The organism is Ottowia thiooxydans DSM 14619 (assembly GCF_000422885.1).
Lineage (GTDB): Bacteria > Pseudomonadota > Gammaproteobacteria > Burkholderiales > Burkholderiaceae_C > Ottowia > Ottowia thiooxydans.
The window spans coordinates 1-57,671 of sequence record NZ_AUGX01000035.1 but is presented as its reverse complement, the minus strand read 5'-3'; the positions used below and the strand labels follow the sequence as shown (position 1 = coordinate 57,671).

The 57,671-nt window shown below is 57.3% G+C and carries 51 protein-coding genes (1 of these 51 running past the window's edge); 33 read left to right on the top strand and 18 right to left on the bottom strand.

All coding sequences use genetic code 11. The features are described from left to right. The 8 genes from G518_RS0121405 to G518_RS0121370 form a co-directional block, all read left to right on the top strand. Positions 1–1,262 carry the 3' portion of a PglL family O-oligosaccharyltransferase gene (locus tag G518_RS0121405; protein WP_028604289.1) on the top strand. Its footprint begins 223 nt before the window's first position, so 1,262 of the gene's 1,485 nt are visible here — the last part of the coding sequence; its start codon lies off the left edge, out of view; its stop codon occupies positions 1,260–1,262. A 121-nt stretch (positions 1,263–1,383) separates the two neighbouring features. Continuing rightward, entirely contained in the window at positions 1,384–1,785 is a 402-nt protein-coding gene (locus G518_RS0121400) for a hypothetical protein (RefSeq protein ID WP_028604288.1), read from the top strand. 88 nt (positions 1,786–1,873) lie between these two features. After that, on the top strand, positions 1,874–2,155 hold the full coding sequence (locus tag G518_RS0121395; protein ID WP_028604287.1) for a hypothetical protein: 282 nt from the start codon (positions 1,874–1,876) through the stop codon (positions 2,153–2,155). 475 nt (positions 2,156–2,630) lie between these two features. Continuing rightward, positions 2,631–2,840, top strand: a complete 210-nt coding sequence (locus G518_RS0121390) for a hypothetical protein (RefSeq protein ID WP_028604286.1) — start codon at positions 2,631–2,633, stop codon at positions 2,838–2,840. A gap of 213 nt (positions 2,841–3,053) precedes the next feature. Beyond that, complete coding sequence (locus G518_RS0121385) at positions 3,054–5,216, top strand: TonB-dependent receptor (protein WP_028604285.1); 2,163 nt, start codon at positions 3,054–3,056, stop codon at positions 5,214–5,216. Positions 5,217–5,340: 124 nt separating this feature from the next. Beyond that, on the top strand, positions 5,341–5,610 hold the full coding sequence (locus G518_RS0121380) for a hypothetical protein (protein ID WP_036595551.1): 270 nt from the start codon (positions 5,341–5,343) through the stop codon (positions 5,608–5,610). A gap of 186 nt (positions 5,611–5,796) precedes the next feature. Continuing rightward, positions 5,797–6,105, top strand: coding sequence for a hypothetical protein (locus tag G518_RS0121375; protein WP_028604283.1), 309 nt, complete (start codon positions 5,797–5,799; stop codon positions 6,103–6,105). Then, entirely contained in the window at positions 6,102–7,739 is a 1,638-nt protein-coding gene (locus tag G518_RS0121370; RefSeq protein WP_028604282.1) for a PepSY-associated TM helix domain-containing protein, read from the top strand. Before G518_RS0121375 ends, G518_RS0121370 begins: the two co-directional genes overlap by 4 nt. On the opposite strand, the gene moaC is transcribed toward G518_RS0121370, so the two are convergent. After that, positions 7,706–8,224 carry a cyclic pyranopterin monophosphate synthase MoaC gene (moaC, locus tag G518_RS0121365; protein ID WP_028604281.1) on the bottom strand — a complete coding sequence of 173 codons (519 nt, stop codon included), beginning with the start codon at positions 8,222–8,224 and terminating at the stop codon, positions 7,706–7,708. The two genes, G518_RS0121370 and moaC, sit on opposite strands and share 34 nt — an antisense overlap. 327 nt (positions 8,225–8,551) lie before the next feature. On the opposite strand from moaC, the gene G518_RS36240 reads away from it, so the two are divergent. Next, a complete protein-coding gene (locus G518_RS36240; protein ID WP_051237201.1) occupies positions 8,552–10,093 on the top strand; it encodes a M48 family metalloprotease in 1,542 nt (513 codons plus the stop codon). Positions 10,094–10,194: 101 nt separating this feature from the next. Here G518_RS36240 and G518_RS0121355 read toward each other — a convergent pair whose 3' ends face one another. The 3 genes from G518_RS0121355 to G518_RS0121345 all read right to left on the bottom strand — a co-directional run bounded on the left by G518_RS0121355 (position 10,195) and on the right by G518_RS0121345 (position 12,167). Then, entirely contained in the window at positions 10,195–10,536 is a 342-nt protein-coding gene (locus tag G518_RS0121355) for a phage holin family protein (RefSeq protein ID WP_028604280.1), read from the bottom strand. A gap of 31 nt (positions 10,537–10,567) precedes the next feature. Next, positions 10,568–11,278 carry a TerC family protein gene (locus G518_RS36235; RefSeq protein WP_036595571.1) on the bottom strand — a complete coding sequence of 237 codons (711 nt, stop codon included), beginning with the start codon at positions 11,276–11,278 and terminating at the stop codon, positions 10,568–10,570. Positions 11,279–11,750: 472 nt separating this feature from the next. Next, complete coding sequence (locus G518_RS0121345) at positions 11,751–12,167, bottom strand: DUF3717 domain-containing protein (RefSeq protein ID WP_036595570.1); 417 nt, start codon at positions 12,165–12,167, stop codon at positions 11,751–11,753. A gap of 63 nt (positions 12,168–12,230) precedes the next feature. Here G518_RS0121345 and G518_RS0121340 point away from each other — a divergent pair, with 63 nt between their 5' ends. Next, a complete protein-coding gene (locus tag G518_RS0121340) occupies positions 12,231–12,944 on the top strand; it encodes a hypothetical protein (RefSeq protein WP_028604278.1) in 714 nt (237 codons plus the stop codon). A 70-nt stretch (positions 12,945–13,014) separates the two neighbouring features. Here G518_RS0121340 and gap read toward each other — a convergent pair whose 3' ends face one another. Both gap and tkt read right to left on the bottom strand, forming a co-directional pair. Continuing rightward, entirely contained in the window at positions 13,015–14,016 is a 1,002-nt protein-coding gene (gene gap, locus G518_RS0121335; RefSeq protein ID WP_028604277.1) for a type I glyceraldehyde-3-phosphate dehydrogenase, read from the bottom strand. Between the two features lie 280 nt (positions 14,017–14,296). Then, on the bottom strand, positions 14,297–16,366 hold the full coding sequence (gene tkt, locus G518_RS0121330; protein WP_028604276.1) for a transketolase: 2,070 nt from the start codon (positions 16,364–16,366) through the stop codon (positions 14,297–14,299). 224 nt (positions 16,367–16,590) lie between these two features. Here tkt and murU point away from each other — a divergent pair, with 224 nt between their 5' ends. The 22 genes from murU to G518_RS0121220 all read left to right on the top strand — a co-directional run bounded on the left by murU (position 16,591) and on the right by G518_RS0121220 (position 41,512). Beyond that, positions 16,591–17,364, top strand: a complete 774-nt coding sequence (murU, locus tag G518_RS0121325) for an N-acetylmuramate alpha-1-phosphate uridylyltransferase MurU (RefSeq protein ID WP_281170553.1) — start codon at positions 16,591–16,593, stop codon at positions 17,362–17,364. Positions 17,365–17,372: 8 nt separating this feature from the next. Beyond that, the gene (locus tag G518_RS0121320) at positions 17,373–18,770 is read left to right on the top strand and encodes an aminopeptidase P N-terminal domain-containing protein (RefSeq protein WP_036595547.1); all 1,398 of its coding nucleotides are present in this window, start codon (positions 17,373–17,375) and stop codon (positions 18,768–18,770) included. Positions 18,771–18,779: 9 nt separating this feature from the next. Next, on the top strand, positions 18,780–19,811 hold the full coding sequence (gene galE, locus G518_RS0121315) for a UDP-glucose 4-epimerase GalE (RefSeq protein WP_028604273.1): 1,032 nt from the start codon (positions 18,780–18,782) through the stop codon (positions 19,809–19,811). 79 nt (positions 19,812–19,890) lie between these two features. Then, positions 19,891–20,568, top strand: a complete 678-nt coding sequence (locus G518_RS0121310; protein ID WP_028604272.1) for a helix-turn-helix transcriptional regulator — start codon at positions 19,891–19,893, stop codon at positions 20,566–20,568. Further along, a complete protein-coding gene (locus G518_RS0121305; RefSeq protein WP_028604271.1) occupies positions 20,565–21,101 on the top strand; it encodes a DUF6036 family nucleotidyltransferase in 537 nt (178 codons plus the stop codon). Before G518_RS0121310 ends, G518_RS0121305 begins: the two co-directional genes overlap by 4 nt. A 344-nt stretch (positions 21,102–21,445) precedes the next feature. After that, the gene (locus tag G518_RS0121300; protein ID WP_051237199.1) at positions 21,446–22,777 is read left to right on the top strand and encodes a nucleotide sugar dehydrogenase; all 1,332 of its coding nucleotides are present in this window, start codon (positions 21,446–21,448) and stop codon (positions 22,775–22,777) included. After that, positions 22,761–24,761: an acyltransferase family protein gene (locus tag G518_RS36230; RefSeq protein ID WP_051237198.1), complete on the top strand. Its 2,001-nt coding sequence runs from the start codon at positions 22,761–22,763 to the stop codon at positions 24,759–24,761. The genes G518_RS0121300 and G518_RS36230 overlap by 17 nt, the downstream gene beginning before the upstream one ends. Before the next feature lie 69 nt (positions 24,762–24,830). Beyond that, positions 24,831–25,493, top strand: coding sequence for a class I SAM-dependent methyltransferase (locus tag G518_RS38690; RefSeq protein WP_169457983.1), 663 nt, complete (start codon positions 24,831–24,833; stop codon positions 25,491–25,493). 162 nt (positions 25,494–25,655) lie between these two features. Continuing rightward, positions 25,656–27,404 (top strand): ABC transporter ATP-binding protein, encoded by a 1,749-nt coding sequence (locus tag G518_RS36220; protein WP_051237194.1) that lies wholly within the window; start codon positions 25,656–25,658, stop codon positions 27,402–27,404. After that, positions 27,397–28,398 (top strand): UDP-N-acetylglucosamine 4,6-dehydratase (inverting), encoded by a 1,002-nt coding sequence (pseB, locus tag G518_RS0121280; RefSeq protein ID WP_028604269.1) that lies wholly within the window; start codon positions 27,397–27,399, stop codon positions 28,396–28,398. Before G518_RS36220 ends, pseB begins: the two co-directional genes overlap by 8 nt. Positions 28,399–28,401: 3 nt before the next feature. After that, positions 28,402–29,562, top strand: coding sequence for a UDP-4-amino-4,6-dideoxy-N-acetyl-beta-L-altrosamine transaminase (gene pseC, locus G518_RS0121275; RefSeq protein WP_028604268.1), 1,161 nt, complete (start codon positions 28,402–28,404; stop codon positions 29,560–29,562). After that, the gene (gene pseF, locus G518_RS0121270; protein WP_028604267.1) at positions 29,559–30,257 is read left to right on the top strand and encodes a pseudaminic acid cytidylyltransferase; all 699 of its coding nucleotides are present in this window, start codon (positions 29,559–29,561) and stop codon (positions 30,255–30,257) included. Before pseC ends, pseF begins: the two co-directional genes overlap by 4 nt. Beyond that, complete coding sequence (locus G518_RS0121265; protein ID WP_028604266.1) at positions 30,254–31,594, top strand: NAD(P)-binding protein; 1,341 nt, start codon at positions 30,254–30,256, stop codon at positions 31,592–31,594. The genes pseF and G518_RS0121265 overlap by 4 nt, the downstream gene beginning before the upstream one ends. A 95-nt stretch (positions 31,595–31,689) precedes the next feature. Continuing rightward, a complete protein-coding gene (locus tag G518_RS0121260) occupies positions 31,690–32,592 on the top strand; it encodes a hypothetical protein (protein ID WP_156909489.1) in 903 nt (300 codons plus the stop codon). After that, complete coding sequence (locus G518_RS0121255) at positions 32,589–33,200, top strand: methyltransferase domain-containing protein (protein WP_051237192.1); 612 nt, start codon at positions 32,589–32,591, stop codon at positions 33,198–33,200. The genes G518_RS0121260 and G518_RS0121255 overlap by 4 nt, the downstream gene beginning before the upstream one ends. A 7-nt stretch (positions 33,201–33,207) precedes the next feature. Continuing rightward, positions 33,208–34,269, top strand: a complete 1,062-nt coding sequence (locus G518_RS0121250) for a putative sugar O-methyltransferase (RefSeq protein ID WP_028604263.1) — start codon at positions 33,208–33,210, stop codon at positions 34,267–34,269. A gap of 19 nt (positions 34,270–34,288) precedes the next feature. Then, positions 34,289–35,014, top strand: coding sequence for a WbqC family protein (locus G518_RS0121245; protein WP_028604262.1), 726 nt, complete (start codon positions 34,289–34,291; stop codon positions 35,012–35,014). Positions 35,015–35,042: 28 nt separating this feature from the next. Continuing rightward, entirely contained in the window at positions 35,043–36,095 is a 1,053-nt protein-coding gene (gene pseI / locus G518_RS0121240; RefSeq protein ID WP_028604261.1) for a pseudaminic acid synthase, read from the top strand. Beyond that, positions 36,092–37,204, top strand: a complete 1,113-nt coding sequence (locus tag G518_RS0121235; protein WP_028604260.1) for a hypothetical protein — start codon at positions 36,092–36,094, stop codon at positions 37,202–37,204. Before pseI ends, G518_RS0121235 begins: the two co-directional genes overlap by 4 nt. Position 37,205: 1 nt before the next feature. Then, positions 37,206–39,194, top strand: coding sequence for a hypothetical protein (locus tag G518_RS0121230; RefSeq protein WP_028604259.1), 1,989 nt, complete (start codon positions 37,206–37,208; stop codon positions 39,192–39,194). A gap of 65 nt (positions 39,195–39,259) precedes the next feature. Next, entirely contained in the window at positions 39,260–40,363 is a 1,104-nt protein-coding gene (gene glf, locus G518_RS0121225) for a UDP-galactopyranose mutase (RefSeq protein WP_028604258.1), read from the top strand. A gap of 21 nt (positions 40,364–40,384) precedes the next feature. Beyond that, positions 40,385–41,512, top strand: coding sequence for a glycosyltransferase family 4 protein (locus tag G518_RS0121220; protein ID WP_028604257.1), 1,128 nt, complete (start codon positions 40,385–40,387; stop codon positions 41,510–41,512). 12 nt (positions 41,513–41,524) lie between these two features. Here the strand turns inward: G518_RS0121220 and G518_RS0121215 are convergent, their stop codons facing one another. The 11 genes from G518_RS0121215 to cyoA form a co-directional block, all read right to left on the bottom strand. Next, on the bottom strand, positions 41,525–42,781 hold the full coding sequence (locus G518_RS0121215; protein ID WP_028604256.1) for a glycosyltransferase: 1,257 nt from the start codon (positions 42,779–42,781) through the stop codon (positions 41,525–41,527). 15 nt (positions 42,782–42,796) lie between these two features. Next, the gene (locus G518_RS0121210; RefSeq protein ID WP_028604255.1) at positions 42,797–43,648 is read right to left on the bottom strand and encodes a glycosyltransferase family 2 protein; all 852 of its coding nucleotides are present in this window, start codon (positions 43,646–43,648) and stop codon (positions 42,797–42,799) included. A 60-nt stretch (positions 43,649–43,708) separates the two neighbouring features. After that, a complete protein-coding gene (locus G518_RS0121205) occupies positions 43,709–45,406 on the bottom strand; it encodes a hypothetical protein (protein ID WP_156909488.1) in 1,698 nt (565 codons plus the stop codon). A gap of 264 nt (positions 45,407–45,670) precedes the next feature. Then, entirely contained in the window at positions 45,671–46,093 is a 423-nt protein-coding gene (locus tag G518_RS41335) for a pilin (RefSeq protein ID WP_028604253.1), read from the bottom strand. Positions 46,094–46,373: 280 nt separating this feature from the next. Further along, positions 46,374–46,925, bottom strand: a complete 552-nt coding sequence (locus G518_RS0121195) for a response regulator transcription factor (protein ID WP_425414299.1) — start codon at positions 46,923–46,925, stop codon at positions 46,374–46,376. Continuing rightward, positions 46,906–48,267: an ATP-binding protein gene (locus G518_RS0121190; RefSeq protein WP_028604251.1), complete on the bottom strand. Its 1,362-nt coding sequence runs from the start codon at positions 48,265–48,267 to the stop codon at positions 46,906–46,908. Before G518_RS0121190 ends, G518_RS0121195 begins: the two co-directional genes overlap by 20 nt. An 86-nt stretch (positions 48,268–48,353) precedes the next feature. Further along, positions 48,354–49,181 carry an SURF1 family protein gene (locus tag G518_RS0121185; protein ID WP_036595545.1) on the bottom strand — a complete coding sequence of 276 codons (828 nt, stop codon included), beginning with the start codon at positions 49,179–49,181 and terminating at the stop codon, positions 48,354–48,356. After that, positions 49,168–49,593, bottom strand: coding sequence for a cytochrome o ubiquinol oxidase subunit IV (cyoD, locus tag G518_RS36215; RefSeq protein WP_051237190.1), 426 nt, complete (start codon positions 49,591–49,593; stop codon positions 49,168–49,170). The genes G518_RS0121185 and cyoD overlap by 14 nt, the downstream gene beginning before the upstream one ends. Further along, positions 49,593–50,210, bottom strand: a complete 618-nt coding sequence (cyoC, locus tag G518_RS0121175; RefSeq protein ID WP_028604249.1) for a cytochrome o ubiquinol oxidase subunit III — start codon at positions 50,208–50,210, stop codon at positions 49,593–49,595. Before cyoC ends, cyoD begins: the two co-directional genes overlap by 1 nt. Next, entirely contained in the window at positions 50,203–52,161 is a 1,959-nt protein-coding gene (gene cyoB / locus G518_RS0121170) for a cytochrome o ubiquinol oxidase subunit I (protein ID WP_425414300.1), read from the bottom strand. Before cyoB ends, cyoC begins: the two co-directional genes overlap by 8 nt. A 57-nt stretch (positions 52,162–52,218) precedes the next feature. Further along, complete coding sequence (gene cyoA / locus G518_RS36210) at positions 52,219–53,220, bottom strand: ubiquinol oxidase subunit II (protein ID WP_051237210.1); 1,002 nt, start codon at positions 53,218–53,220, stop codon at positions 52,219–52,221. Positions 53,221–53,583: 363 nt separating this feature from the next. On the opposite strand from cyoA, the gene G518_RS0121160 reads away from it, so the two are divergent. Beyond that, the gene (locus tag G518_RS0121160; protein ID WP_028604247.1) at positions 53,584–54,915 is read left to right on the top strand and encodes an MFS transporter; all 1,332 of its coding nucleotides are present in this window, start codon (positions 53,584–53,586) and stop codon (positions 54,913–54,915) included. 23 nt (positions 54,916–54,938) lie between these two features. On the opposite strand, the gene G518_RS0121155 is transcribed toward G518_RS0121160, so the two are convergent. Continuing rightward, positions 54,939–57,179: a CHASE2 domain-containing protein gene (locus tag G518_RS0121155; protein WP_028604246.1), complete on the bottom strand. Its 2,241-nt coding sequence runs from the start codon at positions 57,177–57,179 to the stop codon at positions 54,939–54,941. Between the last annotated feature and the right edge of the window lie 492 nt (positions 57,180–57,671).

The window sequence follows — 57,671 nt, the reverse complement described above, 5'->3', positions numbered from 1 at the left end:
ATTTCGATCTCGAGTTGCCGCTCTACCCTGTGGTCAACATCGCTCAACCAGGGCAGGCTTTCGGCAACCTGCGCCAACCCAACCAGCTGGCCTCATTGCTCATGATTGGCGCACTTGCGCTGCGCTGGCTGCTGCAACGGCACCGGTTGAAGCCTTCGCACGCAAGCTGGATGGGCGCCTTGCTGCTGGTCGCGCTAGCCGCCACCGCCTCGCGCATAGGCCTGGTTGAACTCATTGTCTTGGGCGCCGTCGTGCTGTGGTGGTCTCGCAGGCTACCCAGCAACGGCAAGCGTGCACTGGTGGCCGTGGCGGCACTGGCCATCTTTTTACTTGCGGCGCTGGCGCTGCCTGCACTCATCCAGAACACCGAAGGTGTGGCGGGGCGCGATATGCTTGATCGCCTGCGCAACGCGGAATCAACATGCGGCAGCCGGCTCATCTTATGGAACAACGTGCTACACCTGATCGCACAGAAGCCATGGCTAGGCTGGGGTTGGGGCGAGCTGGATTACGCGCACTACATCACCCTCTATGAAGGCCCCCGCTTTTGCCACATTCTGGATAACGCGCACAACCTTCCGCTGCATCTTGCAGTAGAACTTGGTGTGCCGGTGGCGTTTCTGACCTGCGCCTTGGCTGCCTGGTTTGTGTGGCGCGCCAAGCCATGGAGCGAGTCTGATCCTTCCAGGCAAATGGCCTGGGGCGTGCTCGGCGTGATCGCCATCCACAGCATGGTCGAATACCCGCTTTGGTATGGCCCCTTTCAGATCGCCGCCGCTCTTTGCGTCTGGCTGCTATGCACGCCCGGCTCATCGCCAGCGGAGGCCGCCAGACCAAAATGGCGTAACGCTGCGGCCATAGCCATGATGGCAGCAGTGGCCTACGCAGGATGGGATTACCACCGTATCAGCCAGCTTTTTATCTCCAGCGAGGAACGCGCAGAAGCTTACCGTGACAACACGCTGGGAAAAACCCAAGCCTCCTGGCTGTTTGCGGATGTGGTGCGCTTCGCGGAAGTCACCACTCGTCCCGCCAATCGTGAAAGTGCGCAGAGGCTGCTCCCAGTCTCTCTCGCCGCGCTGCACTTCTCGCCCGAGCCGCGCGTCATCACCAAGGTGATCGAAAGCGCCTCGCTGCTTGAGCAGGACCGTCTGGCGCTCGCCCACATGGCACGTTTTCGAGCGGCATTTCCGGTCGAGTATCAGGAATGGGCTGCTCGCAACGCGCAACCCTTGGAGGCCGCCCAAACTCCGAACGAGTAGCCCGCAAATGCCTTTTCTTCGCGCAAGGCTGCCATTTGGCCGCAAACGCCGGGAACAATGGAACCCTCGCAGCCGGCCTGCCACTAACTCTGGCTAAAGCCATTTTCCCCAGGAGCATCGTGTGACCAACATCTCTGCCAACACCCCTCGCTTGCCAGACACCTCCATCGGTCTTCAACAAGTTGGCGCACAAAAGGAAAGCGATGCCATTGCCTTGGCCAAGAGCCAGCTTTATTCTTTGGGTCTGGAAGAGGAACTGCAAAACCAGGTGAATTCCTTGCAGGCGTCGCGCGCCCTGGGTATTCTTGGCATCGACGGAAACGCGAAGCCACAGGTGCCCGACCTCGTCCTCGCCGACCGAAACACACGGGCCGCCGAAGAAGTCGAGGTCTTGACGCAGACCGTGAAAGCCATGACTTCCCTGCTCGAAGACGAGTTGCAGATCTCAAAACCCTCCACGATGGGTTTGCTCAAACCAGACCTCACCCCATTTGGTTTTCGAACTCCGCCGAAAACCGCATGAGTGCCAGCAGGCCTTCTGACTTGGAACGCCCGCTTCTTTTTAGCGTTACCAATTTTGGAAACCCCTTTCTCTATTCTAGGAGGTGCGCATGCTTTCAGAAGACTCCTCTCCGTCAGATCCTGATATTCAACAAGTGCTCCGCCATGCTGAGCGCGTCCTGGTGGAAGCCAAGGCCAAGCGCGAAGCGTCCGGGTTAGGCGAGGCGGATGCTCGCGAGAAGCTTGAACGCCAGCTCTCTCAGGAAGACATCGCAGAAGTCCATGCGGCCATTCAAGCCAAGCTGGCAGGGTTCCAACGCGAGGCGAAGACCCGGGCCCAACGCACCGTGGCCTCCCCACCAAAAGCCAGACCTCCGCGGCCAATGGTCTAGGGCGTGTTCACACCCTAGCCCTCGCATCCTTAGCCGTCCTGAGCTCTCTGAAGTCAGCTCAGGCCTCTGAACGCTTGGCCCTCGTCCCAGCTGGCCACTCTCCACTCTGCGACTTCTCCTACGGCTTGGCGCATGCGGCGCCGGCCTTACTGACCCTGCGCGCCCTAGCTTCGTCCGCCACATGACGATGGCGATCAAGGCCAGCATAACAACGCATTCCGGCGCCCCTTCCTGATACCTCATCAAGGCGCGATGGTTTCGCAGCACACGGCACTTGGATGGAACTCAAGTGCCCCTCCCGTTACTTATTAAGGAGTGTGGACGGTAGAAGGATCGTCGGCAGCAACGAACGGAAAACAGCCCAACGCGGGGTCCTCGTTTTGTTCGTTTCGCCAAGATACCTTCTATCGCCCACTCACGAGGAACGCGTTCATGACCTAAGTAACTCCCTTCTGATTAGCCCCAGGAAATTCAAATGCGATTTACATCCCCAGCTCAACTGGATCGAGAGATTCAGCGACTCATCGTTGATGCTGAACGCGTCTTCACCGAAGCCGAAATCCAAGCCAGACGCGAGGCTTCAAGCCGTCGCAGTGCGGACATCCGGCTCACCTCGAACTCCAGCTTTTGCGATAGGACACCGCCCAAGTCCAGGCCGGTATTCAAGCTGCGATGGGTCAAGTAGGCGGAAGGTCTTTGAATCGCGCCCGTCTCTAGCGGGCGTGAATTTGGTGTGAGCACGCCCTAGTTCAAAGACTCAGTTGCGCTTTCATCAAAACTTTACCCACGCTTTTGCGGCGTCTGCGCAACAGAATGTCACATCAAGCCTTCCTAGCGAATAGAATGAGAATGATTATCATTAACTCCTATTCGAGAATAATAGGGAGGATTGGCTACCATGCAAAAAGCGTCCGTCCGCAGGCTGCGGTTTAACTCCATTGTTCTGGCCGTGTTGGCCGCTAGCGCAAGCTCCACTGTGAGCGCACAGACGCCAGCAGAACCCACACCACAGGCCGAAGGCCAGACAACGACGCTCCCTCAAGTCACCATACGTGACAAATATGAGCGCGAAGACCTCCCCACTTTGGCTCCAGGGCGTAAAGCCGCCAAAGGCGCGCGCCTGGGCATTCTCGGCGCCACATCCATCGTCGATGCACCAGTACACGTCAACGCCTATACGCGTGAGTTGGCTGAAGACTGGTCCGCACTCTCCCTTCAAGACGTGCTGGAAAACGAAGCCGCGGTAGTCTTCACGACCAATAAAGGCCACTTGCTGCAAAACTTCAACCTTCGCGGGTTGGATGTCACGGCCATGGATATCGCCACCAATGGCCTCTATGGGATCGCACCCGCCAACTCGGTGCCGATCGAGATGTTTGAACGCGTGGAAGTGATGCGCGGGCCTAACGTGCTGCTGTCTGGAATGCCACCCTTGGCCAGCGTGGCCGGTTCTGTGAACATGGTCACCAAGCGCGCGCTGGCTCAGCCCGTCGCCGACCTGACCACCACTTTCGTCTCTGGCTCCTACTTCCAGGTGCATGCCGACCTGGCCAAACGCTTTGGCCCTGAACAACGCGTGGGCGTACGCTTCAACGGCGTCTATGGCGACGGCAAAATGGGCGCCAAGGATGAGAAGCAGGGCCGCCGCGTTGCAGCGCTGGGCCTGGACTATCTGGGAGACAGAGCCCGCTTCTCGCTGGACGTCTACAACAGCATCAACAAGATCAGCAACGGCAGCCCAGGCATGTTCAACTTCCAGGGCAACGCCGCCATTCCTGGCGTGGGCAGACTCCTGTCCCCACCCAGCGGTGACGTGAACATGTTCCGTGGCACCAGCGGCAAGTACGAAAACAGTGGGCTGCTCGCTCGCGCTGAAGTCGATGTCACCCAGAACTGGCAAGGCTATTTCGCCTTTGGCGGCTCAGAAGCCGAAGGCCAGGGCCTTTTGTTTGGCACCCGCGCTTTCGTCACCGGAGCGGATGGCACCACACGCGGCGCCGTCTACAACGTGCACACCAAATCGGAGCGCCGCACCGCCGAGGCCGGCATGATTGGCAAGTTTGCCACGGGCAGCGTCCAGCACCGCCTGCAGCTTTCGTTCAACGTCCTTCAGCACAAGGAAGGCACCGTGAACACGGCGTGCAACTACTGCACCAACACCAACATGTACAACCCGGTCACACCGGTCTTCCCAGTGGCACCCACGTGGAAAAGCTACACCACCGAAAATGAATTCCGCTCGATCGCCGTAGCGGATGTCATGAGCTTCGCGGGGGACAAAGTGCTGCTCACGACAGGCTTGCGCTATCAGCAAGTCAAAACACCCTTGGTGAACGGTGTTTCATCGGACTACAGCAAGAGCCGTGTGTCACCCATGCTGGGCGTAGTGGTTCGCCCATGGGGCAACAACGTCTCGCTGTTTGCCAACTACACCCAAGGCCTTGAACCCGGCCGGGTGGTAGGCGTCGGTTTCGCCAACCAGGGCGACACCCTGGCCCCCATGAACACCAAGCAGGGTGAAGTGGGCGTGAAAGTACAACTGGGCGAGACCACGCACACCTTCAGTGCCTTCCAGGTGAAGAAACCTTCCATCATCACGAACAGCGCGAACACTCAGGTGATGGATGGCGAGCAACGTCTGCGCGGGTTTGAGTGGAGCGCTTTCGGCAAGGTCGCGCCAACGCTTTCCTTGCTGGGCGGTGTGGAATACATCAAGTCGAGCCAGATCAACACCGGCCTGCAAACCTACGGCGTGCCCAAACTGCGTGCGCGTATCGGCCTGGACTGGGATACCCCTGTACGCGGTCTGTCAGTGGGTGGCCGCCTGATCTACGTGGGCTCACAGTGGGCCGATTCCGGCAACAAGATCAGCGTACCTTCATGGAATCGCCTGGATCTCGTGACCAGATATGAAACCAAGTTCGGCGCAACGCCTGTGCGCTTCAACGCCAGCGTGGAGAACTTGACGGACAAGAAATACTGGAGCGGCATATTCAGCGACGGCTTCGTGATGCCAGGTGCACCACGTACCTTCAGGCTGTCGGCCACCGTGTCGTTCTGATCCCAGGCGCACACGCACATCCCTCGGGGTGCGCGTGTGTCGCTCAGCGAATCACCCACCCAGCCAACTCCGAGCTGGGTTTGTTGTTTGATGGAATGAACCCAGAACGATCTTTGAAGTCCTGATGCCTATATTCACCGTCATCGGCCTGACCACCACCACCTTGGCCTGCCTCTGCTTCTACGCAGCCTCGCCCAATCAGAAGATGTGGTCCAAGGCCTGGCCTTCGTGGCCCGCGTATATCGCAGGTACCGCTCTGCTGGTGGCAGCCTGGCTCGCGTTCGCCCAGGACATGCGGCCACTGGCCACCGCCTTTGCCCTTGTCACCACATTGATGCTGGCTTTGTCTGTTCTGCCCTACATAGGAGCCTTGGTTGATAGGACTCCCCCCTGAGGCGCTTACGCGCCTTCCCCCCAGGGGAACGCCACCAGCGGCCGGGCAAAGCCCGCTCCGCGGCCCTCTGGTTTTACCCCCTCTCCCGCTCGCGGGAGAGGGTGGGGGTGAGGGTAAGCGTCTCCAGCCCCCAGGCGATTGTTAGCAACAACTGGCCTTGGCGATCCGGGCACTGAAAAACCAAAAATGACCACGCTATCCAAACCAAAACCCACACCTATCCGGCCTGACTGGATATCCAAAACATTGGCCGGCGTGATCCTGGGCCTGAGTCTGGCGATCATTTGCAGTGGCGTGTTGATGGCTATCTTGCCCCGCATGTCGTTGGCGGTGAGTGGGCAGCTTGCCATGTGGCTGGTGCCGCTGGTGTGGCTGACTGCGCTTTCTTTGGTGTACCTTTTTTCAAGCGGCCTGCGTGCCTGGTTGTGGCTAGGGGGCTTGAATGTCCTGGTCGCGGGCGTCTGGTGGCTTTTACGTCTGGGAAGCGGAGCATGAGAGCCGACGTCGTTCGAATCTACAAATCTGTCCATACCTGGACAGGCATCGTGAGCGGCATGGCGCTGTTCATCGCGTTCTACGCCGGCGCCTTGACGGTCTTCAAGGAACCGCTTCGCGTTTGGTCCACGCCACCAGCCGCCATCGTCCCTTCAGTGCCTATGGACGATGTGCACACCCTCATCGCCAAGACCGTGACATCAACCCCAGCGGCTGCAAAAGCATTCACAGTTCGCCTGGAAAACGAAAAGGCCATTCCGCGCGTGGAATGGCAGGTGAAGGACCCCAATGCGGGCGACCACGACGAGAGCGCAGTGCGCCATTTCTCTGCCCGCCTTGGCCCGGACGGCAATGTTCAGGTGGACGAGCCGCGCCCCTCCCGCTTGGTGGAATTCATAGATGTCCTGCACCGGGTCGTGGGCCTGCCCGTGGATTCAGACCCCAACCGCTGGATCATGGGAGTAATCTCTGCGCTGTATTTCGTGGCCCTGATCTCCGGGCTCATTGTGCTGCTGCCCTCGCTGATCAAGGACTTCTTTGCCTTGCGCGTGGGCAAGAACCTGAAGCGCATGTGGCTGGATGCACACAACGTCGTCGGCATCGTCAGCCTGCCGTTTCACCTGGTCATGGCTTTGAGCGCGGTGGTCTTCGCCTTCCACGACCAGATCTATGAAATACAGGACAAGGCGGTGTTCGAAGGCAAGTGGAGCGAAATGTACAGCCGGCGCCCCACCAAGCCCAGCGAAGCACCTTCACTCAATCCGGCGCAAATGCTCACGCCGTCGCAATTGACGCAGATCGTCAAGGATGCATCCCCAGGATTTGAGCCAACTTCGCTCCAATACACCCAAGTCACCGGACCCAAGGCCGCAGTACGGGTGTGGGGCAAGAACACCGAGGCGGTTTCGCCACGTGCGGCAGGCGGGTTCGCCCAACTTGACCCCTACAGCGGCAAGATCCTTTCAATGGATTACTTGAGTGGCAAGCAAACCACCGCCAATCTCTTCATCAGCAGCTTCTTTGCCTTGCACATGGCCTCATTCGGCGGCTTGGCGGTATGGTGGCTGTATTTCCTCCTGGGCTTGGCCGGGGCCTGGCTGTTCTATAGCGGCAACTTGCTCTGGGTGGAAAGCCGGCGAAAAGCGCAGCGAAAAAAAGACGGCGACCTGCCTGTACAGCGGCGCGATACGGCCCTCATGGCGGCCGCCAGCGTGGGGGTTTGCCTGGGCTGCGTCGCTGGCTTATCCCTGACCATCGCCGCCGCCAAGTGGTTGCCTGGCAGGGTCAATGACATGGCGGCCTGGCATGTAGGCATCTACTACGCTGTGTTCTTTGGCAGTCTGGCCTGGGCGTTTTTACGCGGCGCCGCGCGCGCTTCGGTCCCTCTACTTTGGCTGTCTGCTCTATGCACTGCGGCCATCCCACTTTCATCTCTGCTGGGCTGGCTGTTTCCAGCCTCCGGTCTGTGGATGGACAGCGCAATGCTAAGCGTGGACATCACCGCTCTGCTAGGTGCACTGGCCTTGATCTGGATGTCACGCGCTACCGCACGGCGAGTGCACAACGGACCCAAAGACAGCGTCTGGGCGGCACCAGAAAATCAACGAGTGGCAGGAGACGAAGCCGCCGCATAGCTCCCGGATTTCCCGCCGTGCTTTTCCAGCAGTCGAACACCGTCCATGGTCATGCCCCTATCGGCCGCCTTGCACATGTCGTAGATGGTGAGCAGCGCGATCTGCACTGCCGTCAGGGCTTCCATCTCCACGCCCGTCGGACCCGTGGTTTCCACTGTGGCCACGCAAGCGACAGCGCACGTGCCACCAGGTTCAGCGCGGATGTACTCGAAATTGATCGCCACCCGGCTGAGGGCCAGCGGGTGGCAAAGCGGAATCAGATCGCTTGTCCGCTTGGCCGCCATGATGCCGGCAATGCGCGCGATGCCCAGCACATCGCCCTTCTTGGCTGTACCCGCCTCGATCAAAGCCAGCGTGGCGGGCAGCATCTCAATGCGCCCTCCGGCCACCGCGACGCGGTGCGTGGCGGGCTTGCCCCCCACATCGACCATATGGGCCTGGCCTTGGGCGTCAAAATGAGTAAGAGGTGTGCTTGAGTTGGTCACGGGTGGGAACGCAAATGCAGATAGGGCATCATAAGTGGAGGTTAGGGTTCATTCGGGAATGAGTTGTGCGGTTGGGCCGAGGAGTCGGGATGAGCCGCAAAGCGCAAAGCGCAAAGCGCGCGGTGTAGCCAACTACACAAGCGATTTGCAACGCCGCAGATCGCCCGAATCCGATGGATCAAATGTGCAAGTTATTTCCGAATGAGCCCTTATTAGAGAAACTTATGCAAAAGGCTCGCCATTCCCGGATGCGTATGCCCTGAACAGCTTGGAGTTGGCGTGAAACATAGGAATTCATCGGTTTTTGCTGCTGCCCTGGTACTGGGTATGGCACTGGGTACGACCCAAGCCCGCGCGCAAACGCCTGGCACCACTGCCCCTCCTCTCGCTCAGCGTGGTCTGCCCTCGTTGGGCGATGCCGGCATGATGACGCCCTTGGAAGAGCGCAAGCTGGGCGATTCCATCATCCGCGATCTCTACCGCGATCCGGACTATATCGACGACCCCGTAGTGGGTGAGTATGTGGATGGAATCTGGCAAGCGCTGTTAAAAGGCGCGCGGGCTCGGGGCGAATTGCCAGAGGAGTTGGAGGAGCGCTACGCCTGGGAAGTGCTGCTCGGGCGCGACCGCTCCATCAATGCCTTTGCCCTGCCCGGGGGTTACTTCGGGCTTCATCTAGGCTTGGTGGGCGTGGTGTCCACACGAGATGAATTGGCCTCCGTGCTGGCGCACGAAATGAGCCACATCACGCAACGACACATTGCCCGCATGATCAGCCAACAATCACGGCAAACGCCGCTGATGATGGCCGCCATGATCGTGGGCATGCTCGCTGCAAGCAAGAACCCGCAGGCGGGAACCGCCCTCGCGGTGGGCGGGCAAGCAGCGATCATCCAGGCCCAACTCAACTACTCGCGTGACATGGAGCGTGAAGCCGACCGTATCGGCTACGGCGTACTTGAACAAGCCGGTTTCGCGCCGCGGGGCTTCACTGGCATGTTTGAGAAACTGCAAAGCGCCTCACGCCTTTCAGACAACGGCGACTGGCCCTATTTGCGCAGTCACCCACTCACCACACAGCGCATCGCAGACATGCAGCAGCGCCAGCGTAGCCAGGGGTTAAACCCTGCGGCGCCGGTGTCGGCTGATCTCCAGGCTCTGCTGATTGGCGCCCGTTCCCGAGTACTGGGCCGTCCTGGGGTGGATGTGCTGCGGGCTTGGGCCGCTGAACCCGATGGGGCAGGCTTCGCCGCACAACCCTTGCCAAAACGCGCAGCTTCTCTTTACGCCGCCGCACTCGCACACGCCCAACTGCGCGATCTTCCGCGCGCACAAGGACTCGCAACGCAACTGGCGTTGGCAGTCGCCGGCGACATGTTTGCGGCCCGACAGGCGCGGCTGTTGCAAGCTGAACTGGCCCTGCAGGCAGGCCAGGCCGCACGCGTGCTCACGCTGCTACCAGCCAGCTCGCAACCACCCGCCTCACCAGATGGCAAGGGCCAGGCCGGCCGGCCGGAGCTGTTGCTGCGTGCCGCCGCATTGACGCAAGTCGGCCAGGCCAATGAGGCAGCTTCATCACTTCAGCCATGGGTCAGCGACAGGCCACGAGATGCCAGCGCATGGCAGGCCTTGGCCGCCGCATATGGCGCCCAGGAGCAAGTGTTAAGAGCACTGCGGGCCGAGGGGGAAGCGCGGGTAGCTCAGCGTGAACTGGCTGGCGCAGTGGACAGATTCCGCGCCGCCCAGGATTACTCTCGCAAGAACCCGGGTGGCAATGCCGACCTCATAGAGGCCAGCATCATTGATGCCCGACTCAGGGAAACACAAGCGGCGCTCGCACAGCAAAGGCAGGACGAGGCCAAACGCTAGGGCGTGTTCGTAGGAGTCAACGGCACATTTCAAACCTGAAGTGGCCCAAAAAAAACGGCCCGTCAGGGCCGTTTTCTATGCGAATGCTTGAGCCGTCAGCGCTATACGCGCTCCAGAACAGCGTCAATCAATACACCCAGGGCTGAATAGATCAGTGAACCGATCAAAGCCGCAGCGAACCCCGTGACGTGAAAACCATTCAACACGCCTGAAGCAGCCCAGAACATCAACGCATTGATGACGAACAGGAACAGCCCGAGCGTGATGAGCGTCACCGGCAGTGTCAACACCACCAGAACTGGCCGCACGATCATGTTCAGCAAGCCAATCACTGCCGCCGCGATCAGCGCAGAAGTGAAACTGTTCACGGTCACACCGCTGTACAGGTAAGCCACCGCCAGCAACGCGGCAGCGCTAAGCACCCATTTAAGAATAAGTTTCATAGCGCAAGCTTACCTCAGCGATGCGTTGATATCAGGCCTGTGGAGCCTGATCAGCGGGCTTGGCGCGCCGTGAAGTGACCAAACGAGCAAGACCCAACACACCAATCACACACGCAATGCTCACAGTCCAACGAGCCCAGGTTATTGGTGCTGCGGAAGTACCGAACCAGGTGGAGAGCAACTGTTCGTTCACGATCATCGTGGCGGCTGTATAGGCCAACACACCTGCGCCGATGTAGATGATGATTGGGAAACGATCAACCAGTTTGAGCACCATAGTGGAGCCAAACACCACGATCGGTACACTGATCAGCAAACCGATCACCACCAGATCCATCGCGCCCTTGGCCGCTCCGGCCACACCCAGCACGTTGTCGATACCCATGAGTGCATCAGCCACCACAATGGTCTTCATGGCGCCCATGAAGGTACTGGCCCCAGGACCGTGTTCACCCTCCTCGCCCCCTTGATCAGCAATCAGCTTGTAAGCGATCCAGAGCAGGCCCAGGCCGCCGATGACCATCAGGCCAGGAATCTTGAGCAACCAGACGACGACCAAGGTCATCAGAGTACGTACTGCGATGGCACCTACGGTGCCCCAAATGATGGCTTTTTTCTGTAAATGCTTGGGCAAACTACGGGCAGCCAGCGCAATAACGATGGCATTGTCACCAGCCAGCACAAGGTCAATCAGGATGATCGCCAGCAGTGCGGACCACCAGGGGGCAGAAAAAAGTTCCATGAACAAAAAACTCCAATGATTAAGATCGACACGCGTTTTCACCTGCGCACAAAAAAGCGGCAAGGACATTCGACATCAGAGATGACACGGGCATGATGCCACGCGTCTTCATAGAGCGGAATAGACCTCGACCAATTTTCTCGCCTGCAGGCGGATTTTGATCGAAGGTCTTGCTCAACAGCCATTGCTCGTGGTTCGGCGGCTGTCCGACGGGCCGGAAAGCAAGGGAAACCCCGCATTTCGTATTGACGACCCATCGATGCCGCGCGCTAAGGTCACGCGCGGCGGGGAGCTACTCCCCTTCGGTTAACCGCGAATTAAATCATCGGATCGTGAATTTGACAAGTCCGGGTAAATACTAGGTAACTCAATCGTTGAAATGAATTCCATAGTTTTCTTTTATATTCGTGCAATTAATCGAAGTAGAACCTCCGCATTGAATGCATGACAACTGCGTCAATGACGCCGTGTTCTAAACCTCTGAAGCAACTCGCACCCGGTCAGCGTAACGGTTGAATCGCAGAGCCGTAGCCGTTTTGGTAATACGACGCCAAACGATGCGTTTCTCGTACGGACTGAAGCCCAGCCATTCCTGCACTTCTTGCTCAGTACGGCCACAGCCCTTGCAAACCGCATCTCCCTGACTGGTAGAACAAATGGCAATGCAAGGCGTGTCAGGTGTTGTGGCATACCAGGCCAGCCACGCCGCTCGGGCGTCAGCAGACATGGCGTCAGCCTCGATCTCTTCTTGCCTGTGGAAAACCACCAACGCGTAAACCTCCGCCAATGCCGCTGCTTCTGGCGCCAAAGCCATGTTGGCGCACGCAGGCCGGCGTGAACGCCAGAAATTGATGGCGGATTCGAGGTCGGTGATATGGATAGCCGGCATGGAACTAGCATCATAAGATGCTCCCATGCCCATAAGCGCCTGTTTACGATCTATGTCTCACTAATGCCTGAAACCCCTACAACCACTGCACGCCGACGCACCTGGTTGCTAGTCGCCCTGTTGATCAATGCCATGCTGCTTGCGTGGCTTGTTTGGCGGGCTTCGCCTGCGCCTTCAAGCATGCCGCTGACTGCCGGAGAAACCGTGGTTCTGCGCACGCCCGGCGGCCGGCTGGAAGTGGCGGAAATCCGCCAATTGGAGAGCTTTGAAGTCTCGCGAGACCACAGCGTCTTGGGTGTGGCGGTGGGCAGCACTTTTTCGCGCATCCGTGTTCCCGCGCACTACCGTTACCACGTCGATCTGGCCCCCGAATGGAAAGTGCGCGTGCAGCCTGATGGCAGTGTTCGCGTGATCGCGCCGCGCATCCAACCGAGTCAGCCAGTGGCTATAGACACCGGTCGTATGGAAAAAGAGTCTCGTGGTCTCTGGTCGCTCTTTACAGGACCGGGCGAAATGGCCGCGCTGGAAAAAACCATCACCGCAGCGCTCACACGAAAGGCCGCAAGCATGCCCATGCTCGCCCAGCAGCGCGAAGCTGCCCGCGCAACGGTGTCTGAATTCGTGGGCAAGTGGCTCATGACGCAAACGCCATGGAAGCCTCTGTCTGACAAACCAGTGCAGGTGTTGTTTGCAGACGAACCTATAGAAAGCCTGGACGCCGCTTGTGGCGGCAATCCGGGCTGCGCCGCCGCCTGGCTCAATGCGGCTGGCTTGTGAAGGGGCGCCTTGAATCGCTTGGACCAGATTGCATCTAAGGCAACAGTCCGTGCCAGCGCCCCTTGCCTGATTACTTCTTGCTAACCACGCGCACCATGTCGAGACAGCGGTTGGAGTAACCCCATTCGTTGTCGTACCAGCTCACCAGCTTGACGAAGGTGGAGTCCAAAGCGATGCTGGCTTCAGCATCAAAAATGGAGCTGCGAGCATCGCCGCGGAAGTCGGTTGCGACCACTTTATCTTCGGTGTAACCGAGGATACCCTTCATTTTGCCTTCGCTCTGAGCCTTCAATTCGGCGCAGATTTCGGCGTAAGTAGCGGGTTTTTCCAACTCTACAGTCAGATCCACCACCGAGACATCAGAGGTAGGCACGCGGAATGACATGCCGGTGAGCTTGCCCTTCAAGTCAGGCAATACCACGCCCACCGCCTTGGCCGCGCCGGTGCTCGAAGGAATGATGTTTTCCAGAATGCCGCGGCCGCCGCGCCAATCCTTGTTGCTAGGACCATCCACGGTTTTTTGCGTGGCAGTGGCCGCGTGAACTGTAGTCATCAGACCACGCTTGATGCCCCATTTGTCATGGAGTACCTTGGCGAGAGGCGCCAGGCAGTTGGTGGTGCAGCTGGCATTGCTGATGATGGGCTCGCCTGCGTATTTGGCGCAGTTGACACCATGCACAAACATGGGGGTGTCGTCCTTGGAAGGAGCAGACATGATGACCTTTTTGGCACCGGCATCAATGTGTTTTTGTGCGGTTTCCTTGGTCAGGAAAAGACCTGTGGATTCAATGACGATATCGGCACCCACTTCTGCCCATTTCAGAGCAGATGGATCTCTTTCGGCTGTGAGGCGGATTTTCTTGCCGTTAACGACCAGGGTATTGCCTTCCACCTTGATTTCGCCATCAAAGCGGCCATGCACGCTGTCATATTGCAGCATGTAGGCAAGGTAGTCTGGCTCCAACAGATCGTTGATGCCCACGACCTCGATGTCAGAGAAGTTTTTCACCGCAGCACGAAACACCATGCGCCCGATGCGGCCGAAGCCGTTGATGCCGATCTTGATGGTCATTGATTTTCCTCTTTGCTAGTTAACTGGTCTTACTACCTTTCCCTCAGGGAAAGGGTGGGATTCGTCTCACTGCCCATTCCTAAGGAAAAGGGCCGATTTTTCATACCCCTCTCTCTCAGGAAAGGGCGAGCTTTGTCTTACTCCCTCTCCCCCTGGGAGAGGGTTGGGCGGGGCCGGCCAACCGGTGAGGGCAGGCAGCGCCACCTGCATACGCCGCTCCCCCTCACGCCGCAGCCGGCCGCCCCTGCCCTCTCCCGCAAGCGGGAGAGGGAGTTCTAATTCAGCGGCGCAACACAGCCCGCACCGTATCCGCCACATTCTCAGGCGTGAAGCCAAAATATTCGAACAATTCAGGAGCCGGAGCAGATTCGCCGTAGCGATCAATGCCGACCACCGCAGCGCAGCCATACTTCCACCAGCCGTCCGTCACACCCATTTCCACCGCAACGCGGGGCAGAGCAGCAGGCAAAACCGATTTTTTGTATGCCAGGCTCTGGCGATCAAACGCATTGGTGCTTGGCATGGACACCACGCGCACCGCAATTTTCCGCGCCGCCAGAAGCTGCTGCGCCTTGAGCGCGAGCTGAACTTCCGAGCCGGTGGCAATCAGCACGGCCTGAGGCTTTTTCTTCAGCCCCACATCCGCGGGCTCGCTCAGCACATAGGCGCCGCGGCTGATGTCACCTAAATCACGTTTGGGCGCATAAGGCAGGTTTTGACGGCTAAGCAGCAGCGCAGACGGGCGATCGCGGTTTTCCAGCGCCACAGCCCAGGCAATAGCGGTTTCAGCCGTGTCCGCTGGCCGCCAGACATCCAGGCCCGGGATCAGGCGCAAGCTGGCGGCGTGTTCAATGCTTTGGTGCGTGGGGCCGTCTTCGCCCAAACCAATGCTGTCGTGGGTGAACACATGCACCACGCGTTGCTTCATCAGCGCGGCCATGCGCAGGGCATTGCGGCTGTAATCGCTGAAGGTCAGGAAGGTGCCACCGTAGGGAATGTAGCCACCGTGCAGCGCCAAACCGTTCATGATTGCAGCCATGCCGAATTCGCGCACACCGTAATTGATGTGAAAGCGCGCACCAATGGCCGGTGCAGCCGCGCCCCCGGTGGTTTCCGCAGCAGGTGCTTCTGGCAGCACCACGCTGCCATTGTTCGCAAAGCGCAACGGCGTAGTGGAGGCAGTGTTGGTCAGGTTGGAGCCTGTGAGATCCGCACTACCGCCGATCAGCTCCGGCAGCGCCGCAGTGAAGGCTTCCAGTGCAATCTGGCTGGCCTTGCGGCTGGCAACCGTTTCAGACTTCTTATGCGCCTCAATAGCGGCATCCACCGCCACCTGCGCAAAATCCTTAGGCAATTCGCCGGCCATACGGCGTTTGAAATCAGCCGCCAGGCGAGGATACGCCTCGGCGTAAGCAGCCATGCGGGCATCCCACTCAGCCTCGTTTTGAGCGCCAGCGGCCTTGGCGTCCCAATCGCTGTAAACCTCTGCCGGAATCTCGAACGGGCCGTAAGGCCAGCCGAGCGACTCCCGCGTCAACGCGATTTCACTCGCACCCAGGGGCTCTCCGTGGGCCTTGGCAGTGTCCTGGCGGTTAGGTGAGCCTTTGCCGATGCTGGTTTTGCAAATGATCAGCGTGGGCTTGTCTGTATTTCTTTTGGCTTTGGCAATGGCGGCATCCAGGGCTTGCACGTCATGGCCGTTAACCGGGCCAATCACGTTCCACTGGTAGGCGCGAAAGCGCTCAGCCGTGTTATCCACGAACCAGGGCGCTACCTTGCCATCGATGCTGATGCCGTTGTCGTCATACAACACGACCAGCTTATTCAGCTTCCAGGCGCCCGCCAAGGCGCACGCTTCGTGGCTGATGCCTTCCATCAGGCAGCCATCGCCGATGAATGCGTAAGTGTGGTGGTCAACCAGGGTATGGCGGTCGCGGTTGAATTCCGCCGCCAACAGTTTTTCTGCCAGCGCCATGCCCACTGCATTGGCAATCCCTTGCCCGAGCGGGCCGGTGGTGGTCTCCACGCCGGGGGTGATGCCATGCTCAGGGTGGCCAGCCGTCTTGCTGTGCAACTTGCGGAAATTCTTCAATTCCTCCAGCGGCAGCTCGTAGCCCGTGAGGTGCAGCAGCGCGTAGAGCAGCATCGAGGCATGCCCATTGGAGAGCACGAAGCGATCACGATCCATCCACTGCGGGTTGGTCGGGTTGTGCTTGAGATGCCGACCCCAAAGGGCGACGGCCATATCTGCCATGCCCATGGGGGCGCCGGGATGCCCGGAGTTGGCTTGTTGAACGGCGTCCATGGCCAGGGCGCGGATGGCGTTGGCCATGAGAGATGCATTTGCCATGCGAATAAACTCCGGGGGAATAGCGGACAAGAAGTGGCGAAACACTCGCGACACGAGCGTGCCTTCTTCCCGATTTTACCGGCCGCGGCAACCGCACCTCCGGTCAATCCGTAATACAGTGTCGCCATGCCCGCGCTTTGCCCTGGATTTTCACCTTATCTTGTCCTTCTGGGGACAGGTAGAAATGAAGGCAAAAAGCGCCACCAAGCAGGGAGAGAGCCCTTATGAGACTCGGCACACCACCCGTCCCCACGGTGCGCGCCATGATCCTCGCCGCAGGCCGCGGCGAGCGCATGAGGCCGCTCACAGACCACACCCCCAAGCCACTGCTCGAAGTGGGCGGCAAGCCATTGATGCAATGGCCCCTGGAAGCCCTCCTGCGGGCTGGCCTGACGGATATCGTCATCAATACCGCCTGGCTGGGCGAACAGATTGAAGAGCGCTTCGGCTCCTTGGCAAGGCTGGATTCAGACCGCGCCACCCTCCGCTACTCAGCGGAAGAGCGCGACTTTGGCTACGCCCTCGAAACCGCTGGCGGCATTGCAAGGGCCCTGCCCTTGCTGGCATCGCACGAAAACGACGTGTTCTGGGCCATCGCAGGTGATGTGTTCACCCCTGAATTCACCTTCGCCCGCGAAACCGCGGAGCGCTTTTCCATCAGCGGCAAGCTGGCCCACCTCTGGTTGGTTCCCAATCCTTCCCACAAGGCCAAAGGCGATTTCGCCATAGACCCCGCCGGCCTGGCACTCAATGAGGCGCCTGCCGGCGGTGAGCTTCACACCTTCAGCGCCATTGCCCTGTACCGACGCCAGCTTTTTGAGCCGCCGTGGTGCACCATCCTCACCGGCAACCCCCAAGGCACCGCCGCTCCGCTCGCTCCCCTGCTGCGCAGCGCCATCCAAGCTGGTCACGTCAGCGCCGAGCTCTACCGCGGCCCCTGGACTGACGTAGGCACTCCCGAAAGACTGGCCCAGCTCAACGCTCAATTTGAACAATAAGTACCCAAATGACACCCTACGCTCAACGCCGTGCCCGCTTCGCCGCCGAAATGACCCGCCTAGGCGGGTCGGATGCCATTGCCATCATTCCCACCGCACCGGCCCAAGCGCGCAATCGCGATACCGACTTCCTCTATCGCCATGACAGCTATTCCTACTACCTGACGGGCTTTACTGAGCCAGAGGCATGGCTGGTGGTCACCGGTGATGGCCGCAGCACCTTGTTCTGCCAGCCGAAAGACCTGGAACGCGAGATCTGGGATGGCATTCGCCTAGGCCCGGAAGCAGCACCGGCCACGCTGGGCGTAGATGCGGCGTACTCTGTGGCCGAGCTGGACCAGCAGCTCCCCAAGCTGCTGGAAAACAAAGCCACCGTATGGTTTCCCTTTGCCATCCACGCCGGGCTTGAAACCCGCATCGATGGATGGTTGCAAAAAGTGCGTTCGCGCGTCCGTTACGGCGCTCTGGCCCCTGGTGTTCAGCGCGATGCCTGCGCCATTCTTGATGAGATGCGCCTTTTCAAGGATGCGCACGAGCAAGACATCATGCGCCGCGCCTCCCAGATCAGCGCCGGCGCCCATATCCGCGCCATGCAGCGCTCAGCCGCCATGCTCCGTGCGGGTCAGGACGTGCGTGAATACCACCTCGACGCCGAACTCCTGCACGAGTTCCGCCTGCATGGCTCGCAATGTCCCGCCTATGGCAGCATCGTCGCCGCCGGCGCCAATGCCTGCGTTCTGCACTACCGGGCAGACGCCGCGCCCATCCATGATGGCGAGCTGGTACTGATAGACGCCGGCTGCGAACTCGACGGCTACGCTAGTGACATCACCCGCACCTTCCCCGCCAACGGCAAGTTCAGCGGCCCGCAGCGGGCCCTGTACGACCTGGTGCTGGCCAGCCAGGACGCCGCCGTGGCAGCCACTCGTCCAGGCGCCCGATTCACCGATCCCCATGAAGCCACCGTCAAAGTACTGACGCAGGGCATGTTTGATTTGGGGCTGCTGAACAAAGACCAGCACGGCACCGTTGAAGACGCCATCGCCCACCGCGCGTACTTTGCCTATTACATGCACCGCACTGGCCACTGGCTGGGGATGGACGTGCATGACTGCGGCAGCTATGTAGAGCCCACAGAGGTCGGCCAGGTCAGCGAGCGCAAAGACCCCCTTTCAGGCGAAACCATCAAAGACCGCCCCAGCCGCATCCTGCGCCCAGGCATGGTGCTCACCATAGAGCCGGGAATCTACGTGCGGCCTGGCCCAGGCGTGCCCAAGGAGTTCTGGAACATTGGCATCCGGATCGAGGACGACGCCATCGTGAACGAAGGCGGCTGCGAATTGATCACGCGCGGGGTGCCGGTGGATCCAGTGGAGATTGAGGCGGTGATGAGAGACGCTTCGTAGGACACATCAATGCACGTGCTCGTTACTGGCGGAGCTGGCTACATCGGCTCGCACACTTGCCTAAGCCTGCTGGAAAGCGGCATGGATGTCACCGTCATTGACAATTTTTGCAACAGCTCTCCCGAGGCATTGCAACGCGTTCAGTCACTTACGGGCCGCAGCATCCGGGTCATAGAGGCAGATGTCCGGGATGCCGAAGCCCTTGAAACGGTGTTTTCCGGGCCACGCATAGATGCCGTTATTCATTTTGCGGGGCTTAAAGCCGTGGGCGAGTCTGTTGCCAAGCCCATGCTTTACTACGACAACAACGTAGCGGGCACCTTTACGCTGCTGCAAGCCATGCAGCGCGCCAACGTCAGCACGCTGGTGTTTTCATCTTCCGCCACCGTCTACGGAGACCCCGCGCCCGAACACCTTCCGCTGAAGGAAACAGCTCCGTGCGGCATCACCCATAGCCCTTACGCCACCAGCAAATGGACAGTGGAGCGGTGCTTGGCCGATCTGCATGCTGCTCAGCCCGAGTGGCGAATTGCCCGCCTTCGCTACTTCAACCCGGTAGGGGCTCACTCCAGCGGCCGAATTGGTGAGAACCCCAGCGGCACCCCCAACAACCTGATGCCGTTCGTCAGTCAAGTAGCCTGCGGCGCCCGCCCCAAGCTTTCGATCTTCGGCGACGACTACCCCACGCATGACGGTACCGGCGTGCGCGATTACATCCATGTGATGGACCTGGCCGAAGGCCATGTAGCCACGCTGAAGTATCTGGCGTCTCACCCCCAGGGTGAGCTGCTCACCCTCAACTTGGGAACAGGCCAGGGATGCTCTGTTTTAGATGTCGTTAAAACATTTGAAACCGCCAGCGGCCGCCCGGTGCCCTACGAAATCGTGCCCCGCCGGCCGGGAGATGTACCCGCCTACTACGCCGACCCATCTCAGGCACAAAAGTTGTTGCACTGGCGTGCCACGCGCAGCTTGCGCGATATGTGCGCTGATACCTGGCGCTGGCAAGCAGCCAACCCCCAGGGCTACGATCACCGATGAGTCCTGTCTCGTAACACGGCTCATAAAACTGAGCATTATTTAAAACATTACCGGGTGTTTTGGTTAAAATAATGCCCAAATGATCACTGTCGATCGCAATCTCGTACTTCAACGGCAATTACTGCTCCAGTTGGGTGATCGCCTTAAAAGGCTTCGCAAAGCTCAAGCACTGGGAACTGTGGAGGTGGCAGCACGCGCCGGAATCACCCGCAACACTTTGCGTGCCATTGAGAACGGTGATCCCTCGCCATCCATGGGCAACTATGTGCGCGTCATGTCGGTATTGGGCATTAGCGGCGATCTGGCGCTTCTGGCCGGCGACACTTTTCAACCGGCGCCTGCAGGCTCCGCCGCAGCGCTATCTCGCCGCGCGCCACCCATCGTGCAAATCCATGTCACCGCGAGCCAGGCCACGCACCAGCTTCAGGATCTGCAAAGCCTGGCCCTCCACGAGGAAGCCGTGCGATTGGCCAAAATTTCGCCCGGGCTGGTGAATCAAGCACAAGAGACCCTTCAACGCTGGCTGGCACAGGGAGACTCTCGATCTGCCATCTTATGGCACGAATGGGAAAACATACTTAAGACAGGCGCTTGGCGCAAGGTACTGGGGCCCACTAGGCGCGCCCAACAATTGCGGCAATCATCGCCTCTCGTCACTATTCTTCCCGACGCAGTGCGCCAGCAGATCCTGCTGCAAGTAAGCGAGCTAAAGAACGGCATTGATATCAGCGGTGGCGCCGGCAACGAGACATCATGACGCTAGAGGAGTTGGAACACATCATTCGCGCCAGCGCGGACATCACGGATCAGTACGAATTCGTCATCGTTGGAAGTCAGGCAATACTCGGCTCTATACCCAAGCCAGAGCAGGTGTTTACTGTCTCCATGGAAGCCGATATTTACCCTCTCGAAGCACCTCAATTAGCAGACAAGATTGAAGGAGCCATTGGCGAGGGTTCGCAGTTTCATCAGACGTTTGGCTACTACGCGCAAGGCGTCGGCCCCGAAACCGCCCTACTCCCATCCGGCTGGATGCAACGCCTGCACCGCATCCAAAACAGCAACACCCGAGATCGTATTGGCTACTGCCTCGACATTCTTGACTTGTTCCTCGCCAAAGCGGCCGCAGGACGAGAAAAAGATCGCGATTTTTGCACTGGACTGATCGAGCACGGTTATGTGAACCTTGAATCTGTCCTCAAGGAAGTTTCGGCGATGCCATTAGACGAAAAGAGACAACGAACACTACGCGCAACGATTCGTCGATGGGCCAAAGCGGTGGGGAAATGAGCACACCCTGTTCGGAAGGCCACGCTCATCCTTCCATTAACTGAACCACCGCCGGCACATTCGTCAGATCTATATCAAGCCGTTCTGATGGCGAGTCTGATCGAAAGAGACACCTCGCCACACCAGTCACCCCCCAAGCAGACACATAGCTCGTGCCTTGAATGGAAGGAGTGAGTTAGTCAAAGGCAACATCAGGCAGCACATTTCAAGCAAAGTGCACAGGACGCTTCGTCGAAGCTGCCTAAAGGTAACAAAATACCAAGTCCCGAGGCTACATTAGCGAATAGCCGGTGGGAAGCCCTGCAGGCCTGCATTCACGCGCGCCCTAATCCTTCTTCTCACCTATGCCTGCTGACATCGCAACGACCGACACCCTTGCCACTCTGCAGGCACGCATCTCCAGCGGACAAGCCATCGTGGGCATCTACGGCCTGGGCTACGTAGGCCTGCCACTGGCCCTGCGCTTTGCTGAAGTGGGCTTGAAAGTCATTGGCTTCGATATTGATCAGCGCAAGGTGGAAATGCTCAATGCCGGGCAAAGCTACATAGAGCGCCTGACACCAGAGTACATACAGGCCGCCGCTCAGCAAGGCTTCGAAGCCACCACAGATTTCGCCCGCACAGTCGAGGCAGACGCCCTCATTATCTGCGTGCCCACGCCGCTGAACGCCCACCGCGAACCGGATCTGAGCTTCATCGTCAATACCATCGAGGCCGCGCTTCCCCATATGCGTGCAGGCCAGATCGTGAGCCTGGAAAGCACCACCTGGCCAGGCACCACAGATGAAGTGTTAGCCCCCCGCCTTCGCCAGCGCGGCCTGAACCCTGGCGAAAACTGCGCCCTGGTGTTCTCCCCTGAACGCGAAGATCCCGGCAATCCACACTACGGCACCAAGGACATCCCCAAGGTCATAGGCGGTAGCACCCCGAGTTGCCTCGCTTTAGGGTCAGCTCTGTACCAGCACGCCATACAAACGATGGTGCCCGTCAGCAGTACCCGCGCGGCAGAAATGACCAAGCTGCTGGAGAACATTCACCGCAGCGTGAACATCGGCCTGGTCAACGAGATGAAGATCGTGGCCGACAAAATGGGCATCAACATCCATGAAGTCATAGAGGCTGCAGCCACCAAGCCCTTCGGCTTTGTAGCCTACAAGCCCGGCCCAGGCCTTGGCGGACATTGCATCCCCATTGATCCGTTCTACCTCACCTGGAAAGCCCGGGAATACGGCGTGAACACCCGTTTCATCGAACTGGCGGGAGAAATCAACCACTACATGCCGCACTGGGTGGTAGGCAAAGTGGCAGACGCACTCAATGACCGGGGCAAGGCCGTCAAAGGTAGCCGCATTCTTGTGCTGGGGCTGGCCTATAAAAAGAACATTGACGACACACGCGAATCGCCCGCAGTGGAAATCATGGACCTGCTCCAGACCAAGGGCGCTCACATCGAATACAGCGACCCCCACGTACCGGTGTTTCCGCGCAAGCGCGATTACCACTTCGACTTGCAGTCAGTGCCGCTGAACGCCCAAACACTCCCGAGTTATGACTGCGTAGTACTGGCAACTGATCACGATGGGTTTGATTATGCGCTGGTGCAAAACCATGCCTCGCTGATCGTCGACACTCGCGGACGCTTGAAAGGCGAACACAGCAATGTCGTCGCTGCCTGACATTCAGGCGCGGCCAGACTCATCCTATCCGGCTCCATCTTTTCGCCCGGATATTGAAGGGCTGCGGGCCATTGCAGTCCTGCTGGTGATCGGCGCTCATTTCGCCATTCCGGGCATGTCCGCAGGTTTCATTGGCGTAGATATTTTCTTTGTCATTTCGGGCTACCTGATCACCAGCATTCTGGTTCACGAGCAGGAAAGTACCGGAAAAATTGCCCTGGCGCGGTTCTACGCAAACCGGCTGAGGAGGTTGTTTCCCGCCTTGGCAACTATGCTGGTCGTCAGCAGCGCGTTAGCGTGCAAGCTGCTTCCTGAAGCGCAGAACCTGGCTCACAGCGAAGCCGCAGCCATGGCCACGCTATGGGTCAGCAATATCTATTTCGCGTTTGCCGACGTGGATTACTTCGCTTCAGAAACCAGTAGCAACGCATTTCTGCACACTTGGTCCTTGGGCGTGGAAGAGCAGTTCTACCTCGTCTGGCCACTACTTATTCTCGTGGCAGCCCGGCTGGCAAAAGGCGCAAATCTAAGAGGGCAGGTGCGCCTGTTCACAGGAGTTGCCATCGTTTCCTTGGCAGCCAGCCTCATGGCCTCGTACACCTACCCCGTGCTTGGCTTCTACATGATGCCCACTCGGGCTTGGCAGTTTGCTGCAGGCGCACTGGTTTGGATGCTTTCGCGCCAGCAGGCCTCCCGCCCGCCCCAGACCACTTTGCTGAGTTGGAGTGGCGCTGCTCTATTGTTCGCCGCTTTGGTGGTGATCAAGCCTGACACAGCCTACCCTGGGCTGCTGGCACTGCTCCCTACCCTAGGAGCCAGCGCCTTGCTTTTAGCGGGCACTGGCCAAACAACTCAAACAGGTCCGCGAACCGCACTGCCCGGAGCCTTTCTTGCACTGCCGCCAATGCAGGCCATCGGGAGGATCTCGTACGCCTGGTACCTGTGGCACTGGCCCATCCTCATCATCGGTGAATACCTGCTGCCTATCAAAGGCGACATCCGCAACACGGTGCTGGCTATCGGGGTGTCGTTGTTGGCAGCCATATTGACCCATCATCTAGTCGAAAATCCTGTTCGATATGGGCGCTCAGCGCGAATTCAAAACAAATGGCAAATTGCACTTGCGCTGTTTGCCATGGTCATTCTCAATTCGCAGTTGCTCCGATGGAACACCCATACGGAAAAGTTGTTGGCCAGCACCAAAAATGATGTCTACGCAAAAGCTGCGGCAGACATCCCCGTCATCTATCAGCACAATTGCGACGACTGGTACCAGAGCGCAGAGCTTAAACCGTGCGTATACGGAAAAAATGACGCGCCAAAAACTGCGGTACTTCTAGGCGACAGCATCGGGGCGCAATGGTTTCCCACATTGACTGAGATGCACGACCCAGAGCAATGGAAAATCATCGTCCTTACTAAATCTTCATGCCCTATGGTGGACGAGCCCTTCTTCTACCAACGCATCGGGAGAGAGTACACCGAGTGCTCCGAATGGCGTCACAAGGCCGTCGAATGGATGCAAAGCCAGAAAGTAGATCGCCTTTTCGTGGGTAGCGCGGCTTCCAATGGATTCACGGATAAGCAATGGACTGATGGAACACGCCGGTTTTTAAAAAGCCTGGCTCCGGCCACCAAAGCGATATATTTGATTGAAGCCAATCCCAGGTTGGGCTTCCATGGACCTAGCTGCTTGAGCAAGTACCAACCTCAAGCGATCGACGAACACGCCTGTCAGGGAACTTCAAACGACACCGCGTATGCCCATGTCGCCACTCTGCTGAAGGCCGTAACCGACGAACCAGCGCTCAAAACCTTCTGGATAGGCACCAGTAACTTCGTGTGCCCAGGGGGACGGTGCCAAGCCATCCAGGGGAAGGTGGTCGTATTCCGGGATTCTCAGCACCTGACTGGCTCTTTCGCAGCCTCGGCTGCGCCTTACTTTCTGCAGCAAGTTCAGCAATACGAGCGTTCCTCGCAATAGATCATGGGCATACTGCTATCTTTTCTTCAAAGGTTTTTTCGCCGAACGCCGCTGCATCCTCAATGGCTATTGAACGATACCAAGCAAGTTGCCGCTTGGGTCAAATCTCACGCGACGGGCACCGTACTGGACATTGGTTGCGCCAATCGCTGGATTGAACGGCACCTTGTCAGCGGAACTCGATACATCGGTTTGGACTATTGGGAAACGGGTAAAAACCTATACGAAGCACGCCCTGATATTTTTGCTGACGCAGCATGCCTTCCAATGGCGGCACAAAGTTGCGACACCGTGATCCTTCTTGAAGTACTCGAACACATCAAGACTCCGCAGGAGGCCTTGCAAGAAACATCCCGAGTACTGCGCCCCGGTGGGCATCTGCTGCTCAGCATGCCCTTTCTGTATCCCATTCATGACGCGCCTCACGATTACCAACGCCTGACCAAGCATGGTCTGGAACGCGACCTGGCAAACGCAGGCCTGGAAATCGTCTCAATAGAACAAAAACAAAGCTCCTTGGAGTCTGCTGCGGTGCTCGCATGCCTTGCTTTAGGCGGAGCCACTGTCCAATCACTGAGACAGCGAAAGGCAAGCGTTGTATTTATACCGGTACTTTTGATATTGATCGCCCTCGTCAATATCCTGGGTTGGACAGCCGCACGCATCTTCCCCAACTGGGCGGCCTTGACAACTGGCTATAGACTCTTGGCACGCAAAGCCGCCACACCCTAGAAGATTAATCGTCCATAAGCGGATACATCACTTCCTCTTTCAACCCTCAAATGCACGTTGACAACACCCCCTTGATAGATGCGGTTTCGCGTAGGAGGGACAGTGACCGGCTTATGAGTGACTCGGATGACATGCTGAGTTCAAGCGCAATGCGTTTTCATCATGCGTGAAACGCTCAAGAAAGTTTGGGCGCTTTTTGCGCCAGCTGAACAGCGCAAGGCCATTTGGATGCTGCTGCTGGTCATTCTCATGGCGATGGCGGAAACAGCCGGTGTACTGTCCATCGTGCCGTTTCTCTCCGTACTGGCACGTCCCGCCATCGTGCATGAGAACCGCTGGCTCAGTAGTCTCTACGAAGCACTTGGCTTCGCCCATGAACCCTCCTTCATCGTAGCCCTGGGCTTGACGACCATGGCGGTCGTCATCGCATCGTCCACGTTCAAGGCCCTCACGTTTCATGTAGTAGGCCGCTTTGTTCACATGCAGCGGCAATCGCTGGGAGTGCGTCTACTGTCCACCTACCTCCGGCAGCCCTACGAATTCTTTCTAGCGCGCAACTCGTCCGAGTTGACCAAGAGTGTCCTGTCCGAAGTGGACCAGCTCATTTTTGACCTGTTGCAGCCTCTATTTATGCTGATTGCCCAGGGGACTGTCGTAGTTGCTATGGTCGTGCTGGTGTTTGCCTACGATCCATGGATGGCCATATGCATCGTAGCCGCAGTGGGCCTCCTCTATGGTGCAATTTACCTGCTGGTGCGTCAGCGCCTATCACGCATCGGTTCAGCGCGGCAAATGGCCAATACCGCGCGCTACAAAAGTTGCAGTGAAGTTCTTGGCGGCATCAAGGATGTCAAGATCACCCATGCGACCGATGCCTATCTGACGCGCTTCTCTCATGCCTCACGGGAATTCTCGCGGCACTCGGCCACGGCCGAAACTCTGAGTCAATCTCCGCTGTATATCGTCGAGGCTGTGGGATATACCGGCTTAATCCTCATCGCGTTGGTGCTGTTGTGGCGCTCTGGTGACATGGCTCAAGTGCTGCCTGCGTTGGGGCTGTACGGATTCGCCGCCTACCGTCTTCTGCCCGCAGTGCAAATCATGTACCGTGGACTGGCGCGGCTGCGTTTTTCCTCGGCCACGCTGGACAATATTCACGAAGACCTTTCCCTCCCACAACCTCCGGTCGCTGACCAGCATAGCCATGCGATCGCCCCACTGCAGGAAATACGGCTACAGGGCATCCTTTATGCCTATCCTTCAGCCCCGGACAAACCTGTGCTCGAAGGGTTCGATCTTGTTATTCCTGCCAACACCAGCGTGGGCATTGCCGGCAGAAGTGGAGCCGGTAAAAGCACGCTCATGGATATTCTTCTTGGCCTGCTTCAGCCTCAGGCCGGAACACTGTCCGTGGATGGCATCCCTATAGTGCACAGCAATGTGGCGGCGTGGCAGCGAGCCATTGGCTACGTGCCTCAGCACATATACCTCGCGGATGCCAGCGTGGCAGAAAACATCGCATTTGGTGTGCCGAAGCATCGAATCGACATGCAGGCCGTGCAACGAGCTGCCCGCACCGCCCAAATACATGACTTTATCGAGCGAGAATTAGCTGAGGGCTATGGCTCCGTGGTGGGGGATCGAGGCATCCGCCTGTCCGGCGGCCAACGCCAGCGCATTGGCATTGCCCGAGCTCTCTACCATGACCCTGCAGTGCTATTCATGGACGAAGCAACCAGTGCTCTAGACACTGACACCGAAGAAGCGCTGAATGCAGCCATTCGCAACTTGTCCGGAAGCAAAACCATTCTGGTAATCGCACACCGGGAAGCTTCGCTCAGGGCTTGCGATACCGTTATATCGATGGGTGCACCCACCGAAGAACCGAGAGAAACTAATACACATGTTTGATGACTCATCCATCCTGATTACAGGAGGCACGGGATCGTTTGGCCACAAGTACGTCAAGACTTTGCTCGAGAAGTACAAGCCTCGCCGAGTGATCGTCTATTCACGAGACGAGCTCAAACAATATGAAATGCAGCAGCGTTTCTTCGCTCCAGCTATGCGCTACTTCATAGGCGACGTACGCGACAAGGACAGGTTGGTGCAGGCCATGCGCGGAGTCGACTATGTGATCCATGCTGCAGCCCTGAAGCAGGTTCCTGCCGCCGAATACAACCCCATGGAGTGCATCAAAACCAACATTTATGGTGCTGAGCATGTCGTTCACGCGGCGCTCGCTAACAACGTCAAGAAGGTAATAGCTTTGTCCACTGATAAGGCTGCTAACCCTATCAATCTGTATGGAGCAACCAAGCTGGCCTCCGACAAACTGTTTGTGGCAGCGAACAACCTGGCCGGCGGATATGACACCTCATTCGCGGTTGTACGTTACGGTAACGTGGTGGGCTCCCGCGGGTCAGTATTGCCCTATTTCCGTAGTTTGCTGGATTCGGGGGCAACCCACCTGCCTATTACTGACGTCAATATGACGCGGTTCTGGATTTCGCTGCAACAAGGCGTGGACTTCGTGCTGCGCAACTTCCAACGCATGAGCGGCGGTGAGATCTTCGTTCCCAAAATACCGTCCATCCGCATTACCGAACTGGCGCAAGCTGTCGCCCCGGATCTTCCGTATAAGGTCATCGGAATTCGTCCCGGGGAAAAGCTACATGAAACCATGTGCCCTTCCGATGACTCACGATTGACTTTGGAATTTGATGATCACTACGTCATTCAGCCATCGATCACATTCACTAGTCGGGGTAATAATTTTGGTGTGAATGGCCTTGGTGAACAGGGTCGGGATGTAGCACCGGGATTCCAATATGAATCCGGTACCAACCCGCATTTCCTTGACGTCCCGGGTATTGCCGAGTTCAACCGCCTTGCAGAGGAGTAAGCCGTGATCCCTTACGGTCGCCAGGAGATATTGCAAGCTGATATCGACGCGGTTGTCGAAGTACTACGTTCCGATTTTTTGACCCAAGGGCCCATGGTGCCTCGGTTCGAAAAGACCGTGTCTGATTATTGTGGTGTGCCCCATGCCATCGCGGTTAACAGCGCAACATCGGCTCTTCACATTGCATGCTTGGCGTTAGACCTAGGGCCTGGGGACTGGTTATGGACCAGCCCGATTACTTTTCTCGCATCCGCAAACTGTGGGTTGTACTGCGGTGCCAAAGTGGATTTTGTCGACATCGACCCACGCACTTACAACTTGTGTCCGATTGCGCTAGAAAGCAAGCTCCAAGAAGCCGAGCGCACCGGCCGCCTACCCAAGATAGTGGTACCCGTTCATCTTTGCGGCCAGCCGTGCGATATGCCCGCAATACGCGGCCTCGCCACGCGGTATGGCTTCAAAATCATCGAAGACGCATCTCACGCCATCGGGGGGCGCTATCTTGACCGCCCCATAGGCAATTGTGAGTTCAGCGACATCACGGTGTTCAGCTTCCATCCCGTAAAGATAGTCACGTCCGCTGAAGGCGGCATGGCACTCACTCGAGACCCGGTGCTTGCCAACCGTCTGGCACGCCTACGCAGTCATGGAATGACTCGCGACCCTGCGGAAATGACTCATGCGCCCGACGGCCCCTGGTACTACCAGCAGATCGAATTGGGCTACAACTATCGCATGACAGAGTTGCAAGGCGCACTAGGTTGCAGTCAGATGCAACGGCTTGATACTTACGTCGCGGGCCGCCATGAACTTGCTCGCCGTTATGACGAATTACTCGCCCACCTACCACTCACGCTCCCTTGGCAGCACCCGGACGGCTACTCGGGCCTGCACTTGTACGTGGTCCGGCTCCAGCTCAACCATATATCGAGAACGCACCGCGAAATATTCGAAGCGCTGCGAGCAGCAGGCATTGGCGTCAATTTGCACTATATCCCGCTGCATACCCAGCCCTACTACGAGCGCATGGGATTCAAAGCTGGTGACTATCCCCAGGCCGAGCACTACTACTCAGAAGCCATCAGCCTGCCCATGTACTCAGGGTTGAGCCAGGCACAGCAGGATCAAGTGGTCGCAGCGCTCTCCGCCGCCTTGAACGTATGAGGCTCGCCATCATTCCCGCCCGTGGAGGCAGCAAGCGCATTCCGCGTAAAAACATCAAGCTCTTTTGCGGCAAGCCCATGCTGGCTTGGTCCATCGAAGCTGCCCGGAGCAGCGGATGCTTCGACCGCATAATCGTGAGCACCGACGATGCTGAGATTGCGGCTATAGCTCAACAATGCGGCGCAGAAGTGCCATTCACTCGCTCGCCAGCATTGTCTGACGACCATACGGGTGTAACCGCAGTTATTGCCCACGCCATTGCCTGGATGAATGCGAATGGCCCAGAGCAAGTTGCACTTGCATGCTGCATCTATGCAACGGCTCCCTTTGTATCGGCAACTGATCTCCGAAGAGGCCTCGATACTCTCGTTCAAGAGAATTGTGATTACGCCCTCGCCGTCACTAGCTTTCCGTTCCCCATCCAGAGAGCCATCCGTCTCACCGCAAACCGGCGCATCGAGATGTTTAGTCCCGAGTACTTCACCACTCGCTCGCAAGATCTCGAAGAAGCTTGGCACGACGCTGGTCAGTTTTGCTGGGGCAAGGCGTCAGCTTGGTTGACGAACATGCCTGTATTCGCTCAGGGCGCCTCACCGGTAATTCTGCCCCGCCATCGGGTGCAGGACATAGACACGCCAGAGGATTGGCACCGGGCGGAAGTCATGTTTCAACTACTTGCCCGGGAAACCCAATGACAACCGCCATAGTAGCTGGCGGCGGCATTGCGGGGCTTCTATCCGCCAAACTCCTCGCGCGCCAATATGACCAAGTGCTGCTCGTCGAACGCGACGCAAACTGCGGTGGCTTGTTGGGTTCGATTTCCAACGATGATGGAATAGCTTTCGACCACGGCGCCCATATCCTCAGTGACACTGGCTTGGCAGAGATTGACTCCCTGCTGTACGGTGATCTGAGCGAAGAGAAGTGGCACACTTTCCGTATGCTGCGTGCTGGTAACTGGTTCGTTGGTGCGATGAACCGAAACAGCCCTTTCCCCGATGCGCGCCGCGTGGGGGAAAACGCCTTACGCAAGGCCCTGGCGGAAATTGCCGCAGCCCCAATTGCACGACACGAAACGGCCCCAACGACTCTGGCCGAATCGCTGGAGCGCCGCTTTGGGACAACGCTAGCGTCTTTGGTTGCCGGACCGACGATCCGCAAGCAGCTCGGTGTGGCCCCCGGGCAACTACACCCACTTACGCCCTTTGTGATTCGCCGAATAATCTGTGCAGATGCAGAGGAAACCCGTCGCCTAAAGCAAGATTCGCGCTTCTCGGAGCCGCTGGCTTTCGCATCTTATGAGGAAGGCGTCGGCTCGACGCGTCATCGCTATCCACGTACCGGCGGTATCGGCCAATGGGTAGATGGCTTTGTCCAAGGCCTGCGACGTGACGGTGTGGAAATTGCCTGTGGCCGCACCATCGCCGCCGTAACGCACGACGGAGGAAAAATTACCTCGATTTCGCTGGACGACGGGCGCACCGTCTCGTGTTCCATGCTGACATGGACATTACCCCCGGCCCTGCTCTTACGTGCAGCAAACATACCCTTTGAAGGCCGCCCACCACTATCGAGACCCATCGGGCTCTTTCACCTAGTGTTTGATGAGCCGTTTCAGGACCCGAACTATCACGTCACCTGTTACGACGAATCGCTGCGTATATTCCGGGTTACGTTGTATCCCAATTTGCGCGGTCAACCACTACAAGCCCCCTACAACTGCACCATAGAAGTTATTGGTGACACCCATACAGACTTCCAGGCCCTGCTTCCGCAGGTTGTACAAGAGCTGAAGCTTATGGGTATTGTTCCATCGCCTGCAACACTACTTTCCAGCATGGTCAGCGTCGTGCCCATAGGATTTCCAGCGACCACACACGCATTCATGGATTCCATGGGCAACCAAACTGAATTGGCAGAAAACCATTTGCGCAATGCCCTGCTTGTAGGGCGAGCGCGTTGTCCGCCATTCTTCACCACAGATGTTTTGACGGACGTTTTTCAGTCCATCAAAGCTTTCTCCCGTGTATGAAGAACGCTCAGCGAATTTTATTCCGCTGTGACGGCGGCCAGACGCAGGGTTTAGGACACCTGTCCCGTTGCATCTCTCTGGCTCGCAGCCTGAGTATGGAAACGCCGCACACGCAAGTCACGTTTTGGGGGCACTACGATACGCTCGCCACTCAACTACTGACCCAATACGGTCTGGCCACACTAGCCCTTCCCGTGCCCCCCATGGACGCAAGCGGCATCGCACGCACCCGTGAGGTCTGTACGAGTTTTGATGTTCTGATGTTGGACAGCTATGACACCCAACAGAGCTACATTGACGGGCTCAAACACTCCACTTGTCGGCTTGCACTAATAGACGACGACCAACGCCGCGATCTCAGCGGGGCCGATATGGTCATCTGCTTTCGAGTTGGTTCGGAAAATCTAGACTACGGCGCACGACACCAATTACTTGGTCCGACGTACCTTCCTGTCAAACCCGAACTCTACGCCTTGCGAAACCATAACCTCGCTTTGGAAGAGAATCGACCTATCGAACAAATCCTGGTGTTTTTGTCTGGTGGCAGCATCGGTACAAAACATCTCCAATCGGTACTTCAGGCACTCGATTTTCCAGGGATGCAAGTTTCATATTTAGCGCCGAGCGAACTGCCTTTCATGGCGTCAAGTCGTGCCAAGTACATACCATTCACGCCAGCGATCGAGTCAGTATATGCACAGTCCGACTTCGTGATCTCCGGCGGCGGGCTCACCAAATACGAATGTGCGTACGCCGGCATCACCAATGCTTGCCTCTCTTTGACTGATCTGCAAGATCAGGACACCCGGGAAATGGCAGCTCAAGGCTTTACGCTTGATCTCGGCCCCGCGGATAGTGCAGAGCTCAGTCGCTTAAGGCGACAAATTCATGAATTCATTTCTGACCCAAGAGCTTTGAGCGCCCAGCGCAGAGCTTTTGCGTCCAAGCTAGATGCCGAAGGCCCGCGTCGCGTTGCCCAAGCCCTTTCTATCCTATGAACCCGCTTCAACAACACTATCAAAACCTGTTTCAGGCCCATGGTGACTCAGCTCAGGCGGTGCAATACACCGACTCGCCATCTCAGTTCCGCCGTTTTCAGGTGCTGCGTGAGGTAGCCCCTGAACTAGGCTCAGTGGTCGATCTGGGGTGTGGATTAGGTCACTTTCGCGACCACCTCCGAGCGACCGGATTCTCTGGCCACTATCTTGGGCTGGATTTTGTACAAGACTTTGTCGACTATGGCAATGCCAAGCATGCCGATGATTCACTCACCTCCTTTCAGCACTGCGATCTGCTCGGTGACGACTATCCCAAAGGTCATGACACCTACGTCGTCTGCGGCGTCTTTAATAACAAGAGGCCCGACAATGCTGGGTTCATGCAAACAGTCATTGAGAAGGCGTTTGCGGCTGCGAATCGGTATGTGGCCTTTAACGCGATGTCCACGTACGTAGATTTTGAAGCTTCAGATCTTTACTACACGGATCCACGCGAAGTATTCGACTACTGCAAGAGAAATTTAACGCGTCGTGTGAGCCTGCGCCATGAGTATCTTGTGCGCGACGATAGGCCGCCTTTTGAGTACACCATTTACCTTTATAAATGAGTGATGCATGAACCAAACTAATGCGATGCTGGATGTTCTGTTGCGTGACATGGATGCAGCAGATCCGCTATACCGGCCAACCCCTTTCTGGCGAGCTGCCCTGGGTCCATTGGTAGATGAGTTGCGTGGGGATAACCTGCACAGGTTCCGTTCGCTCCCCGGGCCGCTGTCATTTTTCGTGCCCACCTACGGGTTTGCGGGGTACCACGTTAATCCTCAGCATTTTGACGTGTTACGCGATGCGCTGGACAGCATGCAACTTAGCGACGCTCGCAGTTCCATACACCTTGAGCGCCTGATGTCAGGTGAAGCGCAAGCCGAATCGGACTACCGCACGCTGCTCGCATCCGATACGCCTGGCGCAATTTTTATTGATCGCTTCAGCGAAAGCCGTGTTGCCGATCCCATCGAACAATTTGAGTTCGAAGGCCGCCGCTTCGGGCGCTCTTCGCTGAACTATCTTCTTGGCCTGAGCTTTCTGAAGCGCCACTGCGACCTGTCTACTGTGCGTGCGGTGCTGGAGATTGGAGGCGGATTCGGCTCCCTGGGGGAAATCCTGCTGGCCGATCCGCGCAACGATATTTTCTACATCGATGTAGACATTGCTCCAACCATCGCGTGTGCGCATCACTATCTCGCGGCCATTCACGGCAACGCACTCGTACTGGACTACATGAGTACGCGCACTGCCTCCGAGCTAGACATTGCCCAAATGCGTGCCAGCCACCGCGCAGCCACCCTGGCTTCATGGCAGCTCCCAAAGCTGCAAGGAAAAATTGACCTATTCGTGAACTTCATCTCATTTCAGGAGATGGAGCCTGAGGTGGTGAGAAATTATCTGTCTCAAGTCACTCGACTTGGGCCTCAGTTCATACTTTTACGCAATATCCTCGAAGGCAAAGCCAAAGCCACCGCTCCGGGCACAGTAGGCGTCATAGAACCCATCAAGGGTGAGATGTATGACAGCTACCTGGATGCCTACCGACTCTTGGCCCGTAACACCATACCGTTTGGCTATCGCACAGTCGACGGTTTTCACTCTGAATTGCGACTTTACGAACGGCGATGACCTTGTTCGCGACAACTCCATGCGCATTGCCATACTGCAACCCACATTTTTGCCCTGGTTGGGCTGGTTCGACATTGCCGATCAGGTAGATGCGCTGGTCATCCTGGATGATGTGGCATTTTCCAAGCAATCCTGGCAGCAGCGAAACAGGCTACGCACACCAAATGGTTTGGAATACGCCACCGTTCCAGTTCTCTCGGCAGGGCGCTCAGGACAAGCCATTCTCGATGTCGAAATCGCTGACGCACGATTTGCCGGCAAGCTCGAGCGCATGATTTCCGGCAGCTACGCTGGCGCCCCTTATCACAAGGAATTCTTTCCGAGTTTCTGCGAAGCATTGCGTAAAGCCGCTGGCACCGGCCGCCTATCAGATCTCAATCTCGGATTGATTGTGTGGTTCTTCTCGGCCCTCGGGATTTCTACCCGTTGGCAAACCAGCAGTACCTTGCAGGCTGCGGGCAAACGAGGTGAGCATGTGGCTGCCCTGTGTGAACTGGTTGGCGCCAGTGAATATCTGTCGCCTGCGGGCTCTGAAGACTATCTATTGAAAGATCGTGACGCCTTCGACCGACGCAAAATTCAAGTCCAGTTGCATGAGTACACACATCCGCAATATCGCCAGGTATTCCAACCTTTCATCCCATTTGCCAGCGTCCTGGATCTAGTGCTCAACGAGGGCCCGCGTGCGCTGGAGACCATCCGCTCCGGCCGCCGCGCACCGCGTGCGCTAGGCAACGCAGGATAGCCAAGTCTCCAACCGTACGGGAACCAAAATGAAAACACCTGAAATCCGTATCGCGGGTCGCCTTATCGGCACGGCACATCATCCCTACGTGATTGCCGAGATGTCTGCCAACCACAACGGTTCACTGGAACGAGCCCTTCAGCTGATCGAAGCGGCAGCCGAGACCGGTGCGGATGCCGTCAAACTACAGACGTATACAGCGGACACTATCACTCTAGACTGCGATTCGGAGGAATTCCAAATACACGGTGGCCTGTGGGACGGCAAAACACTCCATCAGCTCTATCAGGCCGCCTACACCCCTTGGGAATGGCACAAGCCTCTGTTCAACCGCGCGCGCGAGTTAAATATCACCATCTTCAGTTCCCCGTTCGACAACACCGCCGTCGATCTCCTTGAGGATTTGAATGCTCCGGCCTACAAGATCGCTTCGTTTGAGGCAGTTGACTTGCCGTTGATCAAGTACGTGGCCAGCACGGGCAAGCCGATGATCATTTCGACCGGTATGGCCGATGCTGAGGAAATTCAGGAAGCTATAGATGCCGCAAAGGCAGCCGGCTGTAAAGAGTTGGCCATCCTTCATTGCGTTAGCGGCTACCCTGCTCCAGCCGAAGATTACAACCTTCGCACCATCCCGGACATGATGAACCGCTTCGGATTGGTTACCGGTTTATCGGACCATACCCTGGACAACACAACTGCCATCGCTAGTGTGGTGTTGGGTGCCTCGATCATTGAAAAGCATTTCACGCTAAGTCGTCACGGTGGTGGGCCAGACGACAGTTTTTCGCTCGAGCCGCCTGAACTAACTCAACTTTGTCTAGGTGCAAAAACAGCTTGGCAGTCACTCGGTAAAGTGGACTATGGCTTGAAATCTAGCGAAAAAGGCAATGCCAAGTTTCGCAGATCACTTTATATAGTGAAAAACTTGTCTGCAGGCAGCATCATTACACTTGGTGATATTCAAAGCATTCGCCCAGGCTTCGGACTAGCCCCAAAGCACTTAACCGCAGTGCTAGGACGCCGCGTACTTCGTGAGGTCCATAGAGGAGAGCCAATATCTTGGGACATGATGGAATGAAAAAACTCAACCCATCAGAAGATAAAATTTTCGAAAAATTTAAACGGCATTCCAAATTTTACGAATCCAGCGCAAAAATGGGCGCAGGGAAGATTTTAAATAATTCATTACGCCTCCCTTTTGACACTCCCACGCCACTTAGCTTATCCCATGGCGTTGATTTTGGCCATTGCTTTGAGCCTTTGGATGTTAACTACATTGAGCCAATTCACTGGGCATACAACAAAAATATTCACCGCGAGGCGTCGAAAATAAAACCTTCTATCTGTCTGCCGCACCCCTGGTTATTGCTTTGTGATAATCGAGAGGCCGCTGCGGGAGAAAGAGCGCTCGTAATTTCCCCTCCACCCGGAAAAGAAAATGACAGGCTTCTACTTGAAAAAGTAAGGAAAAACCATGACCTCCGAAATGTCGATATCTTACTGAAGCATAGAGGAGACATTGAGGGATCAATAGATTTTTTTCAAAATAATGGTGTTGGGATAGTCAGCGCAGGAGAAGGCGATGCCGAATTTTACGGCAGACTACTTAATTTACTCTCCAAGTATGAAAAAATCATAACTTGCAATTTCTCTAGCGCAATTATATTCGCCTCATCATTAGGAAAGCCAATAGAATTCATAGAAGACTACAGCTATGAATATTATGATGTTGAAAATATATATAAATTTGTAAATTACGAATCAAAGATAGCCAGGGGTTTTATATTAAATTTCATCGAGGCTTCCGATAAAACAAGAACAACACTATCTAAAAATATTCTTGGCTCTGATTTTTTCGATGATTCGGGTATTATGCAGAAATCATACTTTTCCGCTTTAGAATCGATAGATTTTCCATTTCATCACAAGAAAAACATTCAACCAATTAGAAGATTCATCATGGATTTGGGAGTCAATTCCTCAAGGCGAGGAGTTGTAAGGCTAGGCTCCGGGTTGAATCAGTTCTCCCGTTCAAAAAAGCGAGTGATGCGGATTCGGGTAGACGAGTTATCGGTTTGGAAAAATGGTCCTTCTGCAAAAAATCTGACGTTTGAATTAGAAAAATTTATTCCTGGCGTCACTATTCCCGCAACTGCAGTTTCAAAGTACGAGAAGCCTCTCAAGTAAAATGGTTTACTCTTTTGATGTCTTTGATACCTGCGTCTCCCGGATGCACGCCTATCCGCGGGACCTCTTCTTCGATCTTGGGTTGCGCTTAGCTCCTGGAACCAGCGACGAAGCCGCACGCCAACGCTTTGCCCGCCGATTTCAGAGTGCGCGCATCCGTGCCGAGAAGCTAGCAAACTGGCGAGCTCGCCCCGATCGCGAACATGCCGACATATTCGCGATCTATGAGAACCTGCGCCACCTAATTCGTATCGATGGAACAACCCTCGAGTTAGTAACAGCCGAGTTGACTGCCGAAGAAGAAAGCCTCTATCCGGTCTCCGAAACAGTCGAGCACATCATCGAATTGCGGCAGGCCGGTCATCAGATCCTGTTCGTTTCCGATATGTACATCCCAGCGCTGCTACTGGAGCCCATACTCAAACGCAAGAACGTGATGCAGGAAGGCGACAGGCTGTACGTTTCGAGCGATAGCGGGGTGACAAAGCACAGCGGCAAGTTATTTGCACAGGTACTAGGGCAAGAAGCCCTGTCTGGCGCTGACTTGCTACATGCCGGCGACAATCATCATGCAGATATCCGCAGTGCGGCAGCTCACGGCATTCTCACTCGGTACTTTTCTGCTGCCCATCTGACTGCGCATGAAGCACGACTGGCAGGTGCAGCCCTTCCCCGCGACTCCGCCGCGTCGTGGATTGCCAGCTTTAGTCGCCGCTGTCGGCTATCCATCCGACAAAGCCATGGAGAAGCCAGGCATCCTCTTGATGGGATCATCTTCAGTGTCATCGTCCCGTTCCTGCTGACATATGTACAGTGGGTACTGGATGATGCACGTCAGCGAGGTATCGCGCGACTCTACTTCGCGGCCCGCGACGGCGAGATTTTGTTCAAGATCGCTAAGGAACTGAATCCTGAAGGTATCGAGCTGCGCTATTTATATGGATCGAGGCGCGCGTGGTTCGGCCCGTCTATGACACAAGATCATCCGGAATGGCGGCGTCCGCTGGTCCTACCCGGAAATGCGAATACGCCACGGGATATTTTGGAGCGCATCGGACTGCCCCCATCAGAATACGGAAAGCTTCATAAGATCTTTGCCAAGGATGAAGCATGGTGGGAGCGCTCCCTCGGGTCAGATGAAGCCAACGCCTTTGTCGAAGAATTAACCAACCATCCAGAATCTGCCGAGCTGTTGAATTCCTCCGCGCTCGAAAAGCGCGAGCTTGCGCTAAGGTACTTCCGCCAGGAGGGACTCTTGGACGGCTCAACATGGGCATTTGTGGATTCAGGTTGGTCGTTAAATAACCAAGCGTCCGCTAAGCGCATGCTTGATCAGATAAATGATCCTCATCAGTCCCCGCAAGGCTATTACCTTGGGCTTACTCATGATCATCTAGAGGAAGCACAGGCAGGCAAGGCTTTTGCCTTCGTGACGCCCCCAGGCTCTATTTTTTCAAGACGGCGGGTCGTCATTGAGCACTGTTTTTTGCCGGCCACTCACGCCAGCACCTGCGCTTACAGATTAGAAGGCACAAAAGTCATTCCTGAGTTCAGCGAAGAAGCTCGCGACGACACGGAGCTGGCCTATGCAAAGTACCTGCAAGAGGGAGCTCAACAGGCTGCTCGCATGATTGCTCATAGTCCCGAGCTACGCAAAAGCCTCATAGCCTTCACTCCAGAAATACGTGCTGTGGTGGAAAATTTCATTTGTCATCCAAACCGGATGGACGCACTGGCGATGAGCACTTTCACCGTCATCGCGGATATGAGGCAGGAGCGATCCTTCGCCCAACCCTTGTGTCGCCCCCTCAAGCTGGAAGACGTCTGGACCACCATGCTCATGGCGCTTTCAAAACGCAAGATGTTCAAATCCGATGCTTGGATGTGGCTAGAAGGATCCGCCGCACTTTCTCCTCGCATCGTTCAGCTCCCCATCCGTTCCATGCTTTGGCTGGACGGCCTAAAAAACCGCCTCAAAATACGAAGCTAATCGAAGCTAATCGAAGCTAATCGACGCTGAGCTAACGGCCCACTTTAGATCGTGCAGGAACAAGAATGACTTTCCTCATCACCGGCGCAGGTTTCGCCGGCAGTGTGGTCGCCCGCGAGTTAGCCGATGCCGGACACCGGGTGCACCTGATAGATAAGCGCGCCCACATCGCCGGCAACGCTTTCGATGAATTCGATGCCCACGGAGTACAGGTTCACCGCTATGGCCCGCACCTCTTCCATACGAATAGTGAGCGGGTGTGGAACTACCTCTCGCGCTTCACGGAATGGCATCCTTATGAGCACCGGGTACGGGGAGTGGTGGATGGCAAGCTCTACCCATTTCCCATCAATCGCGACACGGTCAACCAGCTTTATGGGCTCAGTTTGGATGAAGCCGGTGCAGCCGCATTCTTTGAGCGCGTGCGCGAACCGCGTGATCCCGTGCAAACCAGCGAAGACGTCGTTCTCAATAGCGTAGGACGGGATCTGTACGAGAAGTTCTTTCTCAATTACACGCGCAAACAATGGGCTATGGAGCCGTCTCAGCTTAAGGCTGGTGTCGCTGCGCGTATTCCGGTCCGCACGAATACTGATGATCGCTATTTCACTGACACTTTCCAGGCTATGCCATTGCTTGGCTATACGAAAATGTTCGAGCGCATGCTCGATCACCCCAACATCACCATAGAGTTGGGCGTGGACTTCGCAGACGTGCGCAAGCGGGGTGGGTTCGACCACGTGGTCTATACGGGCCCGATTGACGCGTACTTTGACCACCGCTTTGGGCAGCTACCTTATCGCTCGCTGCGCTTCGAGCATGAGCACCTGCCAGGAGTTGAGCAGTTTCAGCCGGTGGGTACCGTGAACTATCCCAATGACCATGCTTACACGCGCATCACTGAGTTCAAGCATCTCAAGGGACAAAAGCATTCCGGCACATCCATCGTCCGTGAGTATCCGCAGGCTGAGGGAGATCCGTACTACCCTATTCCTAATGACGAGAACGAGGCACTGTTCAAGCAGTACCAAGCCTTGGCTGAAGTAGAGCCTGGAGTGAGCTTTGTGGGGCGGCTGGCAGAGTACCGCTACTACAACATGGACCAGGTAGTAGGTGCAGCACTTGTCGCGGCGCAACGGCTGCTTGGGCAGCTTGCGCCCCAGATCTAAACACCAGCACCACAAGATCTCATGCGCATCGCTTTCCTCTGCAAACGCCGGTACATGGGCAAGGACGTCATTCTTGACCGCTATGCCCGTCTTTACGAGATTCCTTTCCAGCTTGCACGGCTGGGTCATGAGGTGCGTGGTTACTGCCTTGATTACCATGCCGCGCAGGATGCGGGTGCGCCGGATCGTTGGGTGCATGAGGCGGGTAGCGGCACCCTGCAGTGGGAATCCGTTTCGGTAGCGGGTGCCCGCTTGCCGCATCTGCTGGCATACCCTTGGCATGTGCTGCGCCAACTGCGCGATTTTCGGCCAGATGTGCTGATCGGCGCATCAGACATTCCGCACGTAGCCCTGGCGCGGTGGCTGGCTCGCCGCCTGAAGGTGCCGTACTCAGTGGATTTGTACGACAACTTCGAAGGCTTTGGCCAGGCACGTATTCCAGGTTTCGTGCCCGCCCTGCGACGGGCCACGCGGGAAGCCTCACTGGTCCTCACCACCAGCGAGCCTTTGCGCCAATTGGTGTTGCAAGAGTACGGCGCCAAGGGCACGGTCATTTCCATGCCGAGCAGCGTGGATCTTCAGGTGTTCCGCTCTGGCGACCAGGCTGCCGCACGCCAAAGCTTGGGTTTGCCGCCACATGCACGGTTATTGGGTACGGCAGGGGGCCTGTATCGTGACAAAGGGGTCGAGCCGCTGTATCAAGCTTGGCAGTCACTATCGCAGCAATACCCGGACCTTCACCTGGTATTAGCAGGCCCTTACAAACCCGAACTCCCCCCTCCACAGGGGAGCCGTGTACATCATCTCGGGCACTTGAATCATGCTCAGGTGGCTGAGCTTTTCACCGCGCTGGATGTGGGAGTCATCTCGATTCTGGACACACCCTTTGGAAGGTACTGCTTTCCACAAAAAGCCTATGAAATGCTGGCTTGTGGGCTGCGAGTGGTGGTGACGAACATTGGTGAGATGCGGCAGCTCTTTGCAGCCACGCCTCAGATCATGTTTGAAGCTGGGAATGCGGATGGATTGGCTGCGGCGGTATCGGAGCAGTTGGCCAATCCCACGGCCCCATCAATCGCCATCCGCGATTGGCGCGCCTTGATTGAAGAAGTAGAGCCCGCCCTGGCACGCGCTGTAGCTAAGCGCTAAGCCGCGCCCAAGCTATTTCTGACAAGCTTGCTCAAGCAGGCGGGCATAGCGCTCGGCCACGTGGTCCCAACCCAGGTGCTCGCGTAGCGCCGCTCGCATGGACAGAGATCGTTGCGCCGCCTTCTCTGGCTCTCCCAGCTGAGCAAGAATGGCTGCCGCTAGCGCAGCCTTATCACGCGGGTTGACGATGCACGCATTCGCATGAGCGCCAAAAATATCCTGCAAGCCTGCCACGTCACCTGCAAGGGCTGGGCAACCACAGGCCACGGCTTCCATCAGCGCGACGGGAAGCCCCTCTTGATCACCTGATTCCGCTTTCACGAACGGCGCTACAAAAAGCGCAGCACGCTGATAGAGAACGGGCAGATCCTTTTGCGGCAAGGCACCGATAAATTTGACTGCGTTCTGCAGGCCAAGCTCAAGCACTTTGGCCTTGAGCTGATCCTCATCAGGCCCGAACCCGGCGATGGTCAGGGTCACATCTGGGCGTTCCTGCAAGACAGCCGGCAAAGCATCCAGCAGGAATGGCAATCCTTTTTTCTCTACCAATCTGCCTACGAATAACAACTCACTGCGGGATCTGGTCTGTGTGGCGTCTGGCACAAAGCGGTCAGCCATATCCACGCCCATGGGTATGACCGAAACGGTACTGACATCCACCCCCAGTTGATCAACTTCTTCACGCATGGCGCTGCTGACCACCGTGGCGGCATGCGCACCGCGAAGCACCAGGCGCTTGAGGGCTTGCAACGGGGCAGCCCGCAGGGCGTACAGATCAGCGCCATGGGAAGTGACCACAAATGGGGTGGCTCTTCCCGTCAGCCGCTGACACCCAAGAGCGAGCAGTCCCTGCGGAATGAGCCAATGAGCGTGGATGACATCCACTTTTTCGCGCTTGCATAGACGCCAAGCCCACCATGCCTGCGCCAGTACAAAGCTCGGAACCAGGAGCAACTTCCAGCGATGCAGACGCAAGTTGGTCACGATTCCACCGTCGTTCACCAAGGTTTCCACTCGCTGCGGCCCATACCGGTAGCGAACGACCTCCACGCCATCAAGTATCTCCCGCGGCTTTGCCCCGGGGGCATGCGGGCCCAGTACGATCACGCGAAAACGCCCGGTCAGGCGTTTGGCGAGTTCGTGCACGAAACCAGGCTCGGGGTCTCCCTGCCAGCGCGGATAAGTGGAGGCCAAGACTAACAAGGTCTTGAGTGAATCTTGCCGTTCTGCACCGCGATCCGAGGCTTGCGTAAGTTCCTTCGCAGACATGAGACGCCTACCCGCTCAGGACGAATCTTTGTACATGAGCGCCGTGATCTGTTCGGAGATCAGCCCCATGAGAAACACCATGACACTGCCTGTATAAAGCAGCGCGCTCATATTCGTAAAGCGGGCATGCTGCCACCATGTCCAGCCGTACCAGGCAGATCCCAACGCAAACATGCCGAATGCCACCGGCGCAAAAATCTTGAGCGGGGAAAACAGCGTGCCGATTTTGAAGATGATGAGCAGGAAACGTGTGCCATCGCGCAGCAGGCGGACATGGCTTTTGCCGATGCGTTTAGCAGCATGAATGGGCACATACGCCACTGAGTAGCCCGCCCTGAAGAACGCCATGGTGCTCGTGGTGGGATAAGAAAAACCGTTGGGAAGCAGATAGAGGAATTCGCGGAACTTGGCAGCGCGGACTGCACGGAAGCCAGAAGTCAGATCTTCCACTTGGTGGCCCGTCATCCAACTGGCGAGCCGGTTGTAAAGGCCGTTAGCCAAGCCTCGCCCCACGCTGGCTTGGGATCCCTTCTGCCGCGCCCCCACGACCATGTCATGGCCTTGTTCCATCTTCTCAAGCAAACGGGATATATCGGCAGGGTCGTGCTGACCATCGGCATCCATGAACACGATGACATCGCCGGTGGCTGCACGCGCGCCGGTTTTAATGGCGGCGCCATTGCCCTTGCTGTACGGATGGCTGACTACGCGAGCACCAGCACTTTGCGCCACTGAAGCAGTGGCGTCGGTCGAGCCATCATTGACCACCAGGATTTCTGCATCCGGCATGAGCGCCTGGATTCGCGCCACGGTGGCCCCTACGGCTGCAGCTTCATTCTTGGCGGGAAGGACAACGGAGATCTTCATGCACTTATGGATGTTGGCGCTAACGCACTGTTTATTGGCATGGCGTTTCTACCATGCCTATCAGGGCTTGACGGTGTTACCTGATGCCGAACCCTGCTTGCTAGCTTCATCGGTTGATGGGAAGGAGCTCAAACGCTCTTGCACTCGCGCTCGCAACTCTTGCCATTCAGCCTGAGTGACGCCGCGTGGAGCAGGTGCTTTTTTCAACAGAGTTCCGAGTTCCTCGATAGCAGCCTTGTCCCCCTCCTGGGTTGCCATATCAAGGTAGAAGCTGGCCATAGCGTAGGTCGGAGACTCTTGTAACCCCTTTAAATAAAACCCCATCGCCGTCTGCGTGTCGCCGTGTTCCATAGCGACCAGCCCAATAACCCAAAGCATATTGTGGACTATGGCCCGATTGCATTGATAGGCAGGTCGATTGAGAAATGCAGAGGCGAGTTCAGCTACCTCATCGGTAGGGACCCCTTTGCAATCTTGCTTACGCACTGCCTCCATAAGCTTTTCCACGAGATCAGGGGTCCACCCCTCATAAGGCAAGGTAGCAATGGATTTCTTCACCGCCCGCAATTTTTCCGAGTGGTCAGTACCGGGTTCTAGAGTGCACGCAGTGATCAAGCCCTGCAGGCGCAGACCCACGCTGTCGCGTTCTTCTGCAACAAAGCGATCCAAAAGCACTTGCGCTTGCCCCGCCCCTTGCGTGCGCTCCACATCGTAGGCCAGATTGAGTATCGCTCTAACACTGCGAGGCTGCTCCATAGACCAGATTTCACCTGCCAAACTACGGTTTCCCCATAGCGACGTGTTCATCCAGGTGGAGCCGGCTAACAAGATCATGTACGCAACCAATACGCCGAACCAAAGCTTGGCGCCTTCGCGGATGGCAAATGCTCCGTACACAAGCGCGAACACCAGCCCCAACGCAGGCTGATAGTTGCGGTGTGCGAAATAGGGTTCGAGATTAACCCAACCGGACTCCATGATGTGTCCGAGGAAAAACCAGGCGAGTGCAAGCGCCGCCAGCCGCCAGCCGCGCCACCAAGCCACCAGTGGACTGACCATCAACACTACCCACACGGCGATGCCCCACTGCAAGTTGGGCATGTCACTCAACAAGAATTCGAAACGAAATGGGTTCAGGTCTGCCGCCCTTGGAAGAAAGAGCCCCTTGAGGTATACCGGCAACAAAGCCCCTTGGCTCCCTAAGCGCTGCACCACATCGAAGCCGCGCGTCAACTCCGTGCATGCATGCCATAAAGCATGTGGCGTGAGTCCCGCGATCAAACCTATGGTCGCCAACAACAACGCTACGGCGGCCAGCGTGGGTCGACGCTCCTTCGCGATGACTAGCAAGCCCAGTTCGAGTATCAGCGCATAGATGACGATCAGAGCACCACTTTCCTTAGCCAGAAGAGCCAGGACTCCGAAGCTTCCCAGCACCCCCAGCGCGGCAAGCTGGCGTAGCGAGGAAGCACGCAAAGCTCCTCGGCACTTCATATACGCCACTAGGCCTGCCAGCACAAAAGTGCTGGCCAATAAGGCCATGCGCTGAACAATGAAAAGCACCGAACTGTTCAATAGCGGTAGCGCGGCCCAAGTGAAAGCCACGCAAAACCCGATGGTTACCTGCCTTTTCGCGGTTTCGCCCATGCGCCGCGCCACTAGCACCGTCAACCAAAACACCAAAAGGGCATTGATGACGTGCAGTGCAATGTTCCACCGCAGAAATGCCTCCGGATGAGGCCATTCATAAAATTGCAACGCAAAGCTTGCCAAGGCTAGTGGTCGCCCAAATGGACCCGCATAGCCTTCCCGAACCCAGCGCCAGGCAGAGGCGGGGTCCACGATAGTCGGAAGCCCTGAAAGATTCCCGATATCGTCGAAATGTACGATTCCAGGTAGCGCTGGCTGAAAAATGAGCCAAACGCCTGCGACTAATGCAAGCGTTGCTGCCAAGCAGGCAAGAAAAAACCCGCCTTTCCAGGCGGGTTTAGAAGCCGTGAAAATCACGAGCTATTTAAGCCATTACTTGCACGAAGCAGGACGGTATTTAGCCAAAATAGTGCCTGCGCACGTCCACCTCACTTGTCCGTTAGACGTTTTCTCACCTCTCAGCGTAATGGTGTCACCGGCGACTGTTTGACCACCCAAGCTCTTGGCCACAGCAGTGATGGTGCCGTTGACTCCGTTATAAGCGACGCTCGCAACATACTTAGAAGCCTGGGTCTCAACTGACACTGCTGAAGGCATGCCAGAGTTAACCGTGTCATTCGCAGCAGCTTCAGACACCGTGGTGCGAGCAGCCGAAGCAGCCAACATCACTTCAGAAACGCGTGCGCGAATCATGTAGTCTTGGTAAGCAGGCAGCGCAACAGCAGCCAAGATACCGATAATCGCCACAACGATCATCAATTCGATCAGGGTAAAACCCTTTTGGATCTTTTTCATTTGAAATTCCTCTTGTATTAGTAACAGAACGACCTGGAGAACCTTGCGTTGAGTGCGTTCCCGCACACAGTGTCTACATGCATCTGGCGTGCCAACTGGCTGGAGGCTAGGATTCCGAGAAGTAGTTAACACCTGCTCCCAGGTCGGCACACCTTGGTGACCGTTTTTGGTCACTCGGACCGACATTTTTTGTCACATCTTCTGCATTAGTGACACACCTTGCTGCACGAGGTCTCATTTGTAAGTTCATGCACCGCTAGAACATCTTCGAGACCAGCTGCTATTTCACCTGCTGCTTTCCCAGTTTGCGTGCCAGTGTTCGGCGGTGCATCCCCAAGCGCCGCGCAGTCTCTGAAATATTGAAGCCCGTTTCTGCCAAGGTCTGGTGAATGTGCTCCCACTCCAGCGTCTTGATGGAGCTGGTTCGGGCGGTCAGGCTCACATCAGTGGAACCTTCAGCGCGACCAAACGCGGCTTCGATGTCATCTGTGTTGGAGGGCTTGGCCAAGTAGTGGCAGGCGCCCAGCTTGATCGCCTCAATCGCCGTGGCGATGCTGGCAAAACCAGTCAGCACCACGATCAACATGGACGGATCATGCGCGCTCAGCGCTTGCACGCAGGTAAGGCCGGATGCCTCACCCTTTAGTTTGAGATCAACCACGGCATGGGTGGGGGCGAATTCCTCCAGCAATGGCGCAAGCGATTCCAGGCTGGCGGCTACGCGCACCACATAGCCCCGCCGCTCGAACGAACGTGCGAGTGTTCGAGCGAAGGCCGCGTCGTCTTCGATGATCAACAGGTGAGGTGATTCATCAGGCGTCATCTTGATCATCCTCTTCCAAAAGTGCCAGGGAAACCAAGGGCAACATGATTCGGACTTCAGCGCCGCCTTGTGGGCGGTTGGACGCGCGAACCTGGCCCCCAAGTGCACGCGCCACATTCACCACCAGGAAAAACCCCAAACCGCCGCCGGCTCGCCCCTTGGTAGAACGATAGGGTTCACCCAAATGTGGCAGCACTTCAGGTGCAAAGCCAGGGCCCTCGTCGCGCACCACCAGCACCAGGTCATTTCGCTCGCGCAGGGCCTCGAACTCCATGGCATGTGGAGAGGCTTCAAAGGCGTTGTCCAGCACGTTGTCCATCATTTGCTTGACTGCCGAATCTGACACCATGGGCAAATCTTGCCCAAAATGGTTTTCATATCTCAGGTGGTTGTCCGGGTGGCGCAGGCGCCATTCACTCACGACTTCGTTCAAAAACTCACACACAGTGGTGGCCCGCGAAGACTCGCTTCGCGCCTCTCCAGCAGAGAGCAATATCCCGCTCACAATAGCTTTGCAGTGTCGCACCTGGTTCTGCATTTCCGCCACATCACTGGCCAGCTCGGCATCACCGCGCAACTGCGGTAAATGCCGCCAATCGCCCAGGATGACATCAAGCGTTGACAGCGGGGTGCCCAAATTGTGCGCAGCTCCGGAAGCCAGCAATCCCATGCGAACGATGAGCTCTTCTTCTACAGCACGCTGGCGCATGGCAGCCAGGCGGGCATCACGCTGGCTCAGGTTGGCCATGATCCGGATGATGAACAAAACCAGCAGCGCGGCGTTCAGCACGAAGCAGATCAGAAGGCCCAGCATATAAGGGCTGGCCAAGCCCCGGCCATCATCAAGCGGTAACGACAAGGGGATGGCGAAACGCGTCAACCCCGCAAAGCAAAGCGTGCTGACGAGCACCATGACCCAGGCCGCGCGGGCAGGCAACAACACTGCGCCCAGAATCACTTGCAATAGATACAGAAAGACGAAGGGGTTGGCCGCGCCACCGCTGAGATAGAGCTGCGCAGTCAACGCGGTCATATCGACCAGCAGCACCAGCAACATCTCCACGCTGGAGACCTCGCGGCGCACCAGCCCGCGCAGCATGCTCAAGCCATTGAACGCTGCCAGTGCCGCCAACACTATCAGCATAGGCTTCACGGGAATCTCAATGCCCATGCTGACATGCACCACGGCGATGGTGATGACTTGGCCAATCACCGCCAGCCAGCGGAGTTGAATCAGTTGCCTGAGGTTGTTCAGGCCGACAGTGTCAGAACCACTGGCATCGGGTTCGCGCGAGAGCCATCCGTCTGGAGTGGGCTGGGACGCTGCGAAAGAGCTAGGCGAAACTGGCATGAACGATCATCCTAGAAACGACGGTTGAACGCTTGATAGCTTCACAAAACCTGCGCGAACCCGGGCTTTCCGCGTGTTCATTCTGTTCACTTGGCAATTGAGGGCCATGCGCGCCCTCTGCTCCACACCCAAAGCAACCCCGCCATTAAACCCAGCGCAAGGCCATACCAGGTCAGGGCATAGACCAGATGGTTGTCAGAAAAACGCACCACGGTCAGACCTGCCACAGGCCATGCCTTGGGCTGCACAAGCCCATCGGCGCTTTCCGGAGATCTCCGGTTCGCAGCAGCCTCTTGGTCTACAAAATAGGGGGCTACTTTTTCTAGGGTCAGACCACGAGACAAAGTGAGTGCATGTACGTCGCGCGAATGCCACCGGTTTGAGGCGGGATCGTTATTTCGCAAAAATGCACCATCAGGTTCAGTGACGCGCAGCAGGCCTTCGACGCGAACTTCACCTTCGGGTGCCGCAGCACCTCGATGCGAGGGGTTGCGCGCTGCAGGAGAAACGAAACCGCGATTGATCCAGACCGTGGTTCCGCCGCTGGCCTGTAGCGGCGTCAGTACCCAGAACCCGGCACCTAGCGCCGTGGTGGCCTGAACCAGGGCTTCGTGTTGATGCAGGAAGCGCCCCGTCAGATAAACCCTCTGGTACTCGTGCGAGTCTCGGCTGATCTGAGGCCATTGTGCAGCGGGAGGCGCAGCCACCGGAACAGCATGTATACGGGCATCCACCCGAGCCACGAGGTCGTGCTTCCAAGCCCTGCGCTGAACCTGCCAATTGCCTAGCGATATCAGCACTAAAAACACCAGTGCTGCCGCTGCGAGCCACGGCCACCTCGTCTTCTTCGGGCCCACAGCGACTTCCGCTTCGCTGCGCGCACCCGAATCAGAACCCGTTTCAGACCCCTCCATGATTGCCGTGGTTCACATGCTCCATATGCCCAGGCATCATGTTGGTGTTCATGTGGAACATTACCCACAGGGTGCCGGCTACGGCAATCGCCACGAAGACGAGGGTGAAGATGGTGGACAGCAGTGTCCAGCCGCCTTCGATCTTGCCGTTCATGTGCAGGAAATAGACCATGTGCACAATGATCTGCGCCACAGCCAACCCGCCCAGCACCAGGATTGCGATGGTGCGGTCAGTGATGACATGGTTCATGACCAGCCAGAAGGGGATCGCGGTCAGAACGATCGAAAGCACAAAGCCGATCATGTAACCAGAGAATGTGCTGTGTGGCCCATCTTCGCCGGCATGGTCATGATGCCCAGCGTGCGCGCCATCTGTATGAGACGCATCGTGCGTGCGGTAGTCCTGGCTCATCACAGCACCCCCATGAGGTAGACGAAAGTAAAAACGCCGATCCAGATCACGTCAAGAAAGTGCCAGAACATGGAAAGGCACATCAGGCGCCGCCGGTTCTCGCGGATCAGCCCATGCTTTTTGATCTGGATCATCAGCGTGATCAGCCAGATCAAACCAAAGCTCACGTGCAGACCGTGGGTGCCCACCAGCGTGAAAAATGCTGACATGAACGCGCTGGAACCCGGCGTGGCGCCCACATGTATGAGGTGCATGAACTCATAGATCTCCAGTGCCAGAAATGCCGCGCCAAACAGACCGGTCACAGCCAGCCAGCCCAAGGTACCGCCTACTTTGCCCTGCTGCTTCTGCAACATGGCAAACCCGAATGTGATCGACGACAGCAACAGGAAGGCGGTGTTGATAGCCACCAGCTTCAGATCAAACAGCTCAGCCCCGCCGGGACCTCCTGCGTAGCTTTTGGACAGCGCGCCATAAGTGGCGAACAGTGCGGCAAAGATGAGGCAGTCGCTCATCAGGTAGAGCCAGAAACCCAGAGCGGTCCCGTTCTCAGGATGAGGTTCGTGCTCCAGGTGGTAGACGCGCTCGGCGCCTGCGTTCAATGCAAGATCAGACATGGCGTGCCAGCAGTTGGGTGCGTGCTTTTTCCGTGGTGGCTATATCTGCCGCCGGAATATGAAAGTCACGGTCGTAGTTGAAGGTATGAATGATGGACACAAGCACGACGCCGGCAAACGAGGCTATCGCCAATGGCCACATATGCCAGATCAGGGCGAAGCCCAGGGCGGTGCACAGCACAGAGATCACCACGCCCGTGCTGGTGTTTCGAGGCATGTGAATGTCCTTGAAGCCTGCCAGTGGACGCTTGTAGCCGTGCTTTTTCATGTCTGACCAAGCGTCGGTGTCATGCACCACCGGAGTGAAGGCGAAGTTGTAATCCGGTGGGGGCGAAGAAGTGGCCCATTCCAGAGTGCGGCCACCCCAGGGATCGCCTGTGGTGTCGCGCAGCTGTTCACGGTTTTTATAGCTCACCACCAACTGGATCAGGAAGCAGGCAATACCCACGGCAACGATGACCGCGCCGAACGCCGCAATCTGAAACCAGATTTGATAGGCAGGATCTTCAAAATGGTTAACGCGCCGGGTCAGGCCCATCAGGCCCAGCACATAAAGCGGACCGAACGCAACCCAGAAGCCAACCAACCAGCACCAGAACGAGCGGCGCCCCCAGGTCTCGTCAAGCCGATAACCAAACGCCTTGGGGAACCAATAGGTCATGCCAGCCATCAGGCCATACAGCACGCCTCCGATGATGACGTTGTGAAAGTGAGCGATCAGGAACAGGCTGTTGTGCAACACGAAGTCGGCCGGCGGAACCGCGAGCAGCACGCCCGTCAAGCCTCCGATGGCGAAGGTCGGTAACGCGCCCATGACCCACAGCATGGGCACATCGAAGCGGATACGCCCGCGGTACATGGTGAACAGCCAGTTGAAGATCTTGGCGCCGGTCGGGATCGAGATGATCATCGTGGTGATCCCGAAGAACGAATTCACACTCGCGCCCGAACCCATGGTGAAGAAGTGATGCAGCCACACCAGGTAAGACAAGATCGTGATGCAGACCGTGGCATAAACCATGGAGGCATAGCCGAACAAACGCTTGCGGCTGAAGGTAGCCACAATCTCTGAGAAGATGCCGAAGCAGGGCAAGATGAGGATGTAGACCTCTGGGTGGCCCCAGATCCAGATCAGGTTCACATACAGCATGGGGTTGCCACCCAGCGTGTTGGTGAAAAAATTGGTGCCCACATAACGGTCCAGCGACATAAGCACCAAAGCGGCGGTCAAGATCGGGAACGAAGCCACGATCAGGGCATTGGTGCAGAGCGCCGTCCAGGTGAAAATGGGCATCTTCATCAGGTTCATGCCAGGAGCGCGCATCTTGATGATGGTGACGATCAGGTTGATCCCTGAAAGCGTGGTCCCCACCCCTGCGATCTGCAGCGCCCATATGTAGTAATCCAGCCCCACGCCGGGGTTCTGCGCCCCCAGGTTGGACAAGGCCAGCCAGCCCGAGGTGGAGAACTCTCCCACGAACAATGACACCATCACCAGAATGGCACCTGCGGTGGTCATCCAGAAGCTGAAGTTGTTCAGAAACGGAAACGCCACGTCTCGCGCGCCAATCTGCAAAGGCACGATGTAGTTCATCAATCCCGTGACCAGCGGCATGGCCACGAAGAAGATCATGATGACGCCGTGCGCTGTGAAGATCTGGTCGTAATGGTGCGGCGGCAGGTAGCCCAGGTTGTCTCCAAAAGCCATGGCTTGCTGCAAGCGCATCATGATGGCGTCGGAAAAACCGCGCAGCAGCATGACCACGCCCAGCACCATGTACATGATGCCAATCCTCTTGTGGTCGATGCTGCAGAACCAGTCGCGCCACATCGTTCCCCAAAGCCGGTAGCGGGTCACCAGGGCCAGTAGAGCGATACCCCCCAGCACCACGGCCAGAAAGGTCCAGAGCACAATGGGTTCGTGAACCATGGGAATCGAATCCCAGGTCATGCGGCCCAGCAGCCAGTGCGCCGGCACGGAAGAAGCGTGTTCAACAGTCATGAGGGACTACTCAAAAAGAGGCGTATTGGTGGTGCAGATTTCCTGCTGGGCCAGCTTGTCCTGGGCGCGGTTGAGTCGATGCGCGCGGTTGCGCACGGCATCGCGGGCCATCATCTCGTCCATGCACATCTGGCCTTCTTGCACGCACAGGTTCATGATGCGTCGGTACAAGCCGTCTTCCACGGAAGCGAACCGCTGCACGGGATCGCGAGACGAAGGCTTGGAAAGCGCCAGATAGGTATCACGCGTCAAGGCACTCCCTTCGGCCTTGGCCTGCGCCACCCACTGCTCGAAGTCTCCGTCGCTCAGACCGTGGAACTTGAAGGTCATGCCGGAAAAGCCCTCCCCGCTGTAGTGCGATGACATGCCCCTGTAGACGCCGGGCTTGTTGATGACCGCATTCAGCTCGGTCTGCATCCCGGGCATGGTGTAGATCATTCCGGCCAGATCAGGCACGTAGAAGGCGTTCATGGTGCTGCTGGAGGTCAGCTTGAATCGTATTGGCCGGTTCACCGGCGCTGCCAGCTCGTTCACCATGGCAATGCCCTGCTCAGGTAGGAAGAACAGCCACTTCCAATCCAGTGACACCACCTCGACTTCCAGCGGCTTCACGTTCTCAGGCAATGACATGGAAGCCGAAATGCGGTCGAGTGGGCGGTACGGGTCCAGCTTGTGGGTGCTGATCCAGGTCAGCGCACCCAGCGCAATGATGATCACCAGCGGGGCCGCCCAGATCAGCAATTCCAGGCGTGTGGAGTGATCCCAATCAGGCGAATACTCCGTCTGAGCATGCTTGGCGCCCTGACGGTAACGCCAGGCGAACAGGAAGATGAAGAAGATCACCGGCACGACGATCAGCAGCATCAAGACCGTGGCGATGATGATCAGCTGCCCTTTCTGGGCCGCCACGTCGCCAGCCGGGTTGAGCAGCACGAGATCGCTGCAACCGGCCATCAAGCTGGCAAGGATGGCAACGAGTGAAGCGCGGGACAGGCTCGAGAAAAGCATACGAAACCCAATGAAAAAGCCATGTTGCGCATCAGGAAATTCCAAGATGCGGGCAAGGGCAGCACAAGACTGATGTGCGTACGGTTGTCAGCCATGAAATCTAACTGCCACTAAGCCAAAAGCCCATTGGACGTTTTGTCCTATGTCAAAGGAACCCCTTGCTGCCGCATACTCTGCGCATGGTTTCAAGAACGTGTTCATGATGTTTTTGGGCGCCGGGCTTCCGGGCTTCCGGGCTTCCGGGCTTCCGGGCTTCCGGGGTCGCCGAACAGATCATGAATACGCTCCTAGTGCAATAACCCTTCCGCTCTCGACAAACTTGGCGTGCGCCATCGGTGCGCAAACAAGGCAGGAATCAATGCCATGACAGGTATCAATACAACTCACTCTCCTGCATTCCCGCCAAAGGCGTTACATGGTGCGGAGTCCGGCAACCACGACGTCGCGCCTGGTGATATCGCAGTGGGCGTAGTGATTGGGCGTACGTCGGAATATTTCGACTTCTTCGTCTACGGCATCGCCTCCGCCCTGGTCTTCCCCACGGTGTTCTTTCCTGGCGAAAGCGCGTTGAACGGCACCTTGTACGCCTTCGCCATCTTCGCTCTGGCCTTTGTGGCGCGCCCATTCGGCACAGTGATTTCGATGATGGTCCAGCGGCGCTGGGGCCGAGGTACCAAACTCACGCTGGCCATGTTTCTGCTGGGCACCTGCACCGCCGGCATCGCATTCCTTCCCGGCTACAACTCCCTAGGCACCACCGCCATCGTTCTCCTGTCCCTGTTCCGCATTGGCCAAGGCATGGCGCTGGGTGGCTCCTGGGACGGCCTGCCCTCCTTGCTGGCCATGAATGCGCCCGCCGGACGACGCGGCTGGTATGCCATGCTGGGACAACTGGGCGCGCCAACCGGCTTCGTGCTGGCGAGTGCGCTGTTCGCCTATCTTTATGCAAGCCTTCCGCTGGATGAGTTTCTGGGTTGGGGCTGGCGCTACCCATTCTTCGTAGCCTTCGCCATCAACGTGGTCGCTCTGTTCGCTCGTCTGCGCTTGGTGCTCACCCGCGAGTACGAGCACTTGCTCGACAAAAATGAACTCGAACCTGTGCCAATCGGTGAGTTGATGGCCAATCAAGGCGGCAACGTGGTCATTGGCGCCTTTGCCGCGCTGGCCAGCTATGCCCTGTTCCACTTGGTGACCGTGTTCCCACTGTCTTGGACCTTGCTGTATGCGCAGCAACCTATTGTGTCGTTCCTGATGGTGCAGATCGTGGGCGGACTGCTTTGCGCGGTAGCCATCGTCGTCTCCGGCTGGCTGGCTGATCACTACGGCCGGCGCAATACCTTAGGTGCACTGGCCCTGCTGATTGCCATCTTCAGCGGCTTCGCTCCAACTCTGCTGGGTGGAGACACCCTCAGCCAGAACATTTTTATCCTGCTGGGTTTCGTGTTGCTGGGTCTTTCCTATGGCCAGGCTTCAGGCACGGTCACATCCAACTTTTCGTCTCGCTACCGCTACACCGGCGCGGCCCTGACCAACGATTTCGCGTGGCTCATTGGCGCCGCCTTCGCACCTATGGTCGCACTTTGGCTGTCAGCCCATTTCGGGCTGGCCTACCTTGGCGTTTACCTGCTTTCGGGCGCGGTCTGCACAGTGGGCGCGTTACTGCTCAGCCGCAAGCTGGAGTCGGAGCGCGACTAAGCGCCGGTGCCTGAGTAGGCCTTTTACTTGAAGTCAAAAATCGTGGTGCCGTCCCAGCTGAGGTCTGGTGGCAATTGGCGGTGAGCAACGATTCTTCGCTCATATAGCTCGTAGAGGCCAAACCAGGGATTCAGCTCGCGAAGCTCGCGCACCTTGGGCTCGCATGCGGCCATATCACCGCGCCGCCATGCCTCCAGCAATTGCTGCCACAGAGCCAGCTCCTGATCCAATCCATGAAGATGCCTGCCCTCTTCGCGCGCTCGCAGCGTGTAGATGGTGACAGCCTGAGCCCTCCCCCTCACGCGCACTCGATCAAGTTCCTGCCACACGAAGCCCGCAGCTTGAATTTGGGTGGCAGCGCTGGCAATGATGTCTGCGCCGTACACGTTTGAAAGACCTTCCAGCCGAGAAGCGAGGTTCACGGCATCTCCCACTACCGTGTAAGCCCGCCTTAGATCAGAGCCCATGTCTCCGACAGACATCTGCCCTGTACTCAATCCAATACCTATGCCCAATGCGGGCAGGCCGTCTGCGATGCGCTCGGCATTGAACACACGCATGGTCTCCACTATGGAAAAAGCCGCATCAACAGCCAAGCGCGCATGTTCAGCCGTCGCCACCGGCGCGCCCCAAAAGGCCATGACGCAATCGCCGACGTATTTGTCGATGGTGCCCCGATGAGCGCGTATCACTTCAGTCAAACGGTTGTGCACGGAGTTGAGCAACAACTGCACTTCCAGCGGCTCCATGGTTTCCGACAAGCTGGTGAAGCCGCGCATGTCGCAAAACATCACGGTGAGCTCTTCAGTACGGGCTTGCATGCTGTATTGCTCAGGGCTTTTAAGCATCTGGCGCACCAGCTCTGGCGGCACATAGGAGCGAAAAATCTGAGCGAGCTCGCGCTTGGCCCGGCCTTCAACGAAATAGCCCCAAGCCATGTTCAAGGCCAGCGCAGCCAGTGCCATCACCAGCACAGCCGCTTGAGGCAAGGCCAGGCCAGCACCCAGGTAGAGGGCGGTGTTTAACCCCAGCCAAGCAGCGATCACCAGCACGCCCAAGATCAATGCGGCTGCCATGGGCAGCATGGGCAAACCGATGGCAAGGAGCGCCCCGATGATGAAAATAGACAACACTTCATAGCCGCTTGCGTAGTCCGGTACGCGGGCGATCCGGCCATCCAACATGCCCGAAATGAGGTTGGCATGTATTTCCACACCAGGGTAGGCCTCCCCAACGGGGGCAGAGCGCAAGTCCATGAGGCCGGGTGCTGTAAAGCCAAGCAGCGCAATTTTGCCCTTCAAACTACCCGCAGGAAGGCTGCCGTCGACGATCTCGGCAGCTGAAACGTAGCGAAACGATCCGCCCTTAGGGCCCCCAAGACCGCGGTAAGGAACCAGGGCCGTGGCACGGCTATCCACGGGAATGCTCAAGTTTTTAGCGCTGCCGCGCAGTGTCAGGGCAACCAATGGGCTGGTGGGATCGCCGGGAACCGCGCGCTCCACCTGCACGGACGGTTTGCCCAGGCTCTGGCGTAACAAAGCCAGCGCCAGGGACTCATAAAACGCCCCTTCAAACTCAGCAAGCACAGGCGCAGATCGAACCACTCCATCAGGATCGCTCACCGCATTGAAGAACCCCGCATATGGAGCAGCTATGGCCAGCGGCACGATACTGGCGCCATACCCGTCCCAACTCAGCAGACCGGGCAAGCCCGCTCCAGCATCCGGTGCAAACACGGGCGCAGGTAGCATGCCTGTGCGGCGTCCGCCACGATCACTGGTGAAGTAATAGCCCAGCGTAACTGGCCTGTCTTTCAAGGCGGCCGCGAGTGTGGCGTCGTTGTCCAGCCGGGGCAAAGCGCCCGCCAGCCAATCCGTGAAACCGCTTTGGTGGGCAAGCTGCGTACGTGCCAGTGCCTGAAGCTCCTGGAGGCCAGACGTTTGATCAGGCTCTGCAAAAACGACGTCAATGCCAAGCGCCCCCACCTGCTGACGCTCGATCAACTCGTCCACCAGGGCAGCGATGCGCTGACGCCCCCAGGGCCACTGACCCAGGCGCTCCAGGCTGAGCTCGTCCACATCCACGATGACGATGCGTTCATCCAATGTGCCCGGCATGGAAAGCTGCAAACGCATGTCGTAGAGCCTGGCGTCCAGGCGCGTCAGGCTGTCCACCGGCATGGTGCCAGTGGCGTGCAATAGCGCCAGTAGCACCAGAATCCCGGTGGCGAAGATACGAATCCAATGACGTTTCAAGGCTCCCACGATCCTATTGTCCGGGATCAGGGAGCTTCGATGGTTTGTTGGGCACGAATAATGTGACCTCAGACCAAGACCAACAACGTTGTCCGACTCTCAAGACCAACTGTTTGAAGGCGCCAAAATTATCTTTCCCCGATAGGGGAAAGACTAACGACTCGAAGGCCGAGCGCAGCAATGGCCCGAGTGAGGCTCCCCACCCCTTGAGGCCGTGCCGAGGAGCGCAGGTCAAGGGGCCGGCCATCCGGGGGCGGGCAAGAGCACTGAAAGATGCTCTTGCTTCAAGAACTAGCTTGCGGCAGCTGTTTGAACGTAGTGAGCGAAGCGAAAGAAGAGAGTTCTGCCGCACCGCCCCTTGCCTGAGCACCGGAGGTTGCCCGGAGCCCAGCGTAGGGACACGGACTTGGGGTCGCATTTCTTTGGTTCCTTGCTTTCGGCCGGCGCTCCGGGTGCGAGCAAAGAAAGGGACTGCACTGCCGGGGGCAATCCCGGCCTCGG

Coding starts and splice junctions, on each gene's coding strand:
- pseI (WP_028604261.1), top strand. CDS start 35,043: ATGAAAACACCTGAAATCCGTATCGCGGGTCGCCTTATCGGCACGGCA.
- G518_RS0121160 (WP_028604247.1), top strand. CDS start 53,584: ATGACAGGTATCAATACAACTCACTCTCCTGCATTCCCGCCAAAGGCG.
- G518_RS0121230 (WP_028604259.1), top strand. CDS start 37,206: ATGGTTTACTCTTTTGATGTCTTTGATACCTGCGTCTCCCGGATGCAC.
- cyoA (WP_051237210.1), bottom strand. CDS start 53,220: ATGCTTTTCTCGAGCCTGTCCCGCGCTTCACTCGTTGCCATCCTTGCC.
- G518_RS0121310 (WP_028604272.1), top strand. CDS start 19,891: ATGATCACTGTCGATCGCAATCTCGTACTTCAACGGCAATTACTGCTC.
- G518_RS0121395 (WP_028604287.1), top strand. CDS start 1,874: ATGCTTTCAGAAGACTCCTCTCCGTCAGATCCTGATATTCAACAAGTG.
- tkt (WP_028604276.1), bottom strand. CDS start 16,366: ATGGCAAATGCATCTCTCATGGCCAACGCCATCCGCGCCCTGGCCATG.
- G518_RS36220 (WP_051237194.1), top strand. CDS start 25,656: ATGCGTGAAACGCTCAAGAAAGTTTGGGCGCTTTTTGCGCCAGCTGAA.
- G518_RS0121195 (WP_425414299.1), bottom strand. CDS start 46,925: ATGATCAAGATGACGCCTGATGAATCACCTCACCTGTTGATCATCGAA.
- G518_RS0121355 (WP_028604280.1), bottom strand. CDS start 10,536: ATGAAACTTATTCTTAAATGGGTGCTTAGCGCTGCCGCGTTGCTGGCG.
- cyoD (WP_051237190.1), bottom strand. CDS start 49,593: ATGAGCCAGGACTACCGCACGCACGATGCGTCTCATACAGATGGCGCG.
- G518_RS0121265 (WP_028604266.1), top strand. CDS start 30,254: ATGACAACCGCCATAGTAGCTGGCGGCGGCATTGCGGGGCTTCTATCC.
- G518_RS0121250 (WP_028604263.1), top strand. CDS start 33,208: ATGAACCAAACTAATGCGATGCTGGATGTTCTGTTGCGTGACATGGAT.
- G518_RS0121320 (WP_036595547.1), top strand. CDS start 17,373: ATGACACCCTACGCTCAACGCCGTGCCCGCTTCGCCGCCGAAATGACC.
- G518_RS36230 (WP_051237198.1), top strand. CDS start 22,761: ATGTCGTCGCTGCCTGACATTCAGGCGCGGCCAGACTCATCCTATCCG.
- cyoB (WP_425414300.1), bottom strand. CDS start 52,161: ATGACCTGGGATTCGATTCCCATGGTTCACGAACCCATTGTGCTCTGG.
- G518_RS0121260 (WP_156909489.1), top strand. CDS start 31,690: ATGGAAACGCCGCACACGCAAGTCACGTTTTGGGGGCACTACGATACG.
- G518_RS0121370 (WP_028604282.1), top strand. CDS start 6,102: ATGAGAGCCGACGTCGTTCGAATCTACAAATCTGTCCATACCTGGACA.
- murU (WP_281170553.1), top strand. CDS start 16,591: ATGAGACTCGGCACACCACCCGTCCCCACGGTGCGCGCCATGATCCTC.
- gap (WP_028604277.1), bottom strand. CDS start 14,016: ATGACCATCAAGATCGGCATCAACGGCTTCGGCCGCATCGGGCGCATG.
- G518_RS0121300 (WP_051237199.1), top strand. CDS start 21,446: ATGCCTGCTGACATCGCAACGACCGACACCCTTGCCACTCTGCAGGCA.
- G518_RS36235 (WP_036595571.1), bottom strand. CDS start 11,278: ATGGAACTTTTTTCTGCCCCCTGGTGGTCCGCACTGCTGGCGATCATC.
- G518_RS0121340 (WP_028604278.1), top strand. CDS start 12,231: ATGCCTGAAACCCCTACAACCACTGCACGCCGACGCACCTGGTTGCTA.
- G518_RS0121185 (WP_036595545.1), bottom strand. CDS start 49,181: ATGGAGGGGTCTGAAACGGGTTCTGATTCGGGTGCGCGCAGCGAAGCG.
- cyoC (WP_028604249.1), bottom strand. CDS start 50,210: ATGTCTGATCTTGCATTGAACGCAGGCGCCGAGCGCGTCTACCACCTG.
- G518_RS0121375 (WP_028604283.1), top strand. CDS start 5,797: ATGACCACGCTATCCAAACCAAAACCCACACCTATCCGGCCTGACTGG.
- pseF (WP_028604267.1), top strand. CDS start 29,559: ATGAGGCTCGCCATCATTCCCGCCCGTGGAGGCAGCAAGCGCATTCCG.
- G518_RS0121215 (WP_028604256.1), bottom strand. CDS start 42,781: ATGTCTGCGAAGGAACTTACGCAAGCCTCGGATCGCGGTGCAGAACGG.
- galE (WP_028604273.1), top strand. CDS start 18,780: ATGCACGTGCTCGTTACTGGCGGAGCTGGCTACATCGGCTCGCACACT.
- G518_RS0121380 (WP_036595551.1), top strand. CDS start 5,341: ATGCCTATATTCACCGTCATCGGCCTGACCACCACCACCTTGGCCTGC.
- G518_RS0121220 (WP_028604257.1), top strand. CDS start 40,385: ATGCGCATCGCTTTCCTCTGCAAACGCCGGTACATGGGCAAGGACGTC.
- G518_RS0121305 (WP_028604271.1), top strand. CDS start 20,565: ATGACGCTAGAGGAGTTGGAACACATCATTCGCGCCAGCGCGGACATC.
- G518_RS0121385 (WP_028604285.1), top strand. CDS start 3,054: ATGCAAAAAGCGTCCGTCCGCAGGCTGCGGTTTAACTCCATTGTTCTG.
- G518_RS0121235 (WP_028604260.1), top strand. CDS start 36,092: ATGAAAAAACTCAACCCATCAGAAGATAAAATTTTCGAAAAATTTAAA.
- G518_RS36240 (WP_051237201.1), top strand. CDS start 8,552: ATGGCACTGGGTACGACCCAAGCCCGCGCGCAAACGCCTGGCACCACT.
- G518_RS41335 (WP_028604253.1), bottom strand. CDS start 46,093: ATGAAAAAGATCCAAAAGGGTTTTACCCTGATCGAATTGATGATCGTT.
- G518_RS0121390 (WP_028604286.1), top strand. CDS start 2,631: ATGCGATTTACATCCCCAGCTCAACTGGATCGAGAGATTCAGCGACTC.
- G518_RS0121245 (WP_028604262.1), top strand. CDS start 34,289: ATGCGCATTGCCATACTGCAACCCACATTTTTGCCCTGGTTGGGCTGG.
- glf (WP_028604258.1), top strand. CDS start 39,260: ATGACTTTCCTCATCACCGGCGCAGGTTTCGCCGGCAGTGTGGTCGCC.
- G518_RS0121255 (WP_051237192.1), top strand. CDS start 32,589: ATGAACCCGCTTCAACAACACTATCAAAACCTGTTTCAGGCCCATGGT.
- pseB (WP_028604269.1), top strand. CDS start 27,397: ATGTTTGATGACTCATCCATCCTGATTACAGGAGGCACGGGATCGTTT.
- G518_RS0121345 (WP_036595570.1), bottom strand. CDS start 12,167: ATGCCGGCTATCCATATCACCGACCTCGAATCCGCCATCAATTTCTGG.
- G518_RS0121210 (WP_028604255.1), bottom strand. CDS start 43,648: ATGAAGATCTCCGTTGTCCTTCCCGCCAAGAATGAAGCTGCAGCCGTA.
- G518_RS0121190 (WP_028604251.1), bottom strand. CDS start 48,267: ATGCCAGTTTCGCCTAGCTCTTTCGCAGCGTCCCAGCCCACTCCAGAC.